58 protein-coding genes and 1 tRNA gene (2 of these 59 cut by a window edge) are annotated in these 57,671 nt (G+C 28.4%); 27 read left to right on the forward strand and 32 right to left on the reverse strand.

The features are described from left to right. The 16 genes from ACSIGC_RS11220 to ACSIGC_RS11295 form a co-directional block, all read left to right on the forward strand. Nucleotides 1-148 carry the 3' portion of an SMI1/KNR4 family protein gene (locus tag ACSIGC_RS11220; protein WP_442264913.1) on the forward strand. Its footprint begins 272 nt before the window's first position, so the window shows 148 of its 420 coding nt (coding positions 273-420); the start codon falls outside the window, past its left edge; its stop codon occupies nucleotides 146-148. 96 nt (nucleotides 149-244) lie between these two features. Then, on the forward strand, nucleotides 245-580 hold the full coding sequence (locus ACSIGC_RS11225) for a hypothetical protein (RefSeq protein WP_442264914.1): 336 nt from the start codon (nucleotides 245-247) through the stop codon (nucleotides 578-580). Between the two features lie 85 nt (nucleotides 581-665). After that, the gene (locus tag ACSIGC_RS11230) at nucleotides 666-1,154 is read left to right on the forward strand and encodes a hypothetical protein (RefSeq protein WP_442264915.1); all 489 of its coding nucleotides are present in this window, start codon (nucleotides 666-668) and stop codon (nucleotides 1,152-1,154) included. A 535-nt stretch (nucleotides 1,155-1,689) separates the two neighbouring features. After that, complete coding sequence (locus tag ACSIGC_RS11235) at nucleotides 1,690-2,409, forward strand: hypothetical protein (RefSeq protein ID WP_442264916.1); 720 nt, start codon at nucleotides 1,690-1,692, stop codon at nucleotides 2,407-2,409. 4 nt (nucleotides 2,410-2,413) lie between these two features. After that, nucleotides 2,414-3,334, forward strand: coding sequence for a hypothetical protein (locus ACSIGC_RS11240; RefSeq protein ID WP_442264917.1), 921 nt, complete (start codon nucleotides 2,414-2,416; stop codon nucleotides 3,332-3,334). A 141-nt stretch (nucleotides 3,335-3,475) separates the two neighbouring features. After that, nucleotides 3,476-6,223 carry a hypothetical protein gene (locus ACSIGC_RS11245; RefSeq protein ID WP_442264918.1) on the forward strand — a complete coding sequence of 916 codons (2,748 nt, stop codon included), beginning with the start codon at nucleotides 3,476-3,478 and terminating at the stop codon, nucleotides 6,221-6,223. A gap of 2 nt (nucleotides 6,224-6,225) precedes the next feature. Further along, entirely contained in the window at nucleotides 6,226-6,570 is a 345-nt protein-coding gene (locus ACSIGC_RS11250) for a hypothetical protein (RefSeq protein WP_442264919.1), read from the forward strand. Between the two features lie 20 nt (nucleotides 6,571-6,590). Further along, on the forward strand, nucleotides 6,591-7,106 hold the full coding sequence (locus tag ACSIGC_RS11255; RefSeq protein ID WP_442264920.1) for a hypothetical protein: 516 nt from the start codon (nucleotides 6,591-6,593) through the stop codon (nucleotides 7,104-7,106). Nucleotides 7,107-7,279: 173 nt separating this feature from the next. Further along, nucleotides 7,280-7,618, forward strand: a complete 339-nt coding sequence (locus tag ACSIGC_RS11260) for a hypothetical protein (protein WP_442264921.1) — start codon at nucleotides 7,280-7,282, stop codon at nucleotides 7,616-7,618. A gap of 467 nt (nucleotides 7,619-8,085) precedes the next feature. After that, on the forward strand, nucleotides 8,086-8,706 hold the full coding sequence (locus ACSIGC_RS11265) for a DUF2589 domain-containing protein (RefSeq protein ID WP_442264922.1): 621 nt from the start codon (nucleotides 8,086-8,088) through the stop codon (nucleotides 8,704-8,706). 69 nt (nucleotides 8,707-8,775) lie between these two features. After that, on the forward strand, nucleotides 8,776-9,471 hold the full coding sequence (locus ACSIGC_RS11270) for a hypothetical protein (RefSeq protein WP_442264923.1): 696 nt from the start codon (nucleotides 8,776-8,778) through the stop codon (nucleotides 9,469-9,471). 3 nt (nucleotides 9,472-9,474) lie between these two features. Beyond that, nucleotides 9,475-10,020 (forward strand): hypothetical protein, encoded by a 546-nt coding sequence (locus tag ACSIGC_RS11275; RefSeq protein WP_442264924.1) that lies wholly within the window; start codon nucleotides 9,475-9,477, stop codon nucleotides 10,018-10,020. 288 nt (nucleotides 10,021-10,308) lie between these two features. After that, entirely contained in the window at nucleotides 10,309-10,740 is a 432-nt protein-coding gene (locus tag ACSIGC_RS11280) for a TIGR02594 family protein (protein ID WP_442264925.1), read from the forward strand. 165 nt (nucleotides 10,741-10,905) lie between these two features. Then, entirely contained in the window at nucleotides 10,906-11,751 is an 846-nt protein-coding gene (locus tag ACSIGC_RS11285; RefSeq protein WP_442264926.1) for a helix-turn-helix domain-containing protein, read from the forward strand. A gap of 313 nt (nucleotides 11,752-12,064) precedes the next feature. Then, nucleotides 12,065-12,622: a carboxymuconolactone decarboxylase family protein gene (locus ACSIGC_RS11290; protein ID WP_442264927.1), complete on the forward strand. Its 558-nt coding sequence runs from the start codon at nucleotides 12,065-12,067 to the stop codon at nucleotides 12,620-12,622. Between the two features lie 50 nt (nucleotides 12,623-12,672). Beyond that, nucleotides 12,673-13,035: a hypothetical protein gene (locus ACSIGC_RS11295; RefSeq protein WP_442264928.1), complete on the forward strand. Its 363-nt coding sequence runs from the start codon at nucleotides 12,673-12,675 to the stop codon at nucleotides 13,033-13,035. A 62-nt stretch (nucleotides 13,036-13,097) separates the two neighbouring features. On the opposite strand, the gene ACSIGC_RS11300 is transcribed toward ACSIGC_RS11295, so the two are convergent. Beyond that, nucleotides 13,098-13,835, reverse strand: coding sequence for a hypothetical protein (locus ACSIGC_RS11300; RefSeq protein WP_442264929.1), 738 nt, complete (start codon nucleotides 13,833-13,835; stop codon nucleotides 13,098-13,100). Between the two features lie 11 nt (nucleotides 13,836-13,846). Next, nucleotides 13,847-14,767, reverse strand: a complete 921-nt coding sequence (locus ACSIGC_RS11305; protein WP_442264930.1) for an OmpA family protein — start codon at nucleotides 14,765-14,767, stop codon at nucleotides 13,847-13,849. Between the two features lie 245 nt (nucleotides 14,768-15,012). Between ACSIGC_RS11305 and ACSIGC_RS11310 the strand changes: the two genes are divergently transcribed. Then, nucleotides 15,013-15,396: an ankyrin repeat domain-containing protein gene (locus ACSIGC_RS11310; protein WP_442264931.1), complete on the forward strand. Its 384-nt coding sequence runs from the start codon at nucleotides 15,013-15,015 to the stop codon at nucleotides 15,394-15,396. Nucleotides 15,397-15,479: 83 nt separating this feature from the next. Here the strand turns inward: ACSIGC_RS11310 and ACSIGC_RS11315 are convergent, their stop codons facing one another. Both ACSIGC_RS11315 and ACSIGC_RS11320 read right to left on the reverse strand, forming a co-directional pair. Further along, on the reverse strand, nucleotides 15,480-16,055 hold the full coding sequence (locus tag ACSIGC_RS11315) for a 50S ribosomal protein L25/general stress protein Ctc (RefSeq protein ID WP_442264932.1): 576 nt from the start codon (nucleotides 16,053-16,055) through the stop codon (nucleotides 15,480-15,482). 22 nt (nucleotides 16,056-16,077) lie between these two features. Beyond that, nucleotides 16,078-17,019 (reverse strand): ribose-phosphate pyrophosphokinase, encoded by a 942-nt coding sequence (locus ACSIGC_RS11320; RefSeq protein ID WP_442264933.1) that lies wholly within the window; start codon nucleotides 17,017-17,019, stop codon nucleotides 16,078-16,080. A gap of 111 nt (nucleotides 17,020-17,130) precedes the next feature. Between ACSIGC_RS11320 and ACSIGC_RS11325 the strand changes: the two genes are divergently transcribed. Next, nucleotides 17,131-17,214 (forward strand) — tRNA-Leu (locus ACSIGC_RS11325). A gap of 26 nt (nucleotides 17,215-17,240) precedes the next feature. On the opposite strand, the gene purD is transcribed toward ACSIGC_RS11325, so the two are convergent. The 18 genes from purD to rnpA all read right to left on the reverse strand — a co-directional run bounded on the left by purD (nucleotide 17,241) and on the right by rnpA (nucleotide 37,473). Beyond that, nucleotides 17,241-18,512: a phosphoribosylamine--glycine ligase gene (purD, locus tag ACSIGC_RS11330; protein WP_442264934.1), complete on the reverse strand. Its 1,272-nt coding sequence runs from the start codon at nucleotides 18,510-18,512 to the stop codon at nucleotides 17,241-17,243. Nucleotides 18,513-18,549: 37 nt separating this feature from the next. Further along, nucleotides 18,550-19,305, reverse strand: coding sequence for a glycosyltransferase family 2 protein (locus ACSIGC_RS11335; RefSeq protein WP_442264935.1), 756 nt, complete (start codon nucleotides 19,303-19,305; stop codon nucleotides 18,550-18,552). Further along, nucleotides 19,305-20,660 (reverse strand): undecaprenyl-phosphate glucose phosphotransferase, encoded by a 1,356-nt coding sequence (locus ACSIGC_RS11340; RefSeq protein ID WP_442264936.1) that lies wholly within the window; start codon nucleotides 20,658-20,660, stop codon nucleotides 19,305-19,307. The genes ACSIGC_RS11335 and ACSIGC_RS11340 overlap by 1 nt, the downstream gene beginning before the upstream one ends. A 6-nt stretch (nucleotides 20,661-20,666) precedes the next feature. Beyond that, complete coding sequence (locus tag ACSIGC_RS11345) at nucleotides 20,667-21,839, reverse strand: glycosyltransferase family 4 protein (RefSeq protein WP_442264937.1); 1,173 nt, start codon at nucleotides 21,837-21,839, stop codon at nucleotides 20,667-20,669. A 17-nt stretch (nucleotides 21,840-21,856) separates the two neighbouring features. After that, complete coding sequence (locus tag ACSIGC_RS11350; protein ID WP_442264938.1) at nucleotides 21,857-22,405, reverse strand: putative colanic acid biosynthesis acetyltransferase; 549 nt, start codon at nucleotides 22,403-22,405, stop codon at nucleotides 21,857-21,859. Continuing rightward, nucleotides 22,398-23,477 carry a glycosyltransferase family 4 protein gene (locus ACSIGC_RS11355; protein WP_442264939.1) on the reverse strand — a complete coding sequence of 360 codons (1,080 nt, stop codon included), beginning with the start codon at nucleotides 23,475-23,477 and terminating at the stop codon, nucleotides 22,398-22,400. The genes ACSIGC_RS11350 and ACSIGC_RS11355 overlap by 8 nt, the downstream gene beginning before the upstream one ends. Next, the gene (locus ACSIGC_RS11360; protein WP_442264940.1) at nucleotides 23,467-24,672 is read right to left on the reverse strand and encodes an O-antigen ligase family protein; all 1,206 of its coding nucleotides are present in this window, start codon (nucleotides 24,670-24,672) and stop codon (nucleotides 23,467-23,469) included. The genes ACSIGC_RS11355 and ACSIGC_RS11360 overlap by 11 nt, the downstream gene beginning before the upstream one ends. Next, complete coding sequence (wzy, locus tag ACSIGC_RS11365) at nucleotides 24,673-25,278, reverse strand: O-antigen polysaccharide polymerase Wzy (protein WP_442264941.1); 606 nt, start codon at nucleotides 25,276-25,278, stop codon at nucleotides 24,673-24,675. A gap of 805 nt (nucleotides 25,279-26,083) precedes the next feature. Then, nucleotides 26,084-27,301: a hypothetical protein gene (locus tag ACSIGC_RS11370; protein WP_442264942.1), complete on the reverse strand. Its 1,218-nt coding sequence runs from the start codon at nucleotides 27,299-27,301 to the stop codon at nucleotides 26,084-26,086. Beyond that, complete coding sequence (locus ACSIGC_RS11375; protein ID WP_442264943.1) at nucleotides 27,294-28,520, reverse strand: hypothetical protein; 1,227 nt, start codon at nucleotides 28,518-28,520, stop codon at nucleotides 27,294-27,296. The genes ACSIGC_RS11370 and ACSIGC_RS11375 overlap by 8 nt, the downstream gene beginning before the upstream one ends. Nucleotide 28,521: 1 nt before the next feature. Beyond that, a complete protein-coding gene (locus tag ACSIGC_RS11380; protein ID WP_442264944.1) occupies nucleotides 28,522-29,673 on the reverse strand; it encodes a cytidylyltransferase domain-containing protein in 1,152 nt (383 codons plus the stop codon). After that, a complete protein-coding gene (locus ACSIGC_RS11385; protein WP_442264945.1) occupies nucleotides 29,673-30,542 on the reverse strand; it encodes an N-acetylneuraminate synthase family protein in 870 nt (289 codons plus the stop codon). Before ACSIGC_RS11385 ends, ACSIGC_RS11380 begins: the two co-directional genes overlap by 1 nt. Beyond that, nucleotides 30,532-31,590 (reverse strand): GDP-L-fucose synthase family protein, encoded by a 1,059-nt coding sequence (locus tag ACSIGC_RS11390; protein ID WP_442264946.1) that lies wholly within the window; start codon nucleotides 31,588-31,590, stop codon nucleotides 30,532-30,534. Before ACSIGC_RS11390 ends, ACSIGC_RS11385 begins: the two co-directional genes overlap by 11 nt. Beyond that, on the reverse strand, nucleotides 31,583-32,698 hold the full coding sequence (gene gmd / locus ACSIGC_RS11395; protein ID WP_442264947.1) for a GDP-mannose 4,6-dehydratase: 1,116 nt from the start codon (nucleotides 32,696-32,698) through the stop codon (nucleotides 31,583-31,585). Before gmd ends, ACSIGC_RS11390 begins: the two co-directional genes overlap by 8 nt. A 45-nt stretch (nucleotides 32,699-32,743) precedes the next feature. Then, on the reverse strand, nucleotides 32,744-33,793 hold the full coding sequence (locus ACSIGC_RS11400) for a hypothetical protein (protein WP_442264948.1): 1,050 nt from the start codon (nucleotides 33,791-33,793) through the stop codon (nucleotides 32,744-32,746). Nucleotides 33,794-33,795: 2 nt separating this feature from the next. Further along, nucleotides 33,796-35,469 carry a DUF6909 family protein gene (locus tag ACSIGC_RS11405; protein WP_442264949.1) on the reverse strand — a complete coding sequence of 558 codons (1,674 nt, stop codon included), beginning with the start codon at nucleotides 35,467-35,469 and terminating at the stop codon, nucleotides 33,796-33,798. Nucleotides 35,470-35,477: 8 nt separating this feature from the next. Continuing rightward, a complete protein-coding gene (locus tag ACSIGC_RS11410; protein WP_442264950.1) occupies nucleotides 35,478-37,100 on the reverse strand; it encodes a S41 family peptidase in 1,623 nt (540 codons plus the stop codon). Then, nucleotides 37,090-37,473, reverse strand: coding sequence for a ribonuclease P protein component (gene rnpA / locus ACSIGC_RS11415; protein WP_442264951.1), 384 nt, complete (start codon nucleotides 37,471-37,473; stop codon nucleotides 37,090-37,092). Before rnpA ends, ACSIGC_RS11410 begins: the two co-directional genes overlap by 11 nt. Nucleotides 37,474-37,542: 69 nt before the next feature. Here rnpA and ACSIGC_RS11420 point away from each other — a divergent pair, with 69 nt between their 5' ends. Further along, complete coding sequence (locus ACSIGC_RS11420) at nucleotides 37,543-38,721, forward strand: acyl-CoA dehydrogenase family protein (protein ID WP_442264952.1); 1,179 nt, start codon at nucleotides 37,543-37,545, stop codon at nucleotides 38,719-38,721. Nucleotides 38,722-39,856: 1,135 nt separating this feature from the next. On the opposite strand, the gene ACSIGC_RS11425 is transcribed toward ACSIGC_RS11420, so the two are convergent. From ACSIGC_RS11425 to ACSIGC_RS11445, 5 genes are all read right to left on the reverse strand, one after another. Continuing rightward, a complete protein-coding gene (locus tag ACSIGC_RS11425) occupies nucleotides 39,857-40,537 on the reverse strand; it encodes a LytR/AlgR family response regulator transcription factor (protein WP_442264953.1) in 681 nt (226 codons plus the stop codon). Further along, the gene (locus ACSIGC_RS11430) at nucleotides 40,534-41,550 is read right to left on the reverse strand and encodes a sensor histidine kinase (protein WP_442264954.1); all 1,017 of its coding nucleotides are present in this window, start codon (nucleotides 41,548-41,550) and stop codon (nucleotides 40,534-40,536) included. Before ACSIGC_RS11430 ends, ACSIGC_RS11425 begins: the two co-directional genes overlap by 4 nt. Next, nucleotides 41,550-42,200, reverse strand: coding sequence for a hypothetical protein (locus ACSIGC_RS11435; RefSeq protein ID WP_442264955.1), 651 nt, complete (start codon nucleotides 42,198-42,200; stop codon nucleotides 41,550-41,552). Before ACSIGC_RS11435 ends, ACSIGC_RS11430 begins: the two co-directional genes overlap by 1 nt. Before the next feature lie 184 nt (nucleotides 42,201-42,384). Further along, nucleotides 42,385-42,999: an FAD-dependent oxidoreductase gene (locus ACSIGC_RS11440; RefSeq protein WP_442264956.1), complete on the reverse strand. Its 615-nt coding sequence runs from the start codon at nucleotides 42,997-42,999 to the stop codon at nucleotides 42,385-42,387. A 1-nt stretch (nucleotide 43,000) separates the two neighbouring features. Next, a complete protein-coding gene (locus ACSIGC_RS11445; protein ID WP_442264957.1) occupies nucleotides 43,001-43,582 on the reverse strand; it encodes a MarC family protein in 582 nt (193 codons plus the stop codon). Nucleotides 43,583-43,676: 94 nt separating this feature from the next. Here ACSIGC_RS11445 and ACSIGC_RS11450 point away from each other — a divergent pair, with 94 nt between their 5' ends. Then, complete coding sequence (locus ACSIGC_RS11450; protein ID WP_442264958.1) at nucleotides 43,677-44,243, forward strand: DUF3109 family protein; 567 nt, start codon at nucleotides 43,677-43,679, stop codon at nucleotides 44,241-44,243. A gap of 2 nt (nucleotides 44,244-44,245) precedes the next feature. Here the strand turns inward: ACSIGC_RS11450 and ACSIGC_RS11455 are convergent, their stop codons facing one another. Both ACSIGC_RS11455 and ACSIGC_RS11460 read right to left on the reverse strand, forming a co-directional pair. After that, nucleotides 44,246-44,968 carry a tetratricopeptide repeat protein gene (locus tag ACSIGC_RS11455; RefSeq protein ID WP_442264959.1) on the reverse strand — a complete coding sequence of 241 codons (723 nt, stop codon included), beginning with the start codon at nucleotides 44,966-44,968 and terminating at the stop codon, nucleotides 44,246-44,248. Continuing rightward, nucleotides 44,961-45,503 carry an RNA polymerase sigma factor gene (locus tag ACSIGC_RS11460; protein WP_442264960.1) on the reverse strand — a complete coding sequence of 181 codons (543 nt, stop codon included), beginning with the start codon at nucleotides 45,501-45,503 and terminating at the stop codon, nucleotides 44,961-44,963. Before ACSIGC_RS11460 ends, ACSIGC_RS11455 begins: the two co-directional genes overlap by 8 nt. A gap of 107 nt (nucleotides 45,504-45,610) precedes the next feature. Here ACSIGC_RS11460 and ACSIGC_RS11465 point away from each other — a divergent pair, with 107 nt between their 5' ends. The 5 genes from ACSIGC_RS11465 to ACSIGC_RS11485 all read left to right on the forward strand — a co-directional run bounded on the left by ACSIGC_RS11465 (nucleotide 45,611) and on the right by ACSIGC_RS11485 (nucleotide 50,550). Next, nucleotides 45,611-46,372, forward strand: coding sequence for a DUF4412 domain-containing protein (locus ACSIGC_RS11465; RefSeq protein WP_442264961.1), 762 nt, complete (start codon nucleotides 45,611-45,613; stop codon nucleotides 46,370-46,372). A gap of 2 nt (nucleotides 46,373-46,374) precedes the next feature. Next, nucleotides 46,375-46,944: a hypothetical protein gene (locus ACSIGC_RS11470; protein ID WP_442264962.1), complete on the forward strand. Its 570-nt coding sequence runs from the start codon at nucleotides 46,375-46,377 to the stop codon at nucleotides 46,942-46,944. 11 nt (nucleotides 46,945-46,955) lie between these two features. Then, nucleotides 46,956-49,139, forward strand: coding sequence for a T9SS type A sorting domain-containing protein (locus tag ACSIGC_RS11475; RefSeq protein ID WP_442264963.1), 2,184 nt, complete (start codon nucleotides 46,956-46,958; stop codon nucleotides 49,137-49,139). 129 nt (nucleotides 49,140-49,268) lie between these two features. Beyond that, entirely contained in the window at nucleotides 49,269-49,868 is a 600-nt protein-coding gene (locus ACSIGC_RS11480; RefSeq protein ID WP_442264964.1) for a hypothetical protein, read from the forward strand. Between the two features lies 1 nt (nucleotide 49,869). After that, nucleotides 49,870-50,550, forward strand: a complete 681-nt coding sequence (locus ACSIGC_RS11485) for a hypothetical protein (RefSeq protein WP_442264965.1) — start codon at nucleotides 49,870-49,872, stop codon at nucleotides 50,548-50,550. An 83-nt stretch (nucleotides 50,551-50,633) separates the two neighbouring features. On the opposite strand, the gene ACSIGC_RS11490 is transcribed toward ACSIGC_RS11485, so the two are convergent. Together ACSIGC_RS11490 and ACSIGC_RS11495 are read right to left on the reverse strand one after the other, a co-directional pair. Next, entirely contained in the window at nucleotides 50,634-53,816 is a 3,183-nt protein-coding gene (locus ACSIGC_RS11490; protein WP_442264966.1) for a PA domain-containing protein, read from the reverse strand. A gap of 64 nt (nucleotides 53,817-53,880) precedes the next feature. Beyond that, a complete protein-coding gene (locus ACSIGC_RS11495) occupies nucleotides 53,881-55,218 on the reverse strand; it encodes a deoxyguanosinetriphosphate triphosphohydrolase (RefSeq protein WP_442264967.1) in 1,338 nt (445 codons plus the stop codon). A 138-nt stretch (nucleotides 55,219-55,356) separates the two neighbouring features. Between ACSIGC_RS11495 and ACSIGC_RS11500 the strand changes: the two genes are divergently transcribed. After that, on the forward strand, nucleotides 55,357-55,893 hold the full coding sequence (locus ACSIGC_RS11500) for a Panacea domain-containing protein (protein ID WP_442264968.1): 537 nt from the start codon (nucleotides 55,357-55,359) through the stop codon (nucleotides 55,891-55,893). Beyond that, the gene (locus tag ACSIGC_RS11505) at nucleotides 55,886-56,218 is read left to right on the forward strand and encodes a hypothetical protein (protein WP_442264969.1); all 333 of its coding nucleotides are present in this window, start codon (nucleotides 55,886-55,888) and stop codon (nucleotides 56,216-56,218) included. Before ACSIGC_RS11500 ends, ACSIGC_RS11505 begins: the two co-directional genes overlap by 8 nt. 56 nt (nucleotides 56,219-56,274) lie before the next feature. Here ACSIGC_RS11505 and ACSIGC_RS11510 read toward each other — a convergent pair whose 3' ends face one another. After that, nucleotides 56,275-57,671: the 3' portion of a ribonucleoside-diphosphate reductase subunit alpha gene (locus tag ACSIGC_RS11510; RefSeq protein WP_442264970.1), read on the reverse strand. 994 nt of this gene lie beyond the right edge of the window; only the last 1,397 of its 2,391 coding nucleotides appear in the window; its start codon lies beyond the right edge, outside the window; it ends in the stop codon at nucleotides 56,275-56,277.

Genomic DNA, 57,671 nt, shown 5'->3' on the forward strand with positions numbered 1-57,671 from the left:
TTCTATTGGGAGGTCAAGAACAGGTAATTTTTCTATGTCTGTAAAAAAAGATGATTACGGGAGTATTTATGTTTATTATTCAGATGGAGAAATGCATAAGTTAGCTAGTTCTTTTTCAGAGTTCCTAGAAGGGTTGAAAGAATTGTAAATAACGTATATTAATTGTAAAGCTGCCCTACAAGTTTTTGTGGGGTAGTTTTTTGTGTAAAAAAGATGCGTTTTTTAAGTTGGATAAAGTTGATTTTTGGAGAAGTTTATCAAAAAAACAACACATATAGTTAATGATAATCAAAGTGAAATTATTGAAGATTTAGTTCATTCAGGAGGTTTTAATGTTTATGATAATTTCATTCCTGCTTTTGATAAAACAGATGAAATTGTTAAAAAATTTATAAAAGGAGTGGTTGATGATAGGGGTAAATCAAGGCAAAATGATAGTGAGTTTAAGTATATATACCATTTTATTAAAAACTATATGAATACATCAGATAAATTCATCATTGAAACTAAGAATATTTATTATGCTTGTAATTCTTGTCAAAGAGAATTGTTGATTTTAAAAGAGTTTTTAAAAAACTAAAGGAAAGAAAATAAAATTAATAGTTAACAGTGATGAAACTATAAAAAATGGCCAAAATCTATTTGATAAATTAAAATAAAAAATTATGGAATTTACTTTTTTAAAGAAGCTTAATGAAGTTAAAGATAGTTTAGAAAATTCTCCGGTAATTTTAAGGAATCCAGAGGGTAATTCAGTTGAGGAAATATATGAATATCAAAAAGTATTTAATCAAGGATTGCCCTTGCCTAAATCATTGATAGAATACTTATTTATATCTGGTAAATTTTGTCCATTGGGGTTTGATGTTGTTGAAGGGAACTATTTAGGTCTGCGAAAATATTATGACAAAAAATTAGAAGAAAGAGGGGTGAAAATTGAGCGTCCTTTTATGATATTCGACAATTTTGAAGGAGAGAGTTTTATGTTTGTTTATTTGGATGAAGGTGATGATCCTCAACCTTGGAATTGTTCAGTAAATGAAGATTATGATTCTGAGGATAATGAAATAATTTGGAAGGTACCTCATCCTACATTTAGCGACTTAGTTAATGCTTTAGTGGATAGAGCTATAAAGGGGTTGCAACCTTGGTAGAATGTTTTTTTAAAAAGAAGAATTTAAAAACAACCTCGTCTTAATCTTAATAGACGAGGTTGTTTTATTTAATAAATTTCACAAAACTTTAAATGTAAAATGTTTTTTTAACTTGTAATATGTTTGTATATTTGTATTGCTTATTTAACAGTTTAAAAAATATTATAGAGAAAAAGAACATTTGATTAAACTAAAATCTAGTTAAGAAAAAACGAAAAAGAAAGGATCATATTACAACTTATCTCTGTTTATTTAAAAAACAACCATCTGTAAGAATAGTTTATTTTAATAGTATATGTTTTTGATGTAAAAAACTTTTTAATATGTTTTATATCAGATATTTTGACTATAAAAACTAAGAAAATCAGTAATTTTTTTAACAATTAAACAATCACTTCCGTGTATTGTAGTAAAATTTAACTTCTGTTGTAGAGGTTAATATTATTATGTGTATTAATAAAAAACAATAATCTTATTTAAGGTTATGGGTTTTTTGTTATGCACGTTTATTTCACAAAAAATAAAAATTATAACAATGAAAAAAAGTAAAGAAGAATTAAAAAAATATTTCGAAACAGGAGATAAACCAACGCAAGCAGAATATTCAGATTTAATCGATAGTTACATCGACGCGAAACAACCTGTTGGAGAATCGAATAGAACATTTATTATCAATGAAAATGGCGAAGTAAATTTAGTAGGTCAACAATCAGATTGGGCGCAAACAGATGCCAGTCAGCCAGATTATATCAAGAATAAACCAGAGGTAGAAAAAACAATTATTATACCTACTCGCAATTATGTTTTGAAAAGTAATGTTGCTGCTAGTGTAAATGGAACTGTATATGAATGTAAAGTTCCATCTTACAAATTTTATGAGGGGTCGTTGCAATCAGAAAGACAGTATTTTATGTCAGCAGATTTTTATGTTTATGGGAAAACAAGTAAGGAAGGAGAAATAGCTGTAGAGTTTTTAGCTACTACATCAGAAGGAGAAATAATTAGTGAAAAAATAGGGTTGTTAACTGATAATATTGAAGATACAGGTAAACCTGGAGTACGAATAAATGCTATTAAATCTTTTTTTGGTAATACTTTATTGAGGAGTTTAAGGTGTAACGTTATCATTAATACTCCAGATTCACCTACAGTATTCGTATCAAACATTTATTTTGGTGTAGGAAATGTGGTAGTTGATTGGAATCCTGCTTCAGAAGATCATGTTGTTTCACAACAATTTCCAACAACAAATTAAAAGTATGAAAAAGACGAAAGAAGAAATAAAAAAATATTTTGAAACAGGAGATAAACCAACTCAAGCAGAATATTCAGATTTAATCGATAGTTACATCGACGCGAAACAGCCTGTGGGTGAACCAAATCGAAGATTTATTATTGATGAAAATGGAGAAGTATCTGTAGTTTCAGAAAAGGTAATTCCAGAATATACACTTTCAGATATTACAAATAACAAATTATCATTATTAAAAGATGGAGTAGTTGTTAAACAAATTGATTTAACTTCATATATAGATGATACTAATTTATCTCGTTTAGTTTCTGGAGAGGTTAATGAAAATGGTATTGCAACTTTTAAGAGAGATGATGATACGGTATTTACTATCGATTTCAGTAGTTTAATTACTGCTTCAAGTGCAACTCATTTATCATATGTAAGTTATCCCACAATAGGAGAAATTAAGTCAAGCACTGGTCAAAAAGCAATTATTCGTGTTGCTGATAAAGATAATGCAGGTTTAATGAAAGCGAACTTTTATGAACAAGGTACATTTGTGCCGCAATTAATAGATTTAGGAGGAGGAGCTACTTATAATTTTACTTCTAGTATTACTAGTAATTATGTAAGAGTGGGTAATTCAGTTACTTTCGATCTAACAATACTAAATTTAAATTCTTCAGGTGTTCCTTTAGGTGGTTTGATTTTAAATAGTTTACCATTTGAGGTTATAAGTAGAAGTTTTGTTTTTAATATTGGTTTGTTTGAAGGAAGTAATATTGCTGATTCACAGCTTAATAAGTTGTTGTTTAATTCAGCTGGAAACCCAGATCAATTCGCTTTTTCTTTTATAGATAATGCAAAAATCTTATCTGAAGTAACTTTTAATGAAGGTAAAATTATAGCTTCAGGAAGTTACATAACAAATGTTTACAGACCATAAAATTTCTAAAAACAATTAGAATTTAAATTTCAACATTATTTAAACGACGTTGAGATTCTTACTTTTTTCAGTAAGGTTTCGGCGTTGTTTAATTCAGTGTATAGTATGTTGAACACAATTTGTTAAAGAAAAAGAAATGTTATGAGTGATTTTAATAATTTAATCAATTTTCTAAATCCTTATCGAGGTCAAAATGGGAGTAGAAGAAGAGAAGAATATCAATTTATACGGATTGATAATGATTTCATCAATGAAAATCAAGATTTAAAAAGCAATAACCTTACAAAAGTTATAAGGTATAAAGACGATCGACCATTTAACAATACATTTTCAGAAATCATTACAGAATTACCACTATATGTAAGTACAGCAAATAAGAGTTTAACTTACTTCTTTCAGAAAGATTTTAACGGACGGACTAAATATGTTTCTATAGAAGATTTAATAAAAGGAGAAACCATAGAAGAAAATTTCTTAGAGTTAGATGACTCAGCATTTATTGCGATAAGAATAACAACAGAAGAGACTCTATTTTATAATGAAGAACAAAATAGTGTATATCTTTTAAATGTAGTATTAAGGGAAGTTGTAATATCCGTACGAAAAACATTAGAGTATAATCCTAAAGAACTAGGAGGGTTATCTAGCGGAGTATATTATGTCGATTATACCAATGCAAAAGGGTATAGGAATAGTTTTATAGATAGAACATTAGGAAAAATCATAACTGAAATTTCTGAAGAAGATCTTAATAAAAGACATGTAAACTTAACTTTAAACCCAAAACCAGGTAAATTATATAGGTTTCCAGATTTTACAATCGATAAAAATCAAGTTACTGTTTATTACGACTACGACATGATTGAAAACGATGATAATGAGGTAGATCCACTCAAAGAAGATTATGCTATAAAATTGAAATTTAGAGACCCAGAAGGTTTTTTAGGTTTTATGGTAGAGGTTTATTTTTTAAATGGTGTATCAATTTTAAATACAACGGAAGGTTGTGGAAATAGAAAATCTGATTTCAGTATAAAATACATAAAACTTATCCAGTTTTTATTGAAAAGAAGTAAAAACGATATTACTAAAAAGTTAGCTTATTTATATTATGTTCCGCAAGAAATCTTTGAGAAAAAATTTAGAGGTTTAAACTTTGGAGAAGAGTACTTGTGGCAGTTAGTGCAAGAAACAGCGGAAGAAGCTATTACTAATTTCAAAACCAATAAAGAGGATATAGTTTTAAAACTTTTAGAAGCTATAAAGTTAAATCAAGACGATGAATATAATGTAGATAAAAAGAAAAACGATCTGTTTTTAGAAGAGCTTTTAAAAAGGAGAACAAAAGACAAAGGTTCGTTATTGTACAAGTTAACTAAAAAAATAGATGGCGAACAGTTTATTAAGTTTATTGATTTTGTATGGCAAATTTGGAAAAATAGTAGCTACGCAGTAACAGAAGAAACTAAAAACAAAAAGGTAAAAATATCTGAAACTAGCCCTGTATTATTAGATTATAGAACCAATAAAATATTAGGTTTTTATACCGATAATGCAGAAATTACTTGGAAAGACGAGCAAAACCAACTAGATATTACTGTTCGAGTAAAATCTGGAGAAAAGGAGGTGCTAAAGCCTAGGAGTAATTTTGATGATGGTAAAGTCACTTTTGAAGACACGGGAGAAACAAGAATTATAGATGTTTTTGAACATATCGATTATCAGTATCACCCTTTTTCACCGATATCATTTGTAAATAGTGAAAACCCACAGTTTTTATTACAAGATGAAGAAACTACTAATGCAGCAAAAACAATTCTACCTGCTTTTGTTTTATTTGCCAATAACGAAAAAGCGTTTTGGGAAAATGTATTTACTAGTTTAGAATACACTTTAGATGTAGTTACGACAATATCTGGTGTTGCAAATATCCTTAAAGCAGGGCGTTTATTAAGAGTGTTAAAGAAAGGAAAAACTGTTTTTTATAAAACAACACAAGGAGTAAAAGCCGCAGCAGAGTTTACTGATGGAGTAGTAGAGGTTACCTCCGGAACTGTAAATGCTTTATTAAAATTAACAGGAGCAGAAGACACAGAACTAGGGAAATTAGCAGCTAAATATTTGTTTTATCTAGAAATGGCTTCATTGGCTGGAGGAATTTCGGCTTCATTAGAGCGTAAGTTAAAAAACACAGCTACAGAATTAATTGATAATCCTAAGTTTGAGGAATCGTTAGACGATTTGGTTAAGAAAGGGAAACTTGATAGAGTAGATAAAAATGACATTATTAATGATATTATTACAGTTTCCGAAAAAACTAGAAACATTGGTAAGTTTACAATAAAAAATGAGGGAATAATTTCTATAGCTAAATTTAATAAAATAGCTAAACGTATTAAAAAAGAACATGGTGTTGATATGTTTTTAATAGATAAAAACAATGAACAGTGGAAAGAATTATTTAAGAAATGGCAGAAAAAATCACTTGACGGTTTATGGGTTGATCAACCTTTAATTTCAAAAAACTATGGAATACCTCTAGATGGACCTGCTTTATATTTATTTAGAGGAATTGGTGTAAAAGGTTTTGATAAAGGTTTTTTTGATATTACTTCGTATACAGTACAACATGAATTATTTCACATGAAAATGTGGTTAAGAATAAAAGAACTTTTTCCTAATAATTTTCTAAAAATCTTTCATGAAATACCAGATGAAATTCATGAAACTTATGTGTTAAGTGAATTTATTAAAACACGTAAATTTACAAAATGGGACGAGACTGATATTTTGGATGATTTGAATGCGTTTAATCGTAATTTTAAGAAAAATAAAACATTAAATGAGTTTGAGTTTTTTGATTTAGAAAGTTATTTAAAAAAAATATAACGATGAAATATACAGAAGACTATTGCATAAAACTATTACAAAAAGTATTAGAGGATTTAGATGAACAAAGAGGAGGTATATATTTTGATAAAGATACTCCGTTTGAAGCTTTTTTTAAAAAAAACGAAAAAGATTTTTATACTGGAGATATACTAGAAAACTCTTGGTTGGTTTATGCCAAAGTTCCTAAAGATGGTTGGAAAGGAGGTAATATAGTTATTCATGTTGATGATAACACTGGAAAAGCTATAACTTACACCAATTATGCTTTAGGAGGAAGGCCCATTACTTTACCTTTAGAGATAAATAAAAATGGTAAATATTTTATACCTATTGTATTTGAATAAATTTTTTAGGTTTTTAAAAAATGAATGAAATAGAAAGAATAGAGAGTAATATTAACGGAGAATTACCAGAAGGTATAGGATACAGATATATTATTGTTGAAAATATTAAAGAACCAGAAAGAGCATTAGAAACATACAAACAAAGTATGTTAATGATATTAAAAAATAAAGATTTGCATGAGGAAGATCCTAAATGGGAGCAATTACTACCTAAAGAAGTGGTTGCCTTTACTAATCAACTAGAAGAAGATGATTATAGAGATGAATTACTTTCTCATATACCTAATATGGTTAGAAGAGTTCTAACTATTAGAGATTGGGAATGGTATAGTTCGCAATTATATGAAGATGGATTTGAAATAATTATTTTAGGTAGAGATATTGGTGCGATAGCTTACGAATTACTTCATCATCAAGGTATACCGCATAGTAGTTTAGCAAGTGGGGATGATGAAACAATTATAAGGATATCTAGAGCTGGTCGTGATGTATTAAGTTATAAAACCTGGAATTCAGACACTTTAAAATTAGAATAGTTTAATAATTATAAAAGAGGTTTTAATAGAACCTCTTTTTTTGGTTTTGAAAAATGAATGAAATAGAAAGAATTAAAAACAATATAAAAGGTGAATTACCAGAAGCTAATTATGAATATATTGTTGAAAGTATTACTGAATCACAATAAGCTTTAGAAATATTTAAATAAAGTATGTTAACAAATAAGGAAATGGAAGAAGTAGCGGAACGCTATATAGAAAAGTTAGGAAAGGAAAGTAATATAGAAATGGTTCTTTCGGATGAACTGTCGGGTAAACCATATGGCAACGTTTATATTTTTGAATCTAAAGAATTTGTTTTAACAGGAGATCAAAAAAAGTCTTTAGCTAATAATCATCCTTTTATGGTTGAAAAAGAAAAAGGAAGGGTGGTTACTTTTGGAACTATGCTTTCAATAGAGAATTATTTAAAAGCTTACGAAAATGGAACTTTACTAGAAGTTGATGATCTTTACTGGTACCCAGATGAAGATCGATACGATAGTAAGTAACCAGCAATATCACAAAAAAACAAGTCCCGAAATCATATTTCTGGGTTTTTATTATATTAAAACAAAACATTTTACAAAAAAAACAGTAAAAAGTTTGTGTGAACTAAAAAAAGATTGTATATTTGTACTCGTAATCGTCAGTTGGCATACAGTCGCAAATCGAGCTATTTTGTATGAATTCCAAACGGTACTTTTTTGAGGTTTTAACTTGAGTTTCTTCATTTTTTTAAATCTCTTCCATATTAATTCCAACATATTTTTTGAAGCTTTTATAGCAAAGCGCTTATCATTTGAATCATGATGTTATAAAACTGCAATCTGTTCATCTTTTTCGGGTGTATATGTTTGTGAATTAATAAAAGAGGGCAAAAACATTTTGTGAAAGAATTAAATTAAAACCTTTTATGGAGTGAGCAGAAAAACCATGTAAAAAACAGAGTAAGCCTATTTTAAAAACCATCCTATTTATGTCAAATTTAGTACCAGAGTTAAACAGTTTAGATTTTAATGTGTACGTTGGAGGGCCGTTACAAGCGGCAATTCAAGCACAAACAGCAGCTTCTATGGCAACTGTAGATTTTATTCAAAAAGTTGGTTTTGAAGATGATGGAGTTCCTGATACTGTAGATAATTTACGTTATGTCGATTTCAAGTATAAAAAGTCTACAGCTAATCCACATTTTGGTAAAACGCCACTTGAACTTTCAGATGAAGGTTTACCAGCAGATACTGATACAGATAACCAGTTTTTAGAAAGCGAAGTAGCTATTAAAGTTCCTTTTTTAACAATGTTAACAATCCCTTCATTACGAATTGATGAAGTTAATATTGATTTTAATGCACGTTTAAGTTCCGTAGAAACAAGAAGTGTGTCTTCTCAATTTGCTTTAGATGCTAAGTTAGGTTTAAAGTTTAAGTTTATCAATTTTAAAGCTTCTGCCTCATACAGAAGAAATACTACCCAAGGATCTAGAGTTGAAAAAACATACAACTTAGGAGTAAAGGTAAGAGCTGTAAACGAAGAATTACCTGAAGGATTAAACAGAATTTTAAATATGCTAGAAGATAGCATTGCTACTGTAGCTTAATAATTTTTTTGAATTAATCAAAAGAAGGTCATTCGTCACGAATGACCTTCTTAAAAAAAGAAAAAAATAATGGTAAAACTTAATGAATATTTAGGAAGTATTGCTTCAAGCGTTGCAGAAGCGAGGTTAGTTTCTGATCTAAAATCTTTAGAAGTTGCAGAACAATTTGCAAAACACAATTTATTAAAACATTTTTCTGTGCCTAGGTTTAAAGCAGAAAATATTGAATTAACTATTCCTGTTGCTATTGCTGAAGTTAGTACAGGGAATACCATGCCCTATATTCCAATTGAAGACAAAAATGCTTTTGCTGAAAAAACAATTGTAACTTTAAAAGAAATCTCACCAATCTCTGTTAAACCTATTCCAGAAAATGAGTTGAAACTTATAAGTGAAACAAATAAACAAGTTATTGTTTTAGAGAAAAATTTACAATTAGGTTCAGATCTTTTTAATGAGTTAAATACTTATGCGCAAAGCATAGTGAAAATTTACTTTTCAATTTATCCTCCTCTGACTAGTAGAATTGATATGACCGAAATAGCAAATACACTTAGAGATAAACTAAAACCGTATGTAAATCCAAAACCAGTTGTTAGTGAAGAAAAAATAGAACCTAAGGTTATTGTTGAAGGACATAAATTAAAAGAATTACCGCCTGAAAATGTTATTCAAATAAAAATGACTTTAAAAGAAGAAGGAATGGAATGGCATATTTCTGAAGATGAAAATGGAATAGTAACCACTAAATTATTACCTGAATAAACAATGAGAAAATCAATTCTTAATACTTTAAAAAGTTTAGAAATACAACTATCTAAGATACATCCAATTGTAGATTTACTTGAAAGAAAGAGTAGTGCTAGTTCAAAAGAATTAAGAGATTGGTTGGCGGAAACAGAAGAGTTATTTCAACAAAATAATTTGGCGGAAGCGTCTATGTTTTCTGTGAAAAGAGCAGAGTTATCAACTTATTACCCTAAAAATAATCAATATAAAAGAAAAGAACAATTACATTTTTGTTCTAGACTTTTAACTGATGCTCAAGCAGATTTATGGTCAGTGTATGCTAGATTAACAGATACTATAGAAAAAGCAAAGGTTTCTATTAAACAATTGTTAGGAGTTATTTATCAAACCCAGCAATTTAAATACGATCCTAAAACAAATTTTACTCAGTTTATTAAAGAAGTTTGGCAATTTTGTACAATGCATGAACAATTACGAGGAATTACTGCTCAAATTCAATCTTTAATAAATAAAACAGATGTTTTACTTCTTATTGCTGAAGAAATAGAAATAGAAAACCTATAATTTATAAAGGTTAAAAAACAGTAATATCACAAAAAAATAAGCTCAATAATCAATATTGGGCTTTTATTAAATATAACATTTTACAAAAATAAACTGTATTTTGTTTGTGTGTTTATGTAATATGTTGTATATTTGTATTGCTATTAATTAGTGTTGTTTTAATAATGAATCTTTTATGTTAAGTAGAAACATAAAGTTAGGTTAAACCACAATCTGGTAAAAGAGAAAAATAAAGAACCGTTAACTTTTTATGTTCTGTCTGCTAACGCTTTTATTAAAAAAAATTATATGAATAAATTAATATCAGTGGCGTTATCGCAATATGGAGTTAAAGAAGTAAAAGGAGCAAAAGATCATCCTCAAATACTTAATTATTTTAAAACTATGGGTTTCGATATAACAAATTATAGTGATGAAACAGCATGGTGTAGTGCTTTTGCTAATTGGGTAGCAAAAGAAGCAGGATATGAAAAGTCAAATAAATTGAATGCAAGAAGTTGGCTGTCTGTTGGTAAATCTACAAGTGCACCGAAACAAGGAGATGTAGTTGTATTGTGGAGAGAAGACCCGAGTAGTTGGAAAGGTCATGTAGGGTTTTTGATAAAAGAATCTAAACGCTACGTGTATTTGCTTGGAGGAAATCAAGGAAACAGCGTGAGTATAAAAGCTTATCCGAAAAATAGAATATTAGATTATCGTGTTTTGAAAAAAAACGTATAAATAAAATATACAAAAGCTTTGTGAAAGATAATGTAAGTTAAAAAGAGAGAAAGAAACATGAAAAGTTAACCGTTAAATTTATTTTAACGGTTCTTTTTTGTATAAATACAAAGGAAATTGTTGTTAGTTGTTTTCATTTTTACGACCAATTAGTAAATTTGAATTATGGCAATTCAAGATATTAAAACCTATACTTTTCAAGATGTTTTTTCACTACAACTAGTAGATTTTGAAAAAGCCTGTGTTGTAAATAAACCTACCCAAATAAACGAATACAAAATCTTTTGGATTAAAGAAGGTAAAGGAACGTACAATATTGATTTTAAAAGTTATTCTTTTAATGGAACGGTTTTGTTTTTTCTGTCACCAGGACAGGTTTTTACGGTTGATTCTGAAAAAATAAAGGAAGCTTATCAACTTAGTTTTACTAGAGATTTTTATTGTATCCAAACTCACGATACAGAGATTGCTTGTAATGGCGTTTTATTTAATAATGTATATGAAACTCCTTTTGTAACTCCTTCAGAAAAGGATATTAAAAAACTAAATTTCATTTTAGATAATTTAGTTGAAGAGTTTGAATTAACAGAAACAGCACAATATGATATGCTACAATCATTTTTAAAACAGTTTATTATTTATTCTGTTCGAATGAAAAAAGAACATTCAATAGTAAAAGATGACACAGAAACTAAATTATTTAAAGATTTTAGTTTGCTTGTAGAGCAAAATTTCAGAAAACTTCATAGTGTTACAGATTACGCAAATCGATTAGGAATTTCTCCAAAGTCGTTAACTAAACATTTTCAGAAAATAGGAGCAGAGACTCCAAGTGATTTTATTAAAAATAGAATTATTACTGAAGCAAAACGACAATTATTATATTCTTCTGAGGCTGTTAAACATATTGCTTTCGATTTAGGCTTTAATGATCCGGCTTACTTTTCACGTTTTTTTGCTAAAGCAACAGGAAATTCTCCTGCACAATTTAAGAAAATACAAAAAGTGTAATTGTAAATTATACTTTTTAGAATTATAAACAAATCCGCTTTTTGAAGAAATTTCAAGGCGGATTTTTTGCTTTTTCATCCTGTTTTTCAGTAAAAAGTCCAAATGTACAAGGCTTAGGAACTTTTGTCCATTTTTTAAGGTCTATTCTCGTCGCATCTTTGTACCAGAATTATTTGTTAATCCTCGTTAAAACAAAAAACACATGAAAGTAATAACACATCAATGCCCTAACTGTTGGGGATACCAAGAGTACGAAGAGCAAAACGAATTAAACAATAAACAAGAAAATAATAACTAATAAAAAAACTTAAAAATGAGTACAAGAATAGAAACATTAAACCCAGAGACAACAACAGGAAAATCAAAAGAATTGTTTGACGCAGTTCAAAATAAATTAGGATTTATTCCAAACTTAATTAAAGTTTTTGGTAACTCACCAGCAACATTACAAAGTTATTTATCATTAGGTGATTTAACAGCTAGCGGAAACTTTTCTAATAAATTCAGAGAGCAATTAGCTTTAGCAATTGCAGAAGAAAATAGTTGTAACTACTGTTTATCTGCACACACTGCAATTGGAAAAATGAATGGTTTAACCGATGAACAAACTGAAGCGAACAGACAAGGACGTTCTTCTGATGATAAAGTAGCAGCAGGGTTACAATTTGCACAAAGTGTAACTAGAAATAGAGGTAATGTAAGTTCTGAAGAATTAGCAGCAGTTAAGGCAGCAGGATATAATGATGGAGATGTATTAGAGATTGTTTTAAATGTGGTATCTAATACATTAACAAATTATGTAAATCATATCGCAGAAACTGAGATAGATTTTCCAGCAGTAGAAGCAGGTAAATTCACAGTAAATTCATAATAAAAAAGTAGATAAAAATTATAAATCCCAAAACAATAAATTAATTAAACATGAAAAAAGTAATAGCAATTTTAGTAGTAGTATTAGGTGCGGTAATGAATGTAAATGCACAAGAGGTGAAAACAGTATCTTTAGAACAAACTAAAGGAGAGTTTACTCAAAAGTCAGTAACATTATCTGAAGGAACTTATATCTTCGAAATCGCAAATAGTAATGTTGGTAAAGATGTAGGTTTTGTTTTGGCTCCAAAAGGAAAAACAGATCAAGCTAGTCATATTAAAGAAGCTTATGTTACTTCATTAGCCAAGAATAATAAGAAATCTACTTCTAAAAAAGTAACACTTACGAAAGGGGAGTATGTTTATTTTTGTCCGTTAAACCCAACACCTCAATATACGTTGATTGTAAAATAGATATAGATTGTTAATTTCAAAAAAGCTCGGTAATAAATATTTTACCGAGCTTTTTTTTGTTCTTATAATTTTCCTCCATCAAGTTCATCTTGCCATTTCTGTAATTCTTCCCATTTACCTTCATAAGCAAGTTTAGCTTGCTGTGGCCAAGTGTCTGGTTTATGAATTCGATAACGATCGCCACCGCTATTTAATACTTCTTGACATTTTTCAATTGAAGCTTCACTTAAGGCTTTCCAAGTTTTAATATCAAAATTATGGAATAGCCCTTCAATTTTTGGTCCAATTCCTTCTACGATTTTTAAATCATCTTGTTTTATTTTTTTACCAAATACAGCTTTTGCAGCATCAGCATTAAACGGAATTAAATTTAAATGAGTATTTGTATTTTTAGCTCTGTTTAAATCATTTTGTAAAGAAATTTTTGCTTTATTACAAGCATCTAATTCAGCTTCCAGGTTAGAAATTTTATCTTTTAATTCTGAATCATTATTTGTACTTCCTGTTAAAGATGCTGCAGCTCCTAAATTAGCACTTGCTTCTCTTGCTAATTTTAAATCAGAACTTAATCCGGTTTTACTTTGTCTGCAAGAGTCTAAGTCTTTTTGTAAAGCTAATTTTGCTTTATTACAAGCATCTAAATTAGCTTCAAGTTGAGAGATTTTATTTTTATATTCTAGTACTATAGCATCGTGATTAGAATTATCATTGTTAGATTTTCTAAAAAGCCTACCTAATAAATAGCCTAGTAAAGCGCATAAAAGACCTACTATAATAGGAATGTATATACATGGACTCATAATTTTCTTATTTATTTAATTGTTATTATTGTTCTTCTGTTTTTTGCTTTTCCTTCTTCAGTATTATTATCTGCTATGGGTTCCGATTCGCCTTTAGATGTTGCAATAATTTTATTTTCGGGTATAGCCGCATTTTTAATAAGGTATTCTTTTACTGAATTTGCTCTATTTTGACCCAAAGTTATGTTAGTAGTCACATCTCCAGTGTTATCTGTATGGCCAGTAATTATGCAAATAGCACCATCTACTTTATCTAAATACTTGGCAATGTCTGCAATTTCTTGTCTTTGTTCTTCATTTAGGTTAATTTCAAATTGTCCAGATTTAAAATGTAATTCTATTGCATGAGCTTTAATATATTCAGCAAGTTTATCCATTTCTTCAGGGTTATCTTTTAGTTCTGAAATAGAAAAAACTAAAGGTCCATGATAAACATGTAAAGAATCTGCAACCATGTCTTCTTTTAATTCACCTAAAGTGTTCATGACTTTTGAGGGGATGCCTTTTTTGTTTAAAAAGTTTTTAATAGAATTTGCTCTGGCTAAACCTAAATTAGGATAAGCAGATTTGTTTTCTTCCTCTTGTGTGTAATATCCAGTGATTGATAGAGATTTATTATTGTTTACAGATAAAAAATCTTTTAATTTATTAATCTCTATATCTAAGTTAGAAGAAATAGGTGTTAAAAAGTTGAGGTTAGAAGCTTCGAAGTTAAAATTATCGTTAGTGTTTAATAAAAAATCACCATTAGCATCTTTAACATTAAAAGGATACAAGGTTGGATTTTTGTATACTTTTTTTTGTGTTGTATTTTCATTAGTCATAACATTTTCATTATGACTTTCAGAATTACAACACAAAATGTAGCTAAAGTAGGTTCCAATAATAATGGTAAGTAAAATACCTATAAGATATATTAATCTTTTACCCATAGTTTTTGATTTAGGTTATTGATTGTGAAGTTATTATTTTTTTTTGAAAATTTTAACACTGTTGATTATAAAGATGTTAATTTTTAGTTTTTTTAATTTGAAAAACGTGATTTAAACAGGTTTTTTTAATGAATGTTAACAAAAACATTACTAAAGTTATTGTTTTGTTAATTAGTGAAGTATGACGAAACACTTTTGAGATGTAAGCGTCTTTTAACTAAACAACCACTAATTAATATTGTATTATGAAGAAAATCATCTTAACCATCGCTTTAGCTTTTGGAGCTTATACAACAACAGTTAACGCTACAGAATTACCAACAAATGAAAATGCTACTTTTTTAAATTATGAAGATGTAACAACATTTTGTAAATTAATTAAAGAAGGCAATTATGAAGCTGTTGAAGCTATGATTAATAGCGGAGAAGATATTAATAAGAAATCTACAGGATTAACACCATTAATGTTTGCAGCGCGTTACAACAGAGTTAAAATCGCAAAATTATTAATAGATAAAGGAGCGAAGTTAAAAGTAAAATCGAATAGAGGATTAACAGCTTTAAAATGGGCAGAATTAGCAAAAGCTAATGAAACTATGAAAGTTATTGAAAAAGCAATGAAGAAATAAAGACTTCATTTGTCAATTATTTGAATTAAAAAAGACCTACGATTTTGTAGGTCTTTCTTTTTATTTTTGAAAAATGATATTTTCTATTTTTCTGCTTCAGCAGCAGCTTTAGCAGCGTTACGAGACATGCGTACTTGAGCAACCACAGTGTTATCTGGGTGTAAGAAAGTAAAGTTCTCATTTGCTAATTCAGTAATGTAAAGCTTATTACCGATTTCTAATTCAGTAATGTCAGCTTCAATAAAGTCTGGTAAATTAGCTGGTAAAGCTTTAACTTTTAATTTACGCATGTTGTGACGTAAAGCACCACCAATCATAACTCCTTTAGAATTACCTACTAATTTAACAGGAATTTCCATAGTTACTGGCTTATCTTCGAATAATTGATAGAAATCAATGTGTAAGATTTTGTCAGTTACAGGGTGAAACTGAATGTCTTGTAAAACAGCTGCGTAAGTTTTACCGTCTAGTTCAATCGAAGCAGTATATACGTTTGGAGTGTATACTAAACTTTTGAACGCTTTTTCTTCTGCTGAAAAGTGAACAGGCTTATCTCCTCCGTATAATACGCAAGGAACCTTTCCAGCATTACGTAGGGCTTTAGTAGCTTTTTTACCCACGCTTTCTCTTTGAGATCCGTTGATTGTAATCGATTGCATTACTTATATTTATTTTAAAAATTTACATTAAAAACTTATCGCTTATTGATGTATTCTCTTGCACTTTGTGCATAACATCAGCGAATAAGGGCGCGCAAGATACAACTTTTATTTTAGAAATGTTCTTTTTTAAAGGAATTGTATCTGAGACAATTAACTCTGTTAATTTAGAGTTTTCGATTCTTTCATAAGCGTTTCCAGAAAGTATTGGGTGCGTACAAATTGCTCTTACAGATTTTGCACCTCTTTCTACCATTAAATCGGCAGCTCTAGTTAATGTTCCTCCAGTATCGATCATGTCATCAACTAGAATTACATTTTTACCTTTCACTTCACCAATTAATTCCATGTGCTCAATTACATTAGCTTTTTTTCTTTGTTTGTAACAGATTACAACATCACTAGCTAAATATTTTGAATATGCATATGCTCTTTTAGAACCTCCCATATCTGGAGAAGCTATAGTTACATTTTCAAGTTTTAAACTTTCAATGTATTCCATAAATATTGTAGAAGCATATAAGTGATCTACTGGTTTTTCGAAGAAACCTTGGATTTGATCTGCGTGTAAATCCATTGTCATAATACGAGTTGCTCCAGCAGCTTGTAAAAGATTAGCAACTAATTTTGCACCGATTGCTACTCTAGGCTTATCTTTTCTATCTTGTCTTGCCCATCCGAAGTAAGGCATAACAGCAGTAATATGTCTTGCAGATGCACGTTTAGCAGCATCTAACATTAACAGCATTTCCATTAAATTATCAGCAGTAGGAAAAGTAGAACCAATAATGAAAACTCTTCTTCCCCTCACTGATTCTTCAAAAGCAGGTTGAAATTCACCATCGCTAAAAGGTGTAATTTTAACATTACCTAGCTCTTCGCCATATTCTTTTGCTATTTTTTTTGCTAGCTCCATACTTTGTCTGCATGCAAACAATTTAGGAGTAAGTTGATTATAAGACATTTATTAGTTGTGTTTATTGTTGTGTTTGCGCAAAAGTAAAATTATTTTAAACAGTAATAAAGAGATTTATTCGAATTCAATAAAAAATATTTAGATTTGCAGCCTATTATTGCCAAAGTGGTGGAATTGGTAGACACGTCGGATTCAAAATCCGATGCTCATTAGAGCGTGTGGGTTCGAGTCCCACCTTTGGTACAATAACTTTTTACAGGTTAAAAATTCTATAAATCGAATCCAATATCTTTTCTGTAGTTCATTTTTTCAAATGAAATCTTGTCGATATTTTTATAAGACTTAGCTAAAGCATCTTTAATAGTATCACCAAAAGATGTTATTGCCATAACTCTTCCTCCATTTGTTACTACTCGACGATTATCTAATTTTGTTCCAGCATGAAAAACAATAGAATCTTCAATTCCTTCGAAACCAGAAATTGCTTTCCCTTTTTCGTATGCTTCAGGATATCCACCAGAAACTAACATTACTGTAGTCGCAGTTTGTGAAGTTACTTCATAAGTTTTCTCATGTAAGTTTTGGTTAGCAACTCCTTCAAATAAATCAAATAAATCAGAATTGATTCTAGGTAAAACCACTTCAGTTTCAGGATCTCCCATTCTTACATTATATTCGATAACAAAAGGATCTCCAGCTACATTCATTAAACCGATAAAGATAAATCCTCTATAATCGATTCCATCTTTTTGTAAACCATCAATAGTTGGTTTTATAATTCGATCTTCAACTTTAGTAAGAAAATCAGTATCAGCAAAAGGTACAGGAGAAATTGCTCCCATTCCACCTGTATTTAATCCAGTATCTCCTTCTCCAATTCTTTTATAATCTTTAGCAGAAGGTAAAATTTTATAACTTTTCCCATCAGTAAGTACAAAAACAGAAAGTTCAATTCCTTTCAAGAATTCTTCGATAACTACTGTTGCAGAAGCATCTCCAAATTTTTGATTGGTTAACATTTCTTTTAACTCAGTTTTAGCTTCTTCAATATGATCTAAAATTAGAACCCCTTTTCCTGCAGCTAAACCATCAGCTTTTAAAACAAAAGGAGGATTTAAGGTTTCTAAAAAAGCATATCCGTCCTCTAAAGAATCTTGTGTAAACGATTGATATCTTGCAGTAGGAATATTGTGTTTCTCCATAAATTGTTTAGAGAAATCTTTACTTCCTTCTAATAAAGCACCATCTTTTTTAGGTCCGATCACAGGAATGTTTTTTAGTTGATTGTCGGCTAAAAAGAAATCGTGAACTCCTTCAACTAAAGGAGCTTCTGGCCCCACAACTACCATGTTAATTTCATGTTCTAAAACAGCCGTTTTAACTGCATTAAAATCAGTTGGATTAAGATTTAAATTTTTAGCGATTTTATCTGTTCCTGCATTTCCAGGAGCTACGAAAACTTGAGTAACTTTTTTACTTTGAGATAGTTTGTAAGTAAATGCATGTTCTCTACCTCCAGAACCTAAAACTAAAATATTCATGTGTGTTGTGTTGTTATTTGGCTGCAAATATAAGCTATTACCATTTCACAAAATACTTAAAAGCAGAAGATAAATGGTAAAGAAATAATTTGATGTTTTTAGAAGATCCTTGTTTTAAAACATGTGAAACTTTTACTTTAGGATAATATAATTTTTTCTTACCTATCAGATCTATTTTTTTACAGATATCAATATCTTCCATATACAAGAAGTAACGTTCATCAAAACCATTTAAAGTAACAAAATCTTCAGTTTTAAATAACATAAAACAGCCATGTATCGCTTCTGGAAAAAATGGTTTGGTTAAATCTTGATCTCTATACTCTTGTTCATGAATTCTACTCCTAAAAATGTTTAGTTTTCTAATTATTAAATCAAAAAAAGTAGGATACTTCCTAACATTATATTGATGTTTTCCGTTTGGAAATTGAATTTTAGGAGTAATTACAGCTATATTAGTTTTGTTTCTTAATGTTTCAATTAAATGCTGAATAACATTAGGTTTAAAAGTTACATCTGGATTTAAAACTAAATGATATTTAGAGTTTTTTATTTTATCTAATACAAGATTTTGAGCCTTCGCAAAACCTAAGTTTTCATTGTTAAAAATATAGGTAATATCAGGTTGGTTTTTTAGTGATAGAGGTAAGTTCTGTTGAGGTGAATTGTCTACTAAAAAAAGATGTTTTGTGAAATAAGAAATATTTAAAAAGGAGTTAACAGTATTTTCTAAATCATTAATATTCTCATTATATAATACAATACAAGCTGTTATGTCAGTATAATTATTCATTAATAAGCATTTTCATCACCCTTAAAAACGTTTAACACGGTACTAACAACAATTTTTATATCTAACATAAACGACCAATTCTCGATATAAAAAATATCTAAGCGAACTCTATTTTTAATGTCTGATTTCTTTTTTATTTCACCTCTATAACCACTAATTTGTGCTAAGCCAGTTATACCTGGTTTTACAGCGTGTCGTTCTAAATAATTGTCAACATCTTTTTGATACTCAAGAGCTAAACTTTCTAAATGTGGTCGAGGTCCAACTACACTCATGTTTCCTAATAATACATTAAAAAATTGAGGAATTTCATCTAAACTTGTTTTTCTTAAAAAAGCTCCTACTGGTGTCACTCTGCTATCGTTTTTTGTAGCGTGAACTTCATTTGCTTGTTTATTTATGTACATAGATCTGAATTTATAACAAACAAATTCATTTCCATTAAACCCTTCTCGTTCTTGTTTAAATATTGCAGGACCTCTTGATTCAATTTTAATCAATATCCATAATATAGGATATAGCCAAGAAATAATAAACAAACAAACAAATGAAGAAAATAGAATATCGAAAATACGCTTGATAATTCTATTTTCAATTAAGTCGAAAGGAAGCTTTTTAACACTCAATACTTTTAATGTATCGTCATAAAATTCTACATTTCTACTTTTACTGTAAAATTCTTTAGAATCAGGAATTAATTTTAAAGTTATGTTATGTATACTAGTATATTTAGTAAGTTTTTTTATTTGTGCTTTTTTTAAATTTGAAAGTGTAGCATAGATCTCATCAATTTCATTTACTTTAAGAAACTCGTACAACTCACTTTCATTTCCTAGATAATTCGAATTATCAATTGCTTTATTTGAAAAATAACCAACGAAAGAATACCCTAGACTTGGTTTATTTTGAAAAAGCTTGATCATTTTTTTGGTAGTATCATCTTTTTCAAAGAAAATTACTTTTTTAAAATTACTTCCAGATTGTCTTATTTTTTTCAAAATTAGGAAAGAAATAAGTTTAAAAAAAGCTAATGAACCTAAGGTTATTACTAAAGTTTTAAATTGTGTGTTAACAACTTCCCCTTCTTTAAATATTCCGAAATAGGCAAAAAAACCAAGTGTAAAAAATAATCCTTGAACTACTGTTAACCTAAGTAATCTATATAAGTTTGTGAATCTATAAACTTTATAATAGCTTGTGAAAATTGAAGTAACACACCAAAAAATAGAAATATAGGTATGAAATTGAAAACTTTGATGAATTTTTTCAAAAACAAAATATACAACAGTATTGATGAGTAGTAAATCTACTATCAAGAGTAAAATATTGGTGTTTTTAATCAGTTTTGAAATCAATCTTAATTAGTTTAATATTTTGTCAATCATTGAGTCGATAAGGAATAATTTCTTGCTTACTTCTATTTGATTTGATTTTTCAAAATCATCTTTAAGTAACTTTTCAAATATATCTTTAATTTTTTCTGTATCCCAAGATGTCACTATTGTTTTAAAGTTATTTCTTTTAAATAAAAGTTCAATTTCACTTCCTTTATCTGTAATACAAACAACATTAACTCCGCTTACTAATAAATTTGGAAGCTTAGAAGGAAGAGAACCTTTAGAAGTTCCTGCAAGTTGAGGTACAATTTGAATGTTGCTCCTACGATATAATTCTTCAATATTGTTTTTAGGAACTAATGAATGAAACTTAATTTTAGTGTTTTTATTTTTTTCTTTTAATTCTTCGAAATGATTTCCTTGAGAAAAAATATGAAACATAACTCCATTAAGTTGTTCAGAGCAAAAGTTAAATAAATTATATAAACCTTGTGGATTTTGCTTCTCTCCTAATGCTCCAGAGTATACAATATGTTTGTGTGTATTAGGTAATATAATTTCTAGATCGTTTGTGAAATTTTTAGAATCAATTGTAATAAACGGATATTGAACTTTTAATTTAGAAGTTGGTAAATCATACAAATTTTGAGCAAAGTCTTTCATTTCTTGGGATAAAAAAATTAATGAATCACAAGATTTGTAACAGCCTTTTTCTACTACATGAATACTCTTTGCAATTACTTTACTTATTATACTCGTTTTTTGATTGGCGTATATTTCTTGTAAATCGTGTATCATGCCAATTTTTTTTGTGCTTTTCTTTAGAAAAAAATGTATTAAATAAAAAGCTAAACTTGGTGGAAAAACAGGAATAATAATATCTGTTTTCTTTCTTAGTTTTAGAAGGTTTCTAAACATAAAAAAGGAAAAACTCAATTCTAAAATAATTCTACGAAGTGTTGAGTTTTTTGTAAAACGAAGAAATTTTCCTCCACGAATTATTTCAATACCATCAATTTGTTCTGAACTTTTACTGATTTTCCAACTCGGATAAAAAGGATGAAAGCATAATACTTTTACATGATGCCCTTTTGCTTTTAAAGCAAGAGCCATTTCAGTATTAAATTTTCCTGTAGATATTGGTTCAGGAAAAAAGAAAGGTGAAATTATAGTTATGTTTAATTGATTATTGATCATGAAAAGTGGTTGTCGAATTAATTTCTATCTTTTACTATTTTTAAAGGGTTTCCGTAGCAAATTTTATTTGCAGGAATATTTTTATAAACACTACTTCTAGAGCCAATAACAGATTGTTTACCTATAGTGATTCCAGGTGCAACAAAAACATCTGTAGCAAGCCAACATTCATCTTCAATATTAATTTCTTTAGCGTAAATAGGGAAGGAGGGAATGGTATAGTCATGAGATCCTGTACAGATATATGATTTTTGAGAAATAACCACATTATTTCCAATGTTAATATTACCTAAATTATAAAGAACTACATCATCACCAATCCAAGAATAATCACCAATATTTAATTTCCACGGATAAGTAACTCTAACTGTAGGTCGAATAATAACATTCTTACCAATTTTAGCTCCAAACAAGCGTAATAAAAAGCGTCTCCATCCGTACAAAAATTGAGGAGAAGTTCTAAAAAGTATCGATTGAACAATCCACCATAGTTGAACTATAAATGGATTTCTTCCTCTAAAATTTTTTGGTAATTTAAATGTATTTAAATCTTGTTTTTTATGCATTTAATATTTTAATAAAATTCTCTTTAAAGAGATCTAATGAAAATTTTTGTTGGAAATACTTACTGTTATTTTGAGCTATTTCTTTGAGTTCATTTAAGTTTTCGGTTAAATTCCTTATGATTATATAAATACTTTCTACATTTTGTTGTTCTACAAATTTACCGTGAACATTTTGATGTATAATATCTGTTATGCCTGCATGCTTAGTTGTTATGATAAAATTTTGACTAGCTAATGCTTCTAATATTGAAATAGGTTGACCTTCCATTTTATAAAAGGTTGGCAAAATAAAAGTATTACTCCAAAGAAGTAATTCTTTTTTAATATTTCCATTTACAATACCAATATATTCGGTATGATTTAATTTGTTTAGTTTTTTAACAATTATATTTTTTAAATTCTCGTCAATATTACCAGCAATCTTAGCTTCGTAAGGTATTTCATTTTCTTCTAATCTTTTTAAAGCATCTAATAGAAAAAGAATTCCTTTCTCTTGCATAAGATTACTTAAAAAAACAAGCTTTACTTTTTCGAATTTCTTTTTTGTTTCTCCTATTTTTAGGTAATCTTCAGCAAAATTATAAAGAATAAATATTTTTTCATCTTCAATAAATGGAGATAAATTTCTTTTTAAAGATTCTGATAAAACTATTCCTTTTGAGAATTTTGATACTAGATTTTTAAAAATACGTTTTTTAACCCCTTGTAAACTATTATAACAATCAATTAAATGGTTTCCATGAACGTGAATAATAAGTTCTTTTCTTAAGAGTTTTGATAATAAAATAAATACGGAATATTTTACTATTCCAAAAAAAGTTTGACCAGGAGTGATATAAATAATATTATTTTTAAAAACTTTATATAAGTTGAAATTTAGTTTTAGATAAAAGAACATTTTTTTTAAAGAGAATGAACCTAAATCTTCACTGAAATTAGGGTTAGAGGTATTGATAAAAGAAACTTCAAAATTTTCTTCTTCTTTTAATAAGTCTCTTACAATTTTATTTGCTAATGATACACCAGATATAGGGTCTGGAAAAGGACCAATTAATAACACTTTACTTTTCATTATCAAGTATATAATTCTTTAAACTAAAAAAGCAAATAAAGAAACTAAAATAAATCACTCCATTTTCTCTTTCAAGTATACTTTCAGTCATCATATTAAATAGATAAAAAAGACAAATAATGATAAAAAGATGATTATTATTTGCGTAGGATAATCGTATGTTATAAAACTGCACTAATAAAAAGATTGAAAGTAAAAACAAACCACCAATTAGTAAAAAACTGATGTATTGATTATGAGCGTTAAATTGTCTTCTAATTAGAACTTTATTTTTATAGCTATTTATTAAAGCTGAATTGAAGTCACCTATCCCATAACCCAAAAATAAAGATTCTTTTATAGGCTTTAAAGAGGATTTGTAAATCTCAGCTCTAATATTAGTAGAATTCATGTTTTTCTCAGTTAACTTTTCAATATTTAATATTTCAGAAAATTTTGATTTAACCTTTGGTACTATCAAAAATGATGAAACAACAAGAATTATTAACGATATAGATGTTATTATTTTTAATTTTCTCTTGAGAAGAAAAATAATGGAGTATAATAAAATTAATATTAAGGATAATATAGGGCCTTTTCTCATTAAAATAAACAAGAAAAAGGAAAGTAAAACTATACTTATAAGTGTAATTATCTTTCGTTTTTTACTATATAAATAAAAGCTAAAAATTAAAGAAATACATAAATGAATAGAAAGATAAATAGGATGTATATTATATTTATGTAATCTTTCATTTACTATTATAACATAATGTTTTATAACATTAAAAAAAGCAAGATCGTTAATACAATATCCTATAAATATTATAAGATTAAATAATAGAACAGAGTAAATATAAACTTGTAAAAACTTTTCTTTATGATTATAAATTTTAGTGTAGTTTTCTTTAGATATTAAGGAAAATACTAAAGGGAATAGGAAAAGGGAAAGCATTGTCTGTAATTTTAACGATGCTTGTCGTGTATCATGAGAATAAAGAAGCGTACCAATTATAAATATATAAACACTACTGTTTATTAAAAAAAATCGCCAATTGATTTTATTTTTTTTAATGACAGCATGTATTAGAATTGTTACAGAAAATAGCGCTATAGCTAATGATTTTATATTTCTAGGTAACAATATCAAAGAGAACATAATTATGAAAACATAAGGAATACTTTTCTCTTTTAAAAATTTATAAAGTGCTTTCATTTATCTTTTTACTATGTTTTTAATTATATATTCTATGAAGTTAGGTAAGTAAACTACAGCTATTAATGGAGCAATATAATATGAAAACCCATTCGTAAAATCACCTCTCAAAAAAAATAATAAATGCATTGCAAAGTAAAATGACATTATTCTTTTTAAATGATTTTTAGATTTAATCCATTGTAACATTATGATCAATACATATGCTAATATTATAGGGTAAATAATAACTCCAATTAATCCAAAATTTAAGAAACCTTCTGAAACATAAGGATTAGATAAGTTTGTGAAATTGAACCCAAAATCATTAACTAAATAATCACCTACTAACTCTCCTGAAGATACTGGCTTAGAAGTCCAGAAACTTCTAGGAACAAAAAATAGAAGTCCACCTAAGAGTTGATAGCCAAAAGAGAATCCATTTTTATCAACATAATCTATTGAAGCTGTAAAATTGAAAAAGGCATCATAATTTAAAGTATTAAAAGCTCTAATTATACCTCCTCCTTTCATTTGATTTATAAGTATTAAAGGATTATTATAAATCTCAGCTAAAGTAGCATCAGAATGAGTGATTATAGCTGTTAGTGGGAATACTATAATCATAGAAAAAAACAAAAAAGATAATGTTTTCACATTGCTATTTAGCAATTTAGGGAAAAACAGAAAAATCAAGCATATGTACAATGGACCTAACGCATTTCTTTTTTCAGTCAAAGGATTTTTAAACCAAAACAAAAGCATAAAGAAGATCACAAAAAAAGCAAGAATAATTATATAGTTTACAAGTTGTTTTTTTTGTGATTTAATATATTTTATACACAATACAAGACCCGTAAAAGGTATCATGAATATAAACTTTTTATTAATTAAAACTTTTGCTTTTGACGTTTCTTGAGATTTTAACCAATTAGGATTAAAAAATTCATCTTTTATAAAAGAGTAGCTACTAAAAAAACCTAGTAATGATATAATTAAAAGAATGGATAAAATAACAGGAAGATATTTTTTTGAAGTTTCTTTTAAAAAGATATTCTTTGTGTTTAAAATCTTTTTTTTCAATTCAATGTAGAAGCAAATGAAAATTATATTGAATATTATAATTAGTGTATTGGCATAAACTACTAAGTTCTCTTTGTAGATAAAAAAATTGACAAGTCTACTGCCTTCTACTCCAGAAAAAGAGTTTATTTGTGAAATAGGTGCAAGGAGAAAAAATAATAGATAAAAAACTATATAAGCAGATATAAAGGGAGAATAGTCTCTCTCATAAAATAAATGATATATAACAACTAAAAGTAAAAATAAATTACTAATAAAGAAAGATATATAAACTTGAAAAGAAGCACTAAATGTTAAAAATATTAAAGCTGTTAAAGCTAAATAAGTTACAAAGAATAAGTTTTTTGCTTTAAACATTTCTAATTAGTTTTTTTTCACCATAAATGTAAAGAAAAGAGCTTTTAAAAAAATATAGTAATATTAAATATATAATGTAATTGTTGTAACCATTAAAAGTTCCTGTAAACGTTATAAAAACAGTAAATATGAATGCAGAAATATTTAGGAAATTGAAGGTTTTAAATTTATCATAAACAAGATAAAAAGGATGAATAACATAGTAAAAGGCACTTATTACAAAAAGAATTAAAGTATTTGGAATTTCAATAAATACCTTTTGGATTTCAGGATAATTATCCAATAGATTTATGTAGTTTAAAGTGTAATAAATTATATATGCACACAAAGAAATTCCCAAATATAATAGTAATGTCTGATGTTTTATTTTATTAGCAATATCAGGCATTTTATTTGTAATGTGTTTTTTAATTAAAGGATGGTATACTGAATTTACACCGATACCTATTAGTAAAAAGACATTCCATAAATTTAAGATATAACCAATTCTTAGAACAATCTCTGGGGTTGAATATATTTTTGCAAGATTTATAAACCCCAAACCAGAAATCCAACCTAAAATACTTATTGAAAATAGATTTAACATTTTCTTCCATTCATTTACAGTGAAGTTTAAAAAACGAAATTTTGTAATATTAAACTTGAATAGTTTTATCAGTATTATAATAATTAAGAAACCTACAGATTTACCTAAAAAGAATGCTAATACTTTATTTTCTAGCACTAAAGAAAATATTAATATAGATAGAAAAGAGATAAAGTAGAGTGATTGTACTTTAAGAGCTTTATCATGGTTTTCTATTAATTTATAAAAATTTGTTAGATAAAATATATAACCATTTGTAAAAACGTTAAATAAAATGGAAGAGAAAATAATTAAATTGGAAACACCATAATATCTAAATATAGATTCCTTGAAAAGCCAAAAACTTATGATGTAAAAGCAAAGAAATAAAAAAGAAGTAGAAATTAATTTATTAGTTATCTTATCGTAATCTACTACAGTTTTGGAATAAATTATAGTTGGGTTATTTAACGGAAGTAGTAAGTTTAGTAGTTGTTCTAAAGAAAGAAGTAAAAGTATTGTTATATATTGTTCAGAAAAAATACCTACAGCAAAATATAATAGAATTAAATAGTTTAGTCCTTTAGATGCTCCAGATACGATAATATATTTTAAAGAATTTAAAAAGAAACTTTTATTACTCATTCTTTAAATCATTTAAAATCTTATTCACAACTCTTTTAGTAGATTTACCATCTACTTTTCCGACAGTATTGTATAAATATTTTTGTGTTTCGTTTTTATTTGTTTCTATTGATGAGAAGCTATCTTCAAATGATTTTTTAGAATAAAAATATTCAATAATATTGTTAGGATATTTTTCTTCTAGACCTCTTGACTCACCCCATCTGGGAGATTTTACTTTTTTATTTAGAAGAAGAACATAAACAATAACAGAAGAAAAATGACTTATAATAAATTTAGAGTGATGTATAAAATTTTTAAAATCAACATCAGATAAATAAGTGATATTGTTTTCTTCAAAGAATGAAATACATTCTTTAATGTCGCGTCGTGGATGGAGTTTTATAACAAGTGAGGAGCCTTTACTAACAATAATATCATTTAAATCTTTTAAGAAAGCTAACCATTTATTGTTGTTCCAACCATGTGTTTTAGAAAGTCCATCATCAAAATAACCTATATAATTACTATTTTTAATATTGTTGGTATTTAAAAAAGTAGTTTTCTCAATAATTTGAGAATTATAAAAAACATCAAGTTCTGGATTACCTATAACTTCTATCATTTCTTTTGGAAAGCCAAAATCTTTAACCATAATTTGATAGTCTGAAGGGTAAAAGACAAACGATTTATTGACCTTTAATTCTTCTGAATAAATGGGGAAAAGAGTATAATTTGTGTGATTTTTTATTGCTTTGTAAAAGAAAGATATTGTTTTAGTAACGCTTTTTAATTCTACTAGATAGTTAAATAAAGCATATCTATTCTTTTTATTAAATTTTGAAAAAAGATTTTTTTTAGAAGAGTCTTTTATTGTTTGTTTAACTACCTTAATACTGTCTGAAGGAATTAACATCCCGTGTGAAAGATGATAAATTTTAATGTTTAAATCATTACAAATCCTTATTAAAGCTCTATCTATCATAAAAGATAAGTTCAGCATAATAATTGCATCAGGAGCTTCACTGCTTATAATCTTTCGTAATCTTTTTGTATTATAAAAAGAAATATCTCTTAAATAGAGGCCATCAATTTCTTTGTCAATTTCAATAATTTCATCAACTAAAGAAGAGGTGTGTAAAAGAATTGTAGAGTAACCATTTTCTTTAAAAATAGGATCTAAACGTAAAAAGTTCCTGTATCCTTTATCCCAGTTATCGTAATAAAGAATTTTTTTCATTTTAATTTGCTAATATTTTTTCCACAAACTCTCTAAAAACACCTTCACCACCTTTTTTTTCTAATAATGTTATGTTTACGATGTCTCTTATTTTTTTTGTTGCATTGGCAGGACAAGCAGCAAAACCTACTGCATTTAGCAGTTCAAAGCAATTAATGTCGTCTCCGATATATGCAACCTCTTCTAACTCTAAACTATTTTCGTTACAAATTTTTAAAACAGACTCTAATTTTCCTCCGAATTTTTTTCCTTGATACAAAAAGTCAACTTTTAGTTTTTTTGCTCTATTTGCAACAATATTTGTGTTTTCAGAAGTTATAATTCCAGTCTTAATTCCATTTTCTCTTAACAATTGAAATCCCATACCGTCGTGAGTATTAAACTTTTTTAGTTCATTACCATCTTCGGTATAATACATTCCAGCATCAGTTAAAACCCCATCTACATCAGAAATTACTAACTTTATTTTATGCTTTTTTTGATTTAAAATAAATTTTTTCATTAAAGATTCAGCAACAATCCAATCCTCTTCTTCATCAATCTCTACAGCAGTAAATTCAGGCATTTCGCTTATACCTATATTTCCAGATATTCTATTTTCATTTGTGAGAATAGATTTTACAGTACTTATGTAAAAAGCACCATTTTCCATTAACAATCCATCAAAATCTTGTCTTCTAGGTCTATTTTTGAAATCGTAATTCAAAGCTTTTCCGTCGGGTGACCAAAAAAATCTTTTACTTCGAACACAAGATAAAACAGCATCATATTTTTTATTTACAAATAGATTCAATCCGTTTTCAAGATCATTCTTTGTTAACATTGGTGAAGTTGCTTGTATCAATATAAAACGATCAGAATCTGATAAGTTTACTTTTGATAAATATTCAAGCATTACACTTTCTGTAGATGAAGTATCTTCTGCATTTTTAGCTTCTCTTTGGTAAATTGTAACTTTTTCAAATTTGAAAGACCTGACAGTTTCTTCTATTTCTAGACTATCTGTAGCTACAACTACTTCATTTATTTGATTTACTTCAAAAGCAGCTTTTATTGTCCAATAAATTAAGGGTTTTCCACAAAACAGTTTAATGTTTTTAAGAGGAATTGATTTACTTCCACCTCTTGCAGGAATAAAAGCTACTGTTTTCATTACTTTCTATACTTTAGTTTATCTCTTTGTACTTGTTCAATTGCTAAAATTTCAGATTCTTTATAATTTAAAGATTTGTATGTAGCATTTAAATCTCTACATAATTTTCTCATTCCTGTTGGTTCTAAAGAAGCTGCATGATCAGTACCTTTCCAAGTTCTATCTTTTGTAAAATGTCTTTCTACCCAAGTTGCACCAAGTGTATAAGCTGCATTATCTATAGCAATACCTAAATGATGACCTGAAAAACCTATATCTTTTACACGATCTCCAAATTCTTTTTTTAATCTAGTAATTTCTAGTAAACAAACATTTTCGAAAGGAACAGGATATCCTGAAGTACAAGAATAAATAACTAGCCTATTTTTTGCTTGACCAGTTTCTTCGAAAAAGGCCACTATTTTTTTCTCTTCTTCTTGTGTAGTCATTCCAAAAGATAAATGTACTTCTCCTTCAAACTCATCTCTTAGTACTTTTAACATTTCAAAATGATTATTACATGCAGAAGGTACTTTTAATAAACTTGGTTTAAAAGTAATCATTTCTTTTGCAGAGGTAGTATCCCATACAGACGTAGAATATTCAATACCAATAGAATCACAGTGTTCTTTTAGTTTTTTATGTTGTTCAACTGTAAATTCTAAAAACTCTCTGTGTGCTCCATAGGTTTCTCCGTAAGAGTTAGCTGGGTTTGGGTGTTTAGCTTTATATTGTTCAGGTGTAAGTAATTCTTTATTATTTCTTTTTTGAAATTTAGCAATATCAGCACCACATTCTTTTGCTAGGTCTAATAACTCAATTGCAATATCGAAGTCACCTTTGTGATTACAACCGATTTCAGCAATTACTTTTGGTTTTTTATAGTTCATTTTTATACTTTTCTATATACCATTTATACATTCTATCTATTCCATCTGTTAGTTCAACTGAATGTTTCCAATTTAAACTATTTAGTTTAGTTACATCTGTAAATTTTCTCATAGTACCATCAGGTTTATTAATATTAAACATTAATGTCCCTTTAAATCCTACTCTTTTCTTTATTAGTTGAGCCAATTCTTTTATTGATATTTCTCTTCCTGTACCAATATTTATATGTGTATTTTTTACTTCTTTAGAACCCTTAATTAAGTCTTTAAAATCAACGTTATTCATAATATGAACACACGCATCTGCCATGTCTTCACTCCATAAAAACTCTCTTTTAGGTTTTCCTGAGCCCCAAATTTCTACGCTATCTTCTGATACTCCGAATTTTGATAAGTAAATTCTAGCTTCTTCTATTGATTTAACTTTTAAATCTTCTATAATATTTAAATCTTTTCCTTCAGATAATAGTTTTGCCAAATGAATTTTTCGAATTAAAGCTGGTAGTACATGAGATTTTTCCAGGTCAAAATTGTCATTAGGTCCGTAAAGATTTGTTGGCATTACAGAAATAAAATTTGTTCCGTATTGTAAATTATAACTCTCACACATTTTTATTCCTGCAATTTTTGCTATTGCATAAGGTTCGTTTGTGTATTCTAATTCTCCTGTTAATAATGAATTTTCCACTAAGGGTTGAGGTGCATTTTTAGGATAAATACAAGTGCTTCCTAAGAATAAAAGTTTTTTTACATTGTGTTTATAACTTTCATGAATCACATTATTTTGAATCATCAAATTAGCATAAATAAAATCTGCTCTATATGTATTGTTGGCAATAATACCACCAACTTTTGCAGCGGCTAAAAAAACGTATTCAGGTTTTTCTTTTTTGAAAAAAGAGGCAGTTTCAGTTTGATTTGTTAAATCTAACTCATTATGTGTTTTAGTAATAATATTTGTATAGCCTTTTTGTTTAAGGTTTTTAGTTATAGCACTACCTACTAACCCTTTATGCCCTGCAACAAATATTTTAGAAGATTTATTCATAATTATTTAAAATATCATGTCCGCCTTTTTGCAAATACGTTTCTCTCTCCATTAACTTTAAATCACTTTCCATCATTTCTTTCACCATATCTTCTAATGTATACTCCGGAACCCAACCTAATTTTTCTTTAGCTTTACTAGCGTCTCCTATTAATAAATCTACTTCAGTAGGACGGTAATAGTGTGGATCAATACAAACTACGATTTTTCCAACGTCTAGATTAAAGTTTGGGTTATTAGAAGATTTTATAATTCCTTTTTCTTCTTTACCTTCTCCTTCAAATGATAATTCTACACCAATTTCATTAAAAGCCATTTGTACAAAGTCTCTAACTGTGGTTGTTTTACCAGTAGCAATTACCCAATCTTCTGGTTGATCTGCTTGTAAAATCATCCACATCATGCGAACATAATCTTTCGCATGCCCCCAATCTCTTTGAGCATTTAGGTTTCCTAGGTATAATTTATCTTGTAACCCATGAGCAATTTTTGAAACAGCTCTAGTAATTTTACGTGTAACAAAAGTTTCTCCTCGTATTGGAGATTCATGATTAAATAAAATTCCGTTACAGCCAAAAATATTATAAGCTTCTCTATAATTTACTGTAATCCAATATGCATACATTTTTGCAACTCCATACGGACTTCTTGGGTAAAAAGGTGTTGTTTCTGATTGTGGTACTTCTTGAACTTTTCCATAAAGTTCAGATGTAGAAGCCTGATAGATTTTAGTTTTATTTTCGAGTTTTAAAATGCGAATAGCTTCTAACAATCTTAATGTTCCTAATCCGTCTACATTAGCAGTATATTCTGGTGTTTCAAAAGAAACATGTACATGACTCATCGCTGCCAGATTATAAATTTCGTCAGGTTGAACTTCTTGAAGTATTCGGATTAAATTAGTTCCATCGGTCATATCTCCATAATGAAGAATCAGATTTCTATTTTCAGTATGTGGATCTTGATATAAATGATCAATACGTTGTGTATTAAAGCTAGATGCTCTTCTTTTTATACCGTGAACTATATAGTTTTTCTTTAATAAAAGTTCTGCTAAATATGCACCATCTTGCCCCGTAATTCCTGTAATTAAAGCTACTTTTTTCATGTTGTTTTTTTAGAAAAAACCTATTTAAAGAATAGATTTCTAAAATTATTTACTCTTTCTATATGATTCTAAATATGAATTTAATTTTAATAATAATAGTAGTAATATCATTAAACTTAAACCTACTAAACCAAATTGAAAAGCTTTATTTTTTTCAATTTCTTTAATTTCATGACCTATTGGTTGGAAGTTAGAAACAATATTTATTATTTCCGATTTTTCAGATAGATCTTTGTTAACTTTAACTAAATCATTATTTAATCTGATTTTGGCATTGAATAGCTCCTGTTCTTTGTTTTTCGAACCAGGATTATTTCCTTCCATATTAATGCTAGTAGATGAGTTAGGTTTTTTAGCTTGTTCTATTAATACTTGTTTGTATATGTGATGTAAAGAGTCAGCTTGTTTAAGGTTTTTTCTTAATAAAGAATCAGTTCTTAATAAATTGTTTTTATTAATCTTTTTTAGATTCTTGAAGTAGTTATTATTAACAATAGAACCAATAATTACTTCATCCAGCTTAGAAAAAATATTATCTCTAGTAGAATTTACAGTTATTTTATGAACCTTATAATCGAATTTAGTAAATGCATTCTTAAATTTTAAATACGAATAGCTTTTTACAGTAGATGTATCTATCGATTGTGTAAGCTCATCATAAGAAGTAAGAATGTCATTTTCATTGATGATTGGAGTGATTTCAAATTTTTTGAAAGATTTGGCTTCAGTATCAGATATTTTAAATATAGATTTAATTTGCTCAATGTTTTTTTGCTTTACTAAATCATTATAAAATTGAATATTATTGTATAACTGTCTAGAACTACTAAAGTTAGGTTTAACATGTAGATTTGCTTCGTAAGTTGTTTCAGAATTAAACTCCATAAAAACTCCTAGTAGGGCACCTATAAAAGTTGCGATACTTAGTTTAATTACATTAAGTTTTAGGAATAAAAGAATCTCAATAAAGAAATTGAATATACCTTTAAAAATTCCCAAAATAGAGTTACCTAATTTTGTAAATCCTTTTCCAATAATAATGAACAAAGACCCTAAATCTACTTCTTCATTTTCTTTATGATATTGATCAGACATTTTTAGTCGTTTAATATTTGTTCTAATATTTTTTGAGTAATTGCATAAGTTGGAGTTACACCGCTCATTCCTAATCCACCAGAAGCTAATGTTGCTCCAGTTTCTAATGGATTATCTGAAGCATAGTACGCATATCTTACTTTTACATTTTCACCAATATTACCTCTAATCTTAGATGCTGATTGAATTGCTTTTTGGTAATGTGCTCCTTCCATTTCTAATCCGATAACATCCCAAGTTGAGTCATGGAAGAATTTTAAAAGGTCTTTGTTTTGTAATGAAGTTCCTAATACAGTAACCATAGCGCCATCAAATACTTCAACGCCAAAACCTTCTAAATCTTCTTTTTTAAGTTCATTCTTAAAAGGGTAGTTATCCGCAGTACCTTCAAAAATGTGAGAAGAAGGAATCATAATATCTCCTTTACCACCTTCTAAAATTCCTGCTTTACCCATTATGGAAACAGATTCAACATTTATATGAAGAATCTCATTATTACGTTTATATGGTTTTAATAACTCATCCATAGTTTCATAAGCTTGTTCTCCAAAAGCATAATCCATTACAATAATCACTGGTTTTGCTGATGAATTAGGATTGTTAAATTTTGTGTTATCAAAATTCACTTTTGCAGTGTCTATAATTTGAACATTAATGTTTGTTCCACTTTTATCTTTAATGTAAATTAATCCGTTTTCAGAAGCGTAATTTTTTACAGAAGTTTGTAAGGGCTTGCTATTGGCGTTACTTAATAGCTCATATAATTCAAAACCAGAGTTATTTTCTTTAGGTAAAGCATTATTCGCATATAATGTGTTTAACACACTATGCATATTAGCGCTTATAATATGAATAGGTCTATTTAATAAATTATTTTGTAATAAGGCTTCTTTAATATCATTAGCCCAATTTTCTCCATGATAATGACGCCCAATTTCTTCAGATAAAACAGAGCTAAAACGAATAGATCTTTTTTTATCATAAAGCTCTTCGTTAATGGCTAGTTTACCTAACCAATAAATTAATTGGAAGAAACGATGTGGGTTTTCTTCTGTCTCATAAGTGTTGTAAGCTTGATAAACTTCTTCGTAAGTTCTTCCTAAAATACTTCCAAGATGTACTATCAAAACATCTTTTTCTTGATCAGTAAGTGATTTGTTGTGAAGAACTGTTTCTTCTAGGTTTTGCCATTCACGAGTTGTTTTTTTACCATCACTAATTAAAACACGATCTTTTATTTTATGAGATTCTATAAATAAAAAGGTAAGATGTGTTAAAATATCATAGACATCAGATCTTCCCCTAGTAATCTCAATATTCATTTGATCTTTATCTATTCGATAACAGTTTCTTCTTCTTTTTGGAGGAATAATTGCTTTAAAATGAGAGTTTCTATAACCTTCATCTCCTGTAAGATTAATGAATTGACATTCTTCTATTCCTTCAGGAAGTCTTTCTATTATATAGTTTAAGCCATTTAATTCAGTTTTGTTTTCGGCAATAGACCCATAAATTTCAGGTCTAAGTGATAATAACGATTTTCGTAAAGTTTCACCTGAAACTCCCATAGGCTTATAAAATCCACGGCTAAATAAATGACGCATAGAAATATATAATTTTTCTATTGCATTTGTAGATTCTTGGGCTCTCGTTCTTTCTTTATATATTTTTGACATATTACTTTTTAGCTATTTCCTAATATTTTATTGTACTTAGATTCATCATTTAATATCTGAACTGCTTGTTTGATCGTGGCATCATTTTTCAAATGGTATTGATAAACACCTTTCTTATAAAAATATTGTTGTAAAATTTCATCTTGTATTTTTTCTAACAGAATATCTTTATTTTTATTAATCTGTTGAACTTTATACGTTTTTATTTTTGTGATTAATTGATTGTAATCTGAAGCAACATTATCTTTATTTTTCAGCTTTTTATAAGCTTCTTTAAATAACTTTTCTTGCTCTGTTACAAAAGCAGTATCTTTTGTTTTTAAATATGTTTTAAAATTTTCAAAACCATTAAACGAAAAAGAATTAATATCCGATTTTGGATTTTTTCTCACATAATCTGTAGCAAAATTAAAAATTGCTCTAGAATTTAAAAGTTTCTCAGTTTCTTCAGTTTTTTTAGAGATATTAACTTTTACATCAGGAGTTACACCTCCACCATCATATACAGCTCTACCATTTTCAGTTTTAAAAGTGTTTACTTGTCCATCAGAAAATTTAGGAACTTTCCCTGTTTTCCAGTTACGATTAGCATAATCTAATTCCTGAATACATCTTCCACTAGGGGTATAGTATTTAGAAATTGTAGCTTTCATCTGTGTACCATATGGTAAATCGAAATAGCGTTGTACTAATCCTTTTCCGAAAGATCGTTCACCTAAAACTACAGCTCTATCATAATCTTGTAATGCTCCAGATACAATTTCAGATGCCGATGCCGATCTGTCATTTATTAATACTACAACAGGTAATGTTTCATCTAGAGCATCTTGACTAGTAGTATAGCTTCTAGAATTCTTTTTTGTTTTTCCTTTAGTGTCAACAACTCTTTTTCCTTTAGGAATGAATAAATTAGTAATATTTACAGCATCATACAAAGATCCACCAGGATTACTTCTTAGGTCGAAAACTAATTTTTTCATCCCTTTTTCTTTCAGTACATTAATAGCATTTCTTACACCATCGGTAGATTTTCTAACTGTAAATTGAGTTAATATAACATAACCAGTATCTTTATTAATCATCTCAAAATAAGGAACTGGATCGTCAATAATTTTATCTAATTCTAATTTAAAATTTAATGTTTTATCTCCTCTTTTAACGACTAATGAAATAGCCGTACCAGGAATTCCTTTTAAAACTTGAGACAAGTTTTCATTATCTAAACCTTGTAGTTTTTGGTTATTAACATCGATAATTATATCGCCAGCTTTTAAACCAATTTTATCAGCAGGAAACCCTTCTTTTATGGTACGAATTGTAATTCCTTGTTTAGAGTACCAAGAAGAAATTCCAATTCCTCCATATTCACCTTCACGCCTAATTTTTGCATCTTCTACTTGTTGCTCATTATAAAAACGAGTGTAGGGATCTAAATTTTCTAAGGTATTATTTATAGCCTTGGTTGTAATTTCACCAGGATTTATTTCGTTAATGTAATCAACATTTAGTGTCTTATATAAATTGTTGTAAATTTCTATTTGTTTTGCAATCTCGAAGAAACGAGACTGAAAAGAAAAAGAAACAATAATTACACAACCAACAATTAGAATTAAAATTTTTTTATTTCTCATCTTCAGAAATTTTTGTGATAAACTTCTTTAAAAGTTTCTCCATTGAGGATTCTAAGTCTGCGTATTGCCACTCTTCTTTTGCAAGATAAGAAATCATAAACACATAAGGTTTATCAACTTCCGAATACACTATATTTTTTTGTAAACGATAACTTTCCCTTAATAAACGTTTAATTCTATTTCTATCTACAGCTTTTTTAAAGTTTCGTTTTGGAACAGAAACTCCACATTGAACTGGGAAATTTGAATGATGTTCAATTTTTAAATACACCATTCTTAAAGGAAAAACTTTAATAGATTTACCTTCAGTAAATAATTGTGAAATTAACTTTCTACTCTTTAAACGTTCTTGCTTTCCTAGTGTGAATTTCATTAGGACAAACATAAGCAAAGAAAGATTAATATCTGTTTTTTTAGCTATTTTTGAATAAAGTAAATGAATATGAAACCCGATCTTTTTCAAGCACCAGATTATTATTTAGTAGATGATCTATTATCAGATGAGCATAAGTTAGTTAGAAATACCACACGTAGTTGGGTGAAAAAAGAGTTATCACCAATTATTGAAGAGTATGCTCAAAAGTCAGAATTTCCAAAACAATTAGTAACTGGATTAGCAGAAGTAGGAGCTTTTGGTTCTTATATTCCTTCTGAATATGGAGGAGCAGGATTAGATCAAATCTCGTACGGTTTAATTATGCAAGAGTTAGAGAGAGGAGATAGTGGTATTCGTTCTACAGCTTCTGTTCAAACTTCTTTGGTAATGGGACCAATATTTAATTATGGGTCAGAAGAACAACGAAAAAAATATTTACCAAAATTAGCTTCAGGAGAATGGATTGGAAGTTTTGGTTTAACAGAGCCAAATCATGGGTCTAACCCGGGTGGAATGGAAACGAAGTTTAAAGATATGGGAGATCATTATTTGTTGAATGGAGCAAAAATGTGGATTTCTAATTCTCCTATTTGTGATGTGGCTGTAGTTTGGGCTAAAAATGAAGAAGGTAGAGTACATGGTTTAATTGTAGAACGTAGTATGGAAGGTTTTACAACTCCAGAAACTAAAAATAAATGGTCGTTAAGAGCATCAATTACAGGAGAACTTATTTTTAATAATGTAAAAGTGCCAAAAGAAAATATATTACCTAATAAATCTGGGTTAGGAGCTCCCTTAAAATGTTTAGATCATGCGCGTTATGGTATTGCTTGGGGAGCAATTGGTGCAGCTATGGATTGTTATGATACTGCATTAAGATATTCAAAAGAAAGAACTCAATTCGGAAAACCAATTGGACAATTTCAGTTACAGCAAAAAAAATTAGCTGAAATGATTACAGAAATAACAAAGGCACAATTAATGGCTTGGCGATTAGGTGTTTTGAAAAATGAAGGAAAAGCGACTTCAGCACAAATCTCAATGGCTAAACGAAATAATGTAGAAATGGCTATCAATATTGCAAGAGAAGCTAGACAAGTTTTAGGGGCAATGGGAATTTCTGGCGAATATTCTATTATGAGACATGCAATGAATCTAGAAAGTGTAATTACTTATGAAGGTACACATGATGTCCATTTATTAATTACTGGACTTGATATTACAGGTTTAAATGCTTTTAAATAAAAAAGCTACCAGATAGGGTAGCTTTTTTTGATAACTAATGTTGAATTGCATAACTGGCCCCTTCACCCAGTTTGCCTAGAGTTTTAGTAATCTCTTTTAAAATATTAGTTAATCTCTTTAATATCCCTTCAAATTGTTTCATTTTATTTCCCGTTTTAATGTTGGTTATCTGATAGTAATACAACTCAGAGTTTAAACACCCTACGGTTTTTAAACAAAATAGAAAAGCTATCGAAGAAATACCGATAGCTTTTACATTAAGTTCGGTTTAGTGTTGTAAAGCGTAACTTGCTCCTTTACCCCACTCTCTTAAAGCTAATAAAAAACGTTTTAAAATTCTTCTAGCTTTAATGATTAAAATTTTCCCCATAATTTTAATTTTAAAATAATCCCTAAACTTGTTATTAAAGAATAACATTGCAAATATAGTGGGCACAATAAGGTTATTACAAAGGGAAAACCGCAAGATAACATGTAATTTTCCGTAATTGTAAAAGGGTTTTTCCTAAGTTTTAAGAGCAGAAAAACCACCTGTTAAGGTGGTTTATTGATATGGTTTTAAGTATTCGGGGGGTACTATTTTTTAGTGCTGTAAAGCGTAACTTGCTCCTTTAGCACATTCAGTTAAAGCTTGAGCAAATGATTTCGTTATTTTGTTAATTTTGAAAAGTAATAATTTTCCCATGTTGTTAATTTTAAATAATCCCTAATGTTTTGTGTAATAAATAATTACATTACAAATATAGTGACAGTAACAAGGTTTTTGCAAGGGGAAAACCGCAAGATAACGTGTAGTTTTCCGTAGTTGTAAAAAGGTTTTTTCCTTAAGACTAAAAGGAAAAACCACCCATTAAAGGTGGCTTTTGATATAGTTTATAAGTTTCGGGGGGTACTAATTTTTTAGTGTTGTAAAGCGTAACTTGCTCCTTTAGCACATTCAGTTAAAGCTTGAGTAAATGATTTGGCTATTTTGTTAATTTTAAAAAGTAATAATTTTCCCATGTTGTTAATTTTAAATAATCCCTAATGTTTTATGTAATAAACAATTACATTACAAATGTAAGATGGTTTTTTAGTTTTTAAAAAGGGATATCCGCATAATAAAATGTGATTTTCCGTATTTAATTAAAATAGCTTAATAGTTGTTTAAGTGTTTGGTTAAGTTTTGTTTATGTTTTTGGCCAATAGGGATTTTGTGCTCGGAAATTAGTAAATGGTTTCCTTCTATAAAATTTACTTTTTGAATATTTATAGCATATGATTTATGAACTTGAATAAAATTGTTTGAAGGTAACTTTTCTATCATAGTACTTAATTTACTATAGGTTGTTAATGTGTTATTCGTGGTATGTACTTTAACATAATCTCCTAACGATTGAACAAATAAGATGTCTTCAAATTTTATAATATGTAATCTTTTATCTGCTTTAAGAATAAGTTTGTCTTCATCTTGCTTTAAAATATCTTTAGCTTTAATTACAGCTTTCTGAAAACGTTCGAACGAAAAAGGCTTCAATAAATAATCGGTTGCATTTACATCAAAACCTTCTACAGCGAATTCTGCATATGCAGTTGTGAAAATAACTAAAGGTGGATTGATTAACGACTTATAAAAGTCTAATCCTGAGATGATAGGCATATTAATATCTAAAAACAATAAGTCTACTTTTTCAACTTCTATCACTTTTTGTGCTTCTTGAGCGTGATTGCAGACAGCTTTTAATTCTAAAAAATCAATTTTTTTCACAAATTGTTCTAATACATTTTGAGATGAAGGTTCATCATCTATAATAATGCAGTTTATTTTTTTGATCATAATTCTATTGTTAATGAAACAGAATACTTCTCATTTTTAGAAGTAATTTCTAGATGATGTTGATTAGGGAATAAAATTTCTAAATGTTTTTTAACATTTTGTATTCCTATACCTGAGTAAGGAGTTTTATTTTTTCTGATTAAAAAATTATTAGAAATACTAAAAGATAAATTATTATTTCCTTCTATTAATTTAATGTGTACAAAAGGGTTTTGTACACCACTTTTAATTCCATGTTTAAAAGCGTTTTCAATTAAAGGTAACAAAAGCATCGGAGGGATTTTTTGATCTTTTTCTATAGTGTGTTCAAAATCAATTTTAGCATTAAGCGCACTTCTGTTTTTTTCAAAATCGATGTAATTTTTAATAAGTTCAATTTCTTTACTTAAAGGAATCTTTTCATTTTCTGTTTCATAAATACCGTATCTTAAAATATCTGATAATTGTAAGATAGCTTGCGTTGTTTCTTCTTTTTTATTTATTGATAAAGAGTACAATACATTTAAGGCGTTAAATAAAAAATGAGGATTAATCTGATTTTTTAAAACTGAAAGTTCTAACTGTAGAGCCGCTTTTTCTTTTTGATTAAAATAAATCCAATCTTCTGCAAGCTTAACAAAAACGGCTAAGAAAACAGCAGTTATAAACAAAAACACTATTTGAGAATTTTTTAAGTAAGAAATAAAGAAATAATCTGGAAACAAGAAATCAATTAAAATATTATGAAATGAAATATTTAAGAAGGAAAAGAATAAGGTAGTTGTAAGTATACAAATTACAAAGAGTACATTTTTTTCCTTTTTTAAAAGTTTTGGAATAAAATAATACAACCCTAAAGTAACTGGAGGGACTAATGTGATTAGATAGCTTACAGTGTAAATGATATCAATCTTTTGAATAGGATAATCAGAAAAGATAAACAGTAAAATGACAAAAAAGAACAGCCACAATATAACGTTGAATGTGGCTATATTGTGTCTGTTCCAAATATTATATTTTTTATGAAGCTTCATTAACTCTTTGTTAAAGTAAACTTTGTTTCAGTTTCCCATTTTTCAACAGATTTAGAAACCATATATTTCTTTAAAAACTGTTGTAATTCTTCAGAAGTTGCAGTTAATAAAATATCATCTTTCATCACACCAACTTTTTTGTGTTTGATTTTTATCTTTTTTTCTGTGAATAATTTTTCTAATCTTTTTTCATCAAACCATTTTATACTAACAGTTCCATCGCTTAACATATCAAGTTTTACAAGCGAATGAGTATAAACAATATGGTATTTCATTAAAGAACTTAAATCAACATTATCAGAATCAAAAGGGATAAAGTCTAAAAAATATTGATTTTCAATTTTAAAAGGTGTTGCGATAAAAGTAGAAGTTTCTTTCTTTTTTTTATATTCAACAAAGTAAGAGTTTTTAAACTGCTCTCGTAGTATTTTTTCTTCCTTAGAAATTTCCCCTTCATTATTTTCAGGCTTAGAGAATTCTGCTTTTGTAGAAATGATCTTCCAACTATTATTACTATTGTCTTTCCATTCTCCAATTAAACTTTCTATATGTTTTACAGTATCTTTTGTGTAAAAAGGATTTAAAGATTTTACAATACAAGAATTAAAAACTATTAAACTTAAAACTAAAATTATGTGTTTCGTTTTCATAATACTCAAATTTAAATTATTTGAGTCAAAAGAACCTTAAAGTAAAAAGAATTGAAATTTTTTTCGATGAACACTATTGTTTTCTAGTCAAACACGAAATATGAAATAAAGTTAGAGTGATTTATAGTTTCTTTAAAGAGGTGATAAATGTAAGTTTATAATAAAGTTAATGCTGAATAATCATTTATTCAGCATTAATTTTATCGTGAATTTTTGTTGAAATGTTATCATTCCATAACGTAAGAATGTCTGTAGCAACAGAAGCACCGCTACCAGCTGCTATAGCATATTGACTTCTCCAACCTGCGATTGTTCCGCAGGCATATAAACCATCTTTGATAAGGTGATTAAAATTTCGTAGTTGAATTCGATCTTTCATTGGGTTAGCACGAGAATGTTTTTCAACATATTGTTCTAGTCCAGCTATAGAAAATGGTTTAGCATAATTTAAAGCAATAACAACATTTTTCGTAAAGTATGTTTCTTTGTTAGTTATTACTTTATAACCATTTTGATCATCGAGAACAGCCTCAACTTTTTCATTATGAATTTGATTAATATGAGGGTAAAGTTCATTCATTTGATTTTTTCCCATTTCTAAAATATCTTTACCTAAAAAACCAGGATTTAATCCTAAAACGTTATTAAATAAAGCGTTTTGTAAATGCGAACTTCTTTGGTGCATAATAATTCCAATGTTTTTGTTTTTGGCAAACCATTTCTCTTTTGCAGAGCCTAAAACTAAGGCACACTGCATACCAGCAACACCACCACCAATAATTAAAACATCAAACTCCATATTAAGCCAATAACATTTTAATATTTGCAGCAAAAAGTTTTACAGCTATGGCTAATAGTATTACTCCGAATATTTTTCTAATAATTGCAATACCGTTTTTACCAATTAAGCGTTCAATTTTAGCAGAAGTTTTTAATACTAAATAAATTACAATGACATTTAATAAAACGGCTATAATAATATTCATTAATTGAAATTCTGCTCTAAGTGATAGTAAAGTTGTTAAACTACCAGGCCCAGCAATTAAAGGAAAGGCTAAAGGAAATACTGTAGCATTAAGCGCTTGATCTTCTTCATCTTTATATAAAGTGATACCAAGAATCATTTCTAAAGCAATAAAGAATAAGATAAACGAACCAGCAACAGCAAAAGAATTTACATCAATTCCAATAAATCCTAATAATCGTTGTCCTACGAATAAAAATAAAATCATAATTAATCCGGCAATAATTGATGCTTTTTCAGATTGAATATGACCAACTTTTTTTCGTAAATCGATAATAATAGGAATGTTACCTACAATATCAATCACGGCAAATAATACCATGAATGCAGTGAAAATTTCATTTAAATTAAAATCCATAACTGATGTTTTTAGTTATACTTTTTTTAAAACAAGCGGCAAAAGTATGTATTAATGGAATTAAATGTAGTAAAAATAAGTTTATTTTTGCGCTATGTTTCAGTTAGGAAAAACAATAGTCTCAGAAGACATTATAGAAAAGGAGTTTGTATGTAACTTATCTGCATGCAAAGGTATTTGTTGTGTTGAAGGAGAAGCAGGAGCTCCATTAGACAAGGAAGAAACAAAGATTTTAGAAGAAATTTATCCGAAAGTAAAGCCATTTCTTCGTAAAGAAGGTATAGAAGCTATAGAATCTCAAGGAACTTGGGTGACAAGTGATTTTGGAGAATTAGAAACACCACTAGTAAATCATGCTGAGTGCGCTTATGTAATTTTCGATGAAAAAAATACAGCTTTGTGTGCTATAGAAGAGGCCTATAATAAAGGATTAGTAGATTGGAAAAAGCCAGTTTCTTGTCATTTATATCCTGTACGAGTAAAAGATTATGCCGAATTTTCTGCTGTGAATTATCACAAATGGGAAATTTGTGATGATGCTTGCTCTTTAGGAGAGGAATTAGGTGTTCCTGTATACAAGTTTGTAAAAGAAGCTTTAATTAGAAAGTTTGGAGAAAATTGGTACTCAGCGTTAGAGAAATTTGCAGAAGAGCGTAAATAAATTTATAATTTATTAAGTAGCTCTTCTATTTCTTTGTTTTTATATTCGCTAAATTCTCGAACATTTTTAAAATACTTTTTAGCTTGTTCTTTATTGTTTAGTTGTAAGTAACTTAAGCCTAAATACCAATTTGCTTTATCTTTAAATATTTCTTCTTTAGTAAGATATTCATTTAAAGTGCTAATTGCTTGTTCGGGTTGTTGTAAAGAAAGTAAACAATTCGCCTTGTATAAAAGTAAATGTGGTTTTTGAGTGTTATTATACGCAGCTTCAAACAAAGTTAAAGCCCCTTTGTATTCTTGTTTTTCGTAGCTTATAAAAGCTTTAAACTCTATGGTTTCAGACGATTCTCCTCTTACAATAGGTTGTACTACATTTTCGTACGGACTATAATATTCTTGAAATAAATCTTCTGAAGAAGTAGGATTATTATTCAGTAAGAAATAAGCTCCCAGTGAAAAAATTAAAACTATAGATGCTGCTACTTTTAATAATGGGAATGCAGATTTTTTCTTTACTTTATTTGTAATGCTAAACTCTAAATCTTGAAGTTCTTTCTTTAGTTCTTCTCTTTTATTTTGTTGAATAGCTTGTTGTAGATTCGTTTGAAATTCAAAATCCTTTTTAAACTCTGAATCAGTGTTGATTAATGAATCAAACTCTTCACGTTCCTTCGGAGATAAAGTATCTTCAAAATATTTTTCTATAAGTGAAAACTTATCCATTGATCTTAGATTTTAATTGTTTTAAACATCTTGATTTCTGACTCTTAACTACGTTTTTATTATCGTATTTCAAATAGTCTTTAATCTCTTCTATAGTTAAATTATTATAATAGAATAGTGTAAGAATCTCTTTACATTTTTTTCCTAATTGGAGTAATGCTTTTTGAATTTGTCTTTGTTGTAGGTTAATTGTATCAGAAAAACTAGGAACTTCAACTGTATCATAATCATCTTTTATATCATGATTTACAATGCTTACTTCTTTGTTTTGTTTTCTGTTTTTATCGAAAATCATATATTTTCCTATACCAAACAAATATGTTTTCAACGAACAATTTAAATCGTCTGTTTTTCCTTTGAGTACTTGTTCTCTAAATGCAATAATAGCATCTTGATATACATCTAAGAGGTCTTCATCAGAAGAACTAAACTTTTTACCAAACACTAAAAAAGGTTCTCTATATGCTATATAAATCTCCCTTAATATTTTAGTGTCTCCTTTTTTTATTCGCTGGAGTTTCTCACTATCATTCATTTAGTGTCATTTTTTTCTAAAAGTAAACAAAAATCTCAAAAACTTTTTTCAATAGTAATGTTAACCTTTTTTAAAAGTAAACATTAAGGTATAAAACAGTTACTATTATGAAAACAAATAAACTAATTAAAACAGTATGTATTGTAGCATGTTTACTTTATGCACCAATGAATGTACAAGCTCAATTTTGGAAGAAGGTTACTAAAAGACTTCAAGATAAAGTTGAAAATAAAGCTATGAATAAAATTGATAAGAAAGCTGATGAAACGATAGACGGAGCTTTAAAAAAGAAGAAGAAAAAGAAAAAAACAACATCAGAAAGCACAAAGTATTTCTTTAAAGGTAGCGTTACTGTAGAAGTTTCTAATGAAAAAAATGATAAAACAGTTTTTAATCTTCTTTTTAATAGGAGGGAAGATGTGATTTGTATGGAAATGAATGTAGATGGTACAAATCAGATTTATAATGTAATTACACCGTCTAAAATTATTTCTTTAATTAATGCGGGCGGTATGAAGATTAAAAAAGAAAGTGAATCTATAGAATTTGATAATTCTGATAGAATGCCTCAAGGAGAAGAAGGCCTGATTAAAACTGGAAATACAAAAACTATTTTAGGATACAATTGTGAAGAATACCAATATAAAAATGAAGAAGGTTCTGCTTCAATTTGGGTAACATCAAGGTTTCCTATAGAATCTAACTATGCACCTTTATTAGGAATGACAAACAATACTAATATTAAAGGTTTTGTGTTGGAGTTAGATTATGAATCTAAATCAGGCGAAAAAGGTTTAGTTCAAGTCATAAAAATAGAAAAAGACAAGAAGTACGAAGTTAATTTGGCTGACTATAAATCAATGTTTTAATTATGAAAGCTGTTTTATATGTTTTAGGAGTTATGTTACTTATGATTTACCCTAAAGAAGAGTTTAAGATTTCAAAAAACTTAAAACCATACATCAAAATTAGTTTTAAAAATGGGCCGTTTAAAGGGACACATATTTTTAAACCTGCAAAAGGAGATTACTTGAGTCAAATTAATCTCGGATTTCACGATAAGGTAAGTCAAATAAGTGCCAATAAAATTATTTCTGAAGAAGGAATTCAGATTCATAATTTTTCTAGAAGTTTTTTAGGAGAAGCTAAAGTAGGGGATCAGACTACTAAAAAATATACTTCAGGATGTGGTCATTTAAACTTTATAGATCTTAAGAACAATCAGAAGTATAAAAGAATTGATGGAGATTTCACAGGTTGTACAAAGACTAAAATTACTAAAGTTACTCCTTGGAAAAAGAGTGTTGTGAAATTTAGAAGAAAAGTTACAGGAACATTCACAGATTCAATAAAATTTAAAATAACTAACGACGACGGTTCAGAAGAAACAATAATAACAGAAGTTACTATAGAGTTTTTAGCAAACCAATCTAAATTTTAAAATAAGAACTTATGAAAACATATGTATTTATTATAATTTTAATTGCATTTAGCTATTCTTGTGTTTATGGTCAATTAAAAATATTAGATGAACCATCAGGAAGTGGTTCTGGTTTTGTACAATCTGTAGCCATATATGATAATGATATTTTATATACGTTTATAGACAACAGTACAACTGGAACTTCTGGTACTTATTTAAGCACTGGAGATAAACAAACTCGTGTAGATTTAACTCCTGGTACAAATAAAATAGCTTTATTTCAAGAAACTATATCTAATGCTAATTATGCTTTATATAAAGAGGGGAATTTTTCAGCAGGAAAGGATATTTATGCTAAAATTTTTCAAACAGGACAAGATACTTATGTAGCTAAACTAAATGATTTAAGAACTTTATTAATTCCTGAAAACAGATTTACAAAAGAAAAACCAGGTGGTAATAAAAACATACAATTAGTTGCAAATGATGGAGTTATTAGTGTCGATACAATTTTTGAAGGAGGAAAGAATAAATTGCTTTTACGTCATTTTATTGCCAATTCTATTACTTCGGAGTCTAGAGAATATAAGTTAGATGCTGAGTTATTTAATTCAAAACCTACTAATTTTTTTAGTTGGGATGGAAAAGTGTTTTTTGTTGCTAATTATTTGGGAGAGAAAGATATATATAAGGTGGATGCTTTAACTAATGTAAGAGTAACACAAAATAAGGTAAGTAAACCAACAGCTTTTAAAGGAGTGAGTCCTAATAATTTTTTATTAGATGACCGTATTTATTTTACTGGTAGAGATGGTTTTTATACTAATGTTGTTCCTGGACCTGTTGACCGTAATTATCCTACTGCAATTTGTTATAGTAATGGAGATATCGATTTTGGTAGTACTGAAACGGCAATATATAATGGAGATGATGGTTCACTTGGTTATAAAGCATATTCTAATACAGAATTTTCATCACAAATTTTAGGAAAAATTGATTCTCAAATTTTATATTATAAAACAGGAAGTTTTGGTGGATCTTTTCACTCTGCTCCGGCTGATGAAAATTTAGGAATTACCACACAATCATCAAGCTCTTTTAAATTTATTCAATTTGAAAACGAGGTGTTTATCCTGTCAAAAACTAGTAATGGGACAATACGTTTATACAAAACAAACGGTCAAGCCAGCGGAACAGATTATGCGGATTTACCTCCTTTTATAACAGCTTTTGCTAATAACTTTGGAACCATAAAGATTAATAACAATAAACTATATTTCATAGCTCGATATTCAATGTCAGGAGCATCAAGATATCAGCTTCTATCATACGATCCTAAAGTAAATTTACCGATTACTATTGAATTTTCTTTTCCTGAAGGAATAGATTTGAATTTAAATAATTTTTATACTTATAATTCAGGGTTTGTATTTACAACTAATGATGGAAAATTGTATACTCTAAACGCTGAAAAAAGAGCAGAAATTTTAACACCAAATAATGCTAATAGAAATTCATTAAGCTCTACAATTGCTTCATTAGAGTATAATGATAATTCGTATACGGCTGAAATTAAATCAATTAACGGAAGTGTGAATAAAGTAAAGATTCAGGTGCTTGACACAATTTCCTCTATTTATAAAAATGAAATAATAAACTTACCAAATTCAATAGAAAAGGAAAGAATTGCAAATGTGTTTTACAACATAAACAGTATAGAAGCCTCTGCTAGTATTAATGAATATGATGTAGAATTATCATATCATAAAAATGATTTTCAAAATACTTCAATAAGTGCAAGTGACATTTCTGTTCTTATTTTTCAAAATAATGCTTGGCAAGAAGTAACTCCTCATGCTTTTGATAACGTTAACCAAACCATCCGATTAAATATTAATTTAGAAAAAAAAGCTTATTTATTTATAAAACACAATAGTGTTCTATCTATTGAAGATGAAAAAAATAACAAAACAAAAAACATTAAGATATTTCCTAATCCTGCTTCAAAAGAAATAAAAATTTATCCTAAAAATATTGAAACAATTAATAACGTTGAAATATATACAATTACAGGGCAATTGGTTTTAAAGAAAAAAGTAATTAAAAATTTAGAGTTCTCTCTGAATTTAGATGGATTGAATTCTGGTATTTATCTTGTTAAAATAAAAACAAATACTTCTGTTTTTACTCAAAAAATAATAGTAGATAATTAGTTTTTTTGATAGAATTGTTTGTTCTGCTTTAAGTCTCAGTATTTTAAATACTGGGACTTTCTTTTTAAAAATGTTAACCTTTTATTTAAGAATACATTAATAAAAAGACAATCTAAAAAATATTAAAAGATGAAAAAAATAAATTTATTATTAATACTAATCATTGGTGTCGTTTTTTTTTCTTGTAGTAAAAATGAAGAAATTCTTGATGAAGATATTGTTCAAGAAATAAAAGAAGAACTTCAACTGACAATTGAATTTACAGACGGTCCTCATAAAGGAACTTACACATTTAAAGAGATAGAAAACAAGATTGATAGCGATATTGATGGAGATATATTTAATGGAAATTCGAGTTTTGAATTTAAAAACATCGTAACAGAAAACAATCTTATTTTAAATAACTTCAGAAGAACTTTAAAAGGATCTGTAAGTGTTGGTGAAATAGAAAGTGTTGAGTTTACAAACGGTTGTGGAAGTTTGTTCTTTAGAGATGAAAATAATAGTTATCCTTATAAAGAAATCCGAGCCAATTTTAAAGGCTGCTCTACTACTGAAGTATTGGAAATATCATCGTGGGAAAAAGATTTAGTTTATGAAAAACGAAAAATAAAAGCACGTTTTAATGAATCTATTTTGATGAAAATTATAAATGATAATCATAGTATTTCAGAAGTAAATACTATGATTAAAGTGAGTTTTATTGCGCAACAAAAAAAATTAATTTAAGATGAAAAAAATATTGAACTATAGCTTGTTTTTATTGATATTATTATCTTTTTCTTGTAGTAATGATGATCAAGTTTTACAAGAATCTCAACCTTTACATGTATCTATAACAAGTAAATTAAAAAAAACTTTAAATTTAGCTGAACTACCAGTAGCAATGGTTTCAAATACAAATGAAACTTCCAAAGAAGCTGTAGTTGCATTTAATGATATTGTTGAAATTACCAATCAAATAGTAGCTTTTTTGGAGGTTCCAAACACCACAATTTCTTCAAACATAACTAATAGTAAAGAATCTTTTTCTTGGATAGATATCCTTTTTGAAGATACAGTTGAAGTAAATTATGAAATAGAAAAACAATTGGATAAATATTCTTTTACTTATAATATTTCTAAAGGTAGTTTCTCTTTAAATTTTTTAAAAGGGAATACATCTTTAGATGAAAATTCGGGGATTTTTATTATTAATGAAGGTAGTTCTACTGGATCTTTAACCTGGGAAATCACAGAAAAAAGCTTAATTATAGAGTTGCTTTTTCAAGGAAAAACTACTTTAATTTACAATAAAATAGATAAATCAGGTACTTTAAGTATTGAAGATATTATTTATAAGTGGAATGAAAATGGTAGTGGTTCATCAACAAATAATAGCTCAATACCACCAATTATAAAAACATGGTAATTTTATCATGATGATTAATAATTTGTTTCAAAAAAAGAGCTACCTAAACAGGTAGCTCTTTTGACTCATATATTAAATTATAACTATTTGATTACAATTTTTCTAGTAGAAATTTTCTTTTCAGAATTAATAACTTGAACCAAATATACTCCACTACTTAAATTCGTAGAAATTAATTGTTTTTCGTTGTCGTTAAAATCTACTTTTTTAGTAAGAACCTGACTACCTGATAAATTAAATACATTAATATCTGTTGCTCCATTTTCTCTTTTAGCGAAAACAGTAAATTCACCATTAGAAACTGTAGGGTAAACTGTAAATATTTTATCACCTTTTAATACTTCATCAACAGAAGCAGTTGCAGCTGTAAAAGCTCCAGAGAATACACCTCTACCATAAGTAGCAGCAAAAACAACGTTATCATCTCTTAAATCTAAATCAAGTACAGGAACGTTACTCATACCATTATCAGATCTTGTCCAATTTGGAGAAGTTGCACTAAAGTTAGATGTTTTCCAAACCCCTAAATCAGTACCGATAATTACCTCTTCTCTGTTTAAAGGGTTTTGTAAAATAGATTTAACAGGAATATCAGGGAAATTTCCTTCTTTATCAAACCAAGTAGTACCACCATCGTTAGTATACCAGATGTTTCTTACGCCATAATTATGAAATGTAACGAAAATGTCATTTTCAGTAGCTCCAAATTCAATATCAGATATAGAACCTACAAACTCACTTCCTGTAATATCTGTCCAAGTAGGACTTGCAAAGTTAGCATTATCAACTCTTAACAATTTTCCACTTTTTAAACCAACGAATAGTTTACTAGCACTAGTAGTAATTCTACTATGAGGAGATACTTTTAAATAAGAAGGTTCAGCATCCATTAAAACATCAGTTAAATCTTTTTTTGAAGTAGCATTAAACCTAAAATCTGAATATCTTCTAATTATAAAGTTTGAACCATTAGAGTAATTACTATATAGAATATCAAAATTAGAATCTAAATCTTCTTGGTTGATAAAATCTCCATTTGAGACGTCTTCATCACTAATAGTTACTGTTCGAATACCTGCCGAGCTTAAATCGAAGAATTGAATAGATCTATTGAAAACAAAATTTGTAATGTAATAAGTGTCTCTTCCATCTTGATCAAAAAAACAGTAAGCTCCATCTCCTCCAGAAGCTTCTGTAGATGAACCAATATTGTCAGGAGCATCTGTAAATAGTTGTGTTCCGTTATCTTGTGCACCAGCTAAGAAATAATCTCCAGTAAATGCAGAAGTTGGAGCTACACCAATAGTGTAAAATTGAAGTGTATTATAATTATTTTTTCTAGGGAAAATATCTTCTCCAGCATTATTACTGATATACACTCCTCCATCGTTACTAAAAATTATTTTATTAGAAGAGGCAAAAGCAATAGCGTGTTGATCAGCATGAACTTCTTGAAAACCAAACCCGCCAAACCAATGAGATAATTGGTTCCATGTAGTACCTCCGTTTTCAGATTTAAATAAATCAATACCACCAGCATATACTGTGTTATCGTTATTAGGGTCAATTTTTATTAATAAATCATATCCTGCTTGTCCTCTTGTGAAATCATTAGCGTCTATACCTGTATCGGCATCATTAGGTAAAGAAACTTCTGTGATAGAGTTAAATCCATCTACAGTTTTATGTATTTTAACAGGTTCTGCACTACTATTGATTTCTGTAAGTACGTAACCAATATTAGGATTTGAAGAAGAAAGTGTAATTTCTGTTCTATTTCCATTAGATATTGTATTAACTAGGTTAAAAGTGTTTCCATCAGTAGATTTTAATATGGTTCCACCTCCGTCACCATTAGAATTACTAGTAATTGTGCTTACATAAACTGAATTGTCAGCAGCTATTTCTATATTATTAGGCTCAAAATTATTACCGTTTGTTGTTTTTGGTAAATTTAATCTGTTAAAATTAACTCCATCAGTAGATTTATATACTCCAAAACTATCTCCACCAATTAAAGGACGTGTTGGAGTAGAACTAGAATAAACAGCATCTGCAACAGCTACATATATTTCTGATGTTCCACTATTATTTCTAATTGCTATATCATTTATATGTGTTACTCCTGGAACTAAAAAACTACCAGTGGCATTATCGTTAACTTTTCTTAAGGTCACATTAACAGGTTCAGTAGCTAAAGTGTTGATTAAAATATTTCCATCTGTTTGTGAAATCATTACAGATGGTATCGTTATACTAGGATCTGTCCCACTTTGTCCTATAGGATTTCCTGAAACATTATTAACAATAATAACAGCAATTGCTCCAGCATTTTGAGCTTTTAGAACTTTATCTACAAAAGTACATCCACCTCTTCTTATTACAGCTATATTACCATTTATTTGTGAAGTATTCGTTATATTTTCACAAGCATCTTCTGTGGTTCCTGAGCCATCATCAATAAGAACCAAGTTAGCAGATACATTAGTGCTTAAGTTGCCACCGAAATTAGCTAGAATAGATGAATAATTATTGGATATTGAGCTAGGTGTATTTACAGTGACTTGAGAGTCGGTGTCCAAAAAAGCATCACCAGTAATACCCCCAAAAACTTTAAACCATGTGTTTCCTTTGTCTGTAGATTTCCATAGACCATTACCTGAAAATATTAAAGCACCAGAATAAGATTCACCAGTTCCTGCATAAAAGATATTGGAGTTATTAGGATCAACTGCTATAGATGAAACCGAAAGGTTTTCTGGGGCATTTAGTTGCTGCCATTGAGAGTTTGGGTTGCTAATATTCGTGTTTTTCCATAAGCCTCCACTAACTCCACCGGCAATAACTGTTTCTTTAGTAGCATCATTAGGATCAAATATTATAGCTCTTGTTCTTCCTCCTACGTTATTAGGTCCTCTCTCTATCCAAGGATTATCAGCTGCATCTCCAGGTACTCTTTGTTTTATACTATTTAATTTTTCTTGTAAATCGTATACATTTTCTTTATGAACTCTTCCAGTAGAGGGATTAATTTCACTTAAGTATTTTTGTTCGAAATAAGCATTTGGAGGTAAACCAGCATTCTTTCTTTCTTGTCTGGATAAACTTCCAGTCTTTTGATAAGGGTGTTCTTTAAGGAATTTTGCATGACTTTTTCTTAATCTTTCAACATTATTTAATGTCGATTCTTTAGAATTAAAGTACAAAAAGCTACCAGCAGAAAACATTAATAAAGCTGATGCTGAAAAGAGTAGTTTTCGTTTCATTTGAGAGAAAATTAATTTTTTGCTAATTTACTAGCAGTTAATAGTTTTTTTAGCTTTTTTAACACTAACTAAGTAAATTTCCATTAACTTTTTTATACAAACGAATAGCGTATCCATCAGACATACTAGCTATGTAACTACAAATTTGCATAATTCTATCGTACAAATTTTCTTTAGGTTCTTGGTATTCTTCAGGGAGTAAATTCAGCACTAATTTATCGTAATTAGATTGTTTTTCGTCATATTTATTATTTAAAGCGACAACAAAAACATCTAATAAATCTGCAATAATTTTATATCCTGAAACTTCTTTTTCAATAACTTCTTTACTCTTGTAAATTTTATCGACACTAATATTTATTATATCACGTATTTGAGCTTCAAACTTACATTTTTCTAATAATGCATTATTGAATTTACCTTGTAAAATAGCTTCTTCATTATCTAGGAATATAGAGACTGCCTCACCAACAAGTGTGTTAATTGCAATAGCTCTTAGGTATGCAGTTCTATCCTTTTTATATTTTAAGGAATAATATTTCTCTCTATTAATGTTAGAAACTAACTTAGACATATATTCTAGGGCATAACTTTCATCGATAAGTCCAAGATTAATTCCGTCTTCAAAATCAATAATAGTATAACAGATATCATCAGCAGCTTCAACTAAATAAGCTAAAGGATGACGATGAAAAGCAATTTCATTTCTGTCTTTTTTTAGCATTCCTAGGTCTTCAACTAAATCTAAAAACGCTTCTTTTTCAGATTGAAAAAAACCGTATTTTTTATCTGAAATTTCTTTAGTTGGTTTTTTAGGAAGACTCTCTTTAGGATATTTAATAAAAGCCCCTAAAGTAGCATATGATAAACGTAAGCCACCAGGAGTTCCAGCTCTATCTTCCGTAACTATTTTTAAACCATTTGCATTTCCTTCAAAATCAATAATATCTTGATATTCTTTCTCTGTTAATTGCTCTTTGTATTGTTTTCCGTTCCCTGTTTTAAAATATTCTCCAATAGCTTTTTCACCTGAATGACCAAAAGGAGGATTACCAATATCATGCATTACAGAAGCAGCTGCTACAATAGCTCCAAAATCGTTAAAAGTATATCCTAATTTCTTTAAGTTAGGATGTCGTTCTAATAATTCTTTTCCAACTCTTCTTCCTAATGTTCTTCCAACAACAGAAACTTCTAAACTATGTGTAAGTCTTGTGTGTACAAAATCAGTTTTCGATAATGGAATAACTTGTGTTTTGTCTTGTAAACTTCTAAAAGGAGAAGAGAAGATAATTCTGTCAAAATCAACTTCAAAACCTAAACGAGTTTCATCTTGTTGAATACGCTCACGCTTTTTCGTGTCACCATAACGTTTTAAAGAAAGTAATTGTTCCCAGTTCATTTATTCTAATAAATCAATTTGAAACAAAGTTATTTAATCTTTTTTCTTTATATTAGAGAAATGTGAATAACTTTAACTATTTGATTTTTAGTTTCAGAAATTGTATTTTTGTGTCGTAGAAATTGAAAAAGGTTAAAATTGTCATTAGATTTGTATAAACAACATAGTATTAAAAGTATGGGAACAGCTAGTTCTGTAGCTAATGAATTTATAAGTCTTTCAAAAGAGCAAAATATAGGGTTAACTAATATGAAATTGGTTAAGTTAATGTATATTGCTCAAGGACTTTCTTTATCTTTATTAGAAAGACCAATTTTTAATGATGATAATATTGAAGCTTGGAAGTATGGTCCTGTAGTTCCTAGTATTTATCATGAGTTTAAACATTTTAAATCAGATCCTATTACATCTAAATCGATGGCTTTAAAGAATGAATGGGATACTCCTTACGAGCCTGTTTTAACCGATGAAGAAGATAAAAAAATTGTTAAATTGGCTTGGAATTTATACAAAGATACTTCTTCTGAAGAGTTGGTAACTTCTACTCATAGGCCTGGAACTCCATGGAGTTTGACTTACAGGTATGGAGAAAATAGAGTGATAGGTGATCGATTAATAAAAAAATACTACGACGAATTCGTTGTTAACTTAAGAAAATACCTAAGAAGTGCATAATTCTGAGTTAGATGACTTGTTAAAAGGTGCTGGTGATACTGGTATTGAGGGTAAAGAATTAGATTTTGATATTAATTTAAATTTAACTCAGCAAGAGATTTCTGACAGAATTCAGGATAGAAATGAGCGAAAAAAATATGCTTACAGGACCTTTATCTTTTTAAGTGTTTTTACTTCTTTTATTTTACTTATAATTACGGCCGCTGGTTTTTCTAAGCAATTAAACTTTAAATTAGAAGATACTGTTTTAATAGCTTTAATAACATCTTCTTTAGCAAGTGTTGTTGGTATTTTTATATTAGTAATGCGTTATTTATTTAGATAAAAAAAAGAGAAGTTTTTCAACTCCTCTTTTTACTCCCTTTTAATTAAATTCAAATTTTAAGAACCACACATTAAGCAATCTTCTGGTCCTTCAGCGTTTTTAGAAGCTTCTACCATTGCTTTAAATTCAGCAGGACTCATTGGTTTATCTTCTTCTGTGTTCTTTTCTTTTGACAATGTAAACTGAATAGCGTTTACAGCAGATTTTGTACGCAAATAGTACATTCCTGTTTTTAATCCACTCTTCCAAGCATAGAAATGCATAGAAGTTAATTTACCAAAATCAGGATCTTTCATGAATAAGTTTAAAGATTGAGATTGATCGATAAAATATCCTCTATGACGAGCCATATCAATAATATCTTTCATACTCATTTCCCAAACTGTTTTATATAACTCTTTTAAGTTTTGAGGAATTGAACTTATATGTTGAATAGAACCATTAGCTCTCATGATATCTTCTTTCATATCATTATTCCATAAGTTTAATTCAACTAAATCTTCTAATAAATGTTTGTTTACAACGATAAACTCACCAGATAAAACTCTACGAGTATAAATATTAGAAGTATATGGTTCGAAAGCTTCGTTATTACCTAAAATTTGAGATGTAGATGCAGTTGGCATTGGAGCTAATAATAAGGAGTTACGAACACCATGTTCTATAACTTCGTTACGTAAAGATTTCCAATCCCATCTTCCACTTAAATCTTCATCTTTAATTCCCCACATATTATATTGGAACTCTCCTTCAGACATTGGAGAACCTTTAAATGTAGAGTATGCACCTTTATTTTTAGCAATATCTTTTGAAGAAGTTACAGCAGCAAAATATAAAGTCTCGAAAATCTCTTGATTTAATTTCTTAGCTTCTTCACTTGTAAATGGTAAACGAAGCATAATAAATGCATCAGCTAAACCTTGAATACCTAATCCAACAGGACGGTGACGTGTATTTGAGTTTTCAGCTTCTACAACTGGGTAGAAATTTTCGTCAATTACAGTATCTAAGTTTCTAATTACCTTTTTAGTAACTTCAAATAATTTGTCGTGATCAAAGAATTTGTTTCCGTTTTCATCTTCAGCAACAAACATAGGAATAGCAATAGAAGCTAAGTTACAAACAGCAACTTCGTCTTCAGCCGTATACTCCATAATCTCTGTACAAAGATTAGAAGAACGAATTGTTCCTAAATTCTTTTGGTTCGATTTACGGTTAGCTGCATCTTTATATAACATATATGGAGTTCCTGTCTCGATTTGAGATTCAAGAATTTTTTCCCATAATTCACGAGCTTTTATTGTTTTTCTACCTTTTCCAGCCTGTTCGTAACTAGTGTATAAACGCTCAAATTCTTCTCCGTAAGTATCGTATAAATGTGGACATTCGTGTGGGCACATTAAAGTCCAATCAGCATCTTCCTGAACACGTTTCATGAATAAATCAGAAATCC

Origin of the sequence: Tenacibaculum aquaeponti (genome assembly GCF_052084715.1) — a bacterium.
Classification (GTDB): Bacteria; Bacteroidota; Bacteroidia; order Flavobacteriales; family Flavobacteriaceae; genus Polaribacter.

Excerpts from the sequence above, each read along its gene's own strand:
- ACSIGC_RS11350 (WP_442264938.1), bottom strand. The coding sequence starts at position 22,405 with ATGCATAAAAAACAAGATTTAAATACATTTAAATTACCAAAAAATTTT.
- ACSIGC_RS11435 (WP_442264955.1), bottom strand. The coding sequence starts at position 42,200 with ATGAAAACGAAACACATAATTTTAGTTTTAAGTTTAATAGTTTTTAAT.
- ACSIGC_RS11495 (WP_442264967.1), bottom strand. The coding sequence starts at position 55,218 with ATGAACTGGGAACAATTACTTTCTTTAAAACGTTATGGTGACACGAAA.
- ACSIGC_RS11235 (WP_442264916.1), top strand. The coding sequence starts at position 1,690 with ATGAAAAAAAGTAAAGAAGAATTAAAAAAATATTTCGAAACAGGAGAT.
- ACSIGC_RS11240 (WP_442264917.1), top strand. The coding sequence starts at position 2,414 with ATGAAAAAGACGAAAGAAGAAATAAAAAAATATTTTGAAACAGGAGAT.
- ACSIGC_RS11280 (WP_442264925.1), top strand. The coding sequence starts at position 10,309 with ATGAATAAATTAATATCAGTGGCGTTATCGCAATATGGAGTTAAAGAA.
- ACSIGC_RS11270 (WP_442264923.1), top strand. The coding sequence starts at position 8,776 with ATGGTAAAACTTAATGAATATTTAGGAAGTATTGCTTCAAGCGTTGCA.
- ACSIGC_RS11370 (WP_442264942.1), bottom strand. The coding sequence starts at position 27,301 with ATGAGTAATAAAAGTTTCTTTTTAAATTCTTTAAAATATATTATCGTA.
- ACSIGC_RS11335 (WP_442264935.1), bottom strand. The coding sequence starts at position 19,305 with ATGAATAATTATACTGACATAACAGCTTGTATTGTATTATATAATGAG.
- ACSIGC_RS11390 (WP_442264946.1), bottom strand. The coding sequence starts at position 31,590 with ATGAATAAATCTTCTAAAATATTTGTTGCAGGGCATAAAGGGTTAGTA.
- ACSIGC_RS11445 (WP_442264957.1), bottom strand. The coding sequence starts at position 43,582 with ATGGATTTTAATTTAAATGAAATTTTCACTGCATTCATGGTATTATTT.
- ACSIGC_RS11455 (WP_442264959.1), bottom strand. The coding sequence starts at position 44,968 with ATGGATAAGTTTTCACTTATAGAAAAATATTTTGAAGATACTTTATCT.
- ACSIGC_RS11425 (WP_442264953.1), bottom strand. The coding sequence starts at position 40,537 with ATGATCAAAAAAATAAACTGCATTATTATAGATGATGAACCTTCATCT.
- ACSIGC_RS11410 (WP_442264950.1), bottom strand. The coding sequence starts at position 37,100 with ATGAGAAATAAAAAAATTTTAATTCTAATTGTTGGTTGTGTAATTATT.
- wzy (WP_442264941.1), bottom strand. The coding sequence starts at position 25,278 with ATGATTATAGTATTCCCACTAACAGCTATAATCACTCATTCTGATGCT.
- ACSIGC_RS11360 (WP_442264940.1), bottom strand. The coding sequence starts at position 24,672 with ATGAAAGCACTTTATAAATTTTTAAAAGAGAAAAGTATTCCTTATGTT.
- ACSIGC_RS11490 (WP_442264966.1), bottom strand. The coding sequence starts at position 53,816 with ATGAAACGAAAACTACTCTTTTCAGCATCAGCTTTATTAATGTTTTCT.
- ACSIGC_RS11375 (WP_442264943.1), bottom strand. The coding sequence starts at position 28,520 with ATGAAAAAAATTCTTTATTACGATAACTGGGATAAAGGATACAGGAAC.
- ACSIGC_RS11420 (WP_442264952.1), top strand. The coding sequence starts at position 37,543 with ATGAAACCCGATCTTTTTCAAGCACCAGATTATTATTTAGTAGATGAT.
- ACSIGC_RS11345 (WP_442264937.1), bottom strand. The coding sequence starts at position 21,839 with ATGATCAATAATCAATTAAACATAACTATAATTTCACCTTTCTTTTTT.
- ACSIGC_RS11315 (WP_442264932.1), bottom strand. The coding sequence starts at position 16,055 with ATGCAATCGATTACAATCAACGGATCTCAAAGAGAAAGCGTGGGTAAA.
- rnpA (WP_442264951.1), bottom strand. The coding sequence starts at position 37,473 with ATGAAATTCACACTAGGAAAGCAAGAACGTTTAAAGAGTAGAAAGTTA.
- ACSIGC_RS11485 (WP_442264965.1), top strand. The coding sequence starts at position 49,870 with ATGAAAAAAATATTGAACTATAGCTTGTTTTTATTGATATTATTATCT.
- ACSIGC_RS11400 (WP_442264948.1), bottom strand. The coding sequence starts at position 33,793 with ATGTCTGATCAATATCATAAAGAAAATGAAGAAGTAGATTTAGGGTCT.
- ACSIGC_RS11250 (WP_442264919.1), top strand. The coding sequence starts at position 6,226 with ATGAAATATACAGAAGACTATTGCATAAAACTATTACAAAAAGTATTA.
- ACSIGC_RS11405 (WP_442264949.1), bottom strand. The coding sequence starts at position 35,469 with ATGTCAAAAATATATAAAGAAAGAACGAGAGCCCAAGAATCTACAAAT.
- ACSIGC_RS11460 (WP_442264960.1), bottom strand. The coding sequence starts at position 45,503 with ATGAATGATAGTGAGAAACTCCAGCGAATAAAAAAAGGAGACACTAAA.
- ACSIGC_RS11355 (WP_442264939.1), bottom strand. The coding sequence starts at position 23,477 with ATGAAAAGTAAAGTGTTATTAATTGGTCCTTTTCCAGACCCTATATCT.
- ACSIGC_RS11245 (WP_442264918.1), top strand. The coding sequence starts at position 3,476 with ATGAGTGATTTTAATAATTTAATCAATTTTCTAAATCCTTATCGAGGT.
- ACSIGC_RS11275 (WP_442264924.1), top strand. The coding sequence starts at position 9,475 with ATGAGAAAATCAATTCTTAATACTTTAAAAAGTTTAGAAATACAACTA.
- purD (WP_442264934.1), bottom strand. The coding sequence starts at position 18,512 with ATGAATATTTTAGTTTTAGGTTCTGGAGGTAGAGAACATGCATTTACT.
- ACSIGC_RS11285 (WP_442264926.1), top strand. The coding sequence starts at position 10,906 with ATGGCAATTCAAGATATTAAAACCTATACTTTTCAAGATGTTTTTTCA.
- ACSIGC_RS11385 (WP_442264945.1), bottom strand. The coding sequence starts at position 30,542 with ATGAACTATAAAAAACCAAAAGTAATTGCTGAAATCGGTTGTAATCAC.
- ACSIGC_RS11430 (WP_442264954.1), bottom strand. The coding sequence starts at position 41,550 with ATGAAGCTTCATAAAAAATATAATATTTGGAACAGACACAATATAGCC.
- ACSIGC_RS11305 (WP_442264930.1), bottom strand. The coding sequence starts at position 14,767 with ATGGGTAAAAGATTAATATATCTTATAGGTATTTTACTTACCATTATT.
- ACSIGC_RS11470 (WP_442264962.1), top strand. The coding sequence starts at position 46,375 with ATGAAAGCTGTTTTATATGTTTTAGGAGTTATGTTACTTATGATTTAC.
- ACSIGC_RS11260 (WP_442264921.1), top strand. The coding sequence starts at position 7,280 with ATGTTAACAAATAAGGAAATGGAAGAAGTAGCGGAACGCTATATAGAA.
- ACSIGC_RS11230 (WP_442264915.1), top strand. The coding sequence starts at position 666 with ATGGAATTTACTTTTTTAAAGAAGCTTAATGAAGTTAAAGATAGTTTA.
- ACSIGC_RS11480 (WP_442264964.1), top strand. The coding sequence starts at position 49,269 with ATGAAAAAAATAAATTTATTATTAATACTAATCATTGGTGTCGTTTTT.
- ACSIGC_RS11320 (WP_442264933.1), bottom strand. The coding sequence starts at position 17,019 with ATGTCTTATAATCAACTTACTCCTAAATTGTTTGCATGCAGACAAAGT.
- gmd (WP_442264947.1), bottom strand. The coding sequence starts at position 32,698 with ATGAAAAAAGTAGCTTTAATTACAGGAATTACGGGGCAAGATGGTGCA.
- ACSIGC_RS11300 (WP_442264929.1), bottom strand. The coding sequence starts at position 13,835 with ATGAGTCCATGTATATACATTCCTATTATAGTAGGTCTTTTATGCGCT.
- ACSIGC_RS11465 (WP_442264961.1), top strand. The coding sequence starts at position 45,611 with ATGAAAACAAATAAACTAATTAAAACAGTATGTATTGTAGCATGTTTA.
- ACSIGC_RS11295 (WP_442264928.1), top strand. The coding sequence starts at position 12,673 with ATGAAAAAAGTAATAGCAATTTTAGTAGTAGTATTAGGTGCGGTAATG.
- ACSIGC_RS11310 (WP_442264931.1), top strand. The coding sequence starts at position 15,013 with ATGAAGAAAATCATCTTAACCATCGCTTTAGCTTTTGGAGCTTATACA.
- ACSIGC_RS11380 (WP_442264944.1), bottom strand. The coding sequence starts at position 29,673 with ATGAAAACAGTAGCTTTTATTCCTGCAAGAGGTGGAAGTAAATCAATT.
- ACSIGC_RS11450 (WP_442264958.1), top strand. The coding sequence starts at position 43,677 with ATGTTTCAGTTAGGAAAAACAATAGTCTCAGAAGACATTATAGAAAAG.
- ACSIGC_RS11265 (WP_442264922.1), top strand. The coding sequence starts at position 8,086 with ATGTCAAATTTAGTACCAGAGTTAAACAGTTTAGATTTTAATGTGTAC.
- ACSIGC_RS11475 (WP_442264963.1), top strand. The coding sequence starts at position 46,956 with ATGAAAACATATGTATTTATTATAATTTTAATTGCATTTAGCTATTCT.
- ACSIGC_RS11255 (WP_442264920.1), top strand. The coding sequence starts at position 6,591 with ATGAATGAAATAGAAAGAATAGAGAGTAATATTAACGGAGAATTACCA.
- ACSIGC_RS11290 (WP_442264927.1), top strand. The coding sequence starts at position 12,065 with ATGAGTACAAGAATAGAAACATTAAACCCAGAGACAACAACAGGAAAA.
- ACSIGC_RS11440 (WP_442264956.1), bottom strand. The coding sequence starts at position 42,999 with ATGGAGTTTGATGTTTTAATTATTGGTGGTGGTGTTGCTGGTATGCAG.